General features: G+C 64.0%; 51 protein-coding genes and 1 tRNA gene (1 of these 52 running past the window's edge). 32 read left to right on the top strand and 20 right to left on the bottom strand.

The genetic code is table 11. The features are described 5' to 3' along the window. The 4 genes from lolA to EV674_RS03210 all read left to right on the top strand — a co-directional run. Positions 1-60, top strand: the end of a protein-coding gene (gene lolA / locus EV674_RS03225; protein ID WP_119012046.1) for an outer membrane lipoprotein periplasmic chaperone LolA. The gene continues 573 nt to the left of window position 1, outside the view; 60 of the gene's 633 nt are visible here — the last part of the coding sequence; its start codon lies beyond the left edge, outside the window; the stop codon is at positions 58-60. A gap of 43 nt (positions 61-103) precedes the next feature. Beyond that, positions 104-1,411, top strand: a complete 1,308-nt coding sequence (locus EV674_RS03220; RefSeq protein WP_119011954.1) for a replication-associated recombination protein A — start codon at positions 104-106, stop codon at positions 1,409-1,411. Between the two features lie 93 nt (positions 1,412-1,504). Next, positions 1,505-2,152 (top strand): DUF47 domain-containing protein, encoded by a 648-nt coding sequence (locus EV674_RS03215; protein WP_119011953.1) that lies wholly within the window; start codon positions 1,505-1,507, stop codon positions 2,150-2,152. Between the two features lie 21 nt (positions 2,153-2,173). Next, positions 2,174-3,184 carry an inorganic phosphate transporter gene (locus tag EV674_RS03210; RefSeq protein ID WP_119011952.1) on the top strand — a complete coding sequence of 337 codons (1,011 nt, stop codon included), beginning with the start codon at positions 2,174-2,176 and terminating at the stop codon, positions 3,182-3,184. A gap of 92 nt (positions 3,185-3,276) precedes the next feature. On the opposite strand, the gene EV674_RS03205 is transcribed toward EV674_RS03210, so the two are convergent. Continuing rightward, entirely contained in the window at positions 3,277-3,801 is a 525-nt protein-coding gene (locus EV674_RS03205; protein ID WP_119011951.1) for a GNAT family N-acetyltransferase, read from the bottom strand. A 129-nt stretch (positions 3,802-3,930) separates the two neighbouring features. Here EV674_RS03205 and rpsP point away from each other — a divergent pair, with 129 nt between their 5' ends. The 6 genes from rpsP (at position 3,931) to EV674_RS03175 (ending at position 7,983) form a co-directional block, all read left to right on the top strand. After that, positions 3,931-4,182 (top strand): 30S ribosomal protein S16, encoded by a 252-nt coding sequence (rpsP, locus tag EV674_RS03200; protein ID WP_119011950.1) that lies wholly within the window; start codon positions 3,931-3,933, stop codon positions 4,180-4,182. An 88-nt stretch (positions 4,183-4,270) separates the two neighbouring features. Further along, positions 4,271-4,840, top strand: coding sequence for a ribosome maturation factor RimM (gene rimM / locus EV674_RS03195; protein ID WP_119012045.1), 570 nt, complete (start codon positions 4,271-4,273; stop codon positions 4,838-4,840). 28 nt (positions 4,841-4,868) lie between these two features. After that, positions 4,869-5,627: a tRNA (guanosine(37)-N1)-methyltransferase TrmD gene (gene trmD, locus EV674_RS03190; protein ID WP_119011949.1), complete on the top strand. Its 759-nt coding sequence runs from the start codon at positions 4,869-4,871 to the stop codon at positions 5,625-5,627. A 116-nt stretch (positions 5,628-5,743) separates the two neighbouring features. Beyond that, entirely contained in the window at positions 5,744-6,139 is a 396-nt protein-coding gene (gene rplS, locus EV674_RS03185; RefSeq protein ID WP_119011948.1) for a 50S ribosomal protein L19, read from the top strand. A 76-nt stretch (positions 6,140-6,215) separates the two neighbouring features. After that, a complete protein-coding gene (locus EV674_RS03180; protein ID WP_374761657.1) occupies positions 6,216-6,926 on the top strand; it encodes a CoA pyrophosphatase in 711 nt (236 codons plus the stop codon). A 70-nt stretch (positions 6,927-6,996) separates the two neighbouring features. After that, the gene (locus EV674_RS03175; RefSeq protein ID WP_119011946.1) at positions 6,997-7,983 is read left to right on the top strand and encodes a CobD/CbiB family protein; all 987 of its coding nucleotides are present in this window, start codon (positions 6,997-6,999) and stop codon (positions 7,981-7,983) included. Between the two features lie 19 nt (positions 7,984-8,002). Here the strand turns inward: EV674_RS03175 and rsgA are convergent, their stop codons facing one another. Genes rsgA through EV674_RS03160 form a run of 3 tightly spaced genes read right to left on the bottom strand, consistent with a single transcriptional unit; the run spans position 8,003 to position 10,606 of the window. Further along, positions 8,003-8,956 (bottom strand): ribosome small subunit-dependent GTPase A, encoded by a 954-nt coding sequence (gene rsgA, locus EV674_RS03170; RefSeq protein ID WP_119011945.1) that lies wholly within the window; start codon positions 8,954-8,956, stop codon positions 8,003-8,005. A gap of 1 nt (position 8,957) precedes the next feature. Then, positions 8,958-9,290: a 4a-hydroxytetrahydrobiopterin dehydratase gene (locus tag EV674_RS03165; RefSeq protein WP_119011944.1), complete on the bottom strand. Its 333-nt coding sequence runs from the start codon at positions 9,288-9,290 to the stop codon at positions 8,958-8,960. Beyond that, on the bottom strand, positions 9,287-10,606 hold the full coding sequence (locus tag EV674_RS03160; protein WP_241524857.1) for a M48 family metallopeptidase: 1,320 nt from the start codon (positions 10,604-10,606) through the stop codon (positions 9,287-9,289). Before EV674_RS03160 ends, EV674_RS03165 begins: the two co-directional genes overlap by 4 nt. A 37-nt stretch (positions 10,607-10,643) precedes the next feature. Here EV674_RS03160 and orn point away from each other — a divergent pair, with 37 nt between their 5' ends. Together orn and EV674_RS03150 are read left to right on the top strand one after the other, a co-directional pair. Next, positions 10,644-11,222 carry an oligoribonuclease gene (gene orn / locus EV674_RS03155; protein WP_119011942.1) on the top strand — a complete coding sequence of 193 codons (579 nt, stop codon included), beginning with the start codon at positions 10,644-10,646 and terminating at the stop codon, positions 11,220-11,222. A 255-nt stretch (positions 11,223-11,477) separates the two neighbouring features. Next, positions 11,478-13,361 (top strand): DEAD/DEAH box helicase, encoded by a 1,884-nt coding sequence (locus EV674_RS03150; protein ID WP_119011941.1) that lies wholly within the window; start codon positions 11,478-11,480, stop codon positions 13,359-13,361. Between the two features lie 98 nt (positions 13,362-13,459). Here EV674_RS03150 and EV674_RS03145 read toward each other — a convergent pair whose 3' ends face one another. The 4 genes from EV674_RS03145 to EV674_RS03130 form a co-directional block, all read right to left on the bottom strand. After that, positions 13,460-14,692 carry a multidrug effflux MFS transporter gene (locus tag EV674_RS03145; protein WP_119011940.1) on the bottom strand — a complete coding sequence of 411 codons (1,233 nt, stop codon included), beginning with the start codon at positions 14,690-14,692 and terminating at the stop codon, positions 13,460-13,462. Positions 14,693-14,777: 85 nt separating this feature from the next. Beyond that, positions 14,778-14,853: transfer RNA gene (locus EV674_RS03140), tRNA-Lys, on the bottom strand. A gap of 93 nt (positions 14,854-14,946) precedes the next feature. After that, the gene (locus EV674_RS03135; protein WP_119011939.1) at positions 14,947-15,867 is read right to left on the bottom strand and encodes an NAD(P)-dependent oxidoreductase; all 921 of its coding nucleotides are present in this window, start codon (positions 15,865-15,867) and stop codon (positions 14,947-14,949) included. A 61-nt stretch (positions 15,868-15,928) separates the two neighbouring features. Next, positions 15,929-16,906 carry a GMP reductase gene (locus EV674_RS03130; RefSeq protein ID WP_119011938.1) on the bottom strand — a complete coding sequence of 326 codons (978 nt, stop codon included), beginning with the start codon at positions 16,904-16,906 and terminating at the stop codon, positions 15,929-15,931. 354 nt (positions 16,907-17,260) lie between these two features. Between EV674_RS03130 and EV674_RS03125 the strand changes: the two genes are divergently transcribed. The 4 genes from EV674_RS03125 (at position 17,261) to EV674_RS03110 (ending at position 26,774) form a co-directional block, all read left to right on the top strand. Then, positions 17,261-19,711 (top strand): UvrD-helicase domain-containing protein, encoded by a 2,451-nt coding sequence (locus EV674_RS03125; RefSeq protein WP_119012044.1) that lies wholly within the window; start codon positions 17,261-17,263, stop codon positions 19,709-19,711. Positions 19,712-19,782: 71 nt separating this feature from the next. After that, positions 19,783-21,948, top strand: a complete 2,166-nt coding sequence (locus EV674_RS03120; RefSeq protein ID WP_119011937.1) for a PhoX family protein — start codon at positions 19,783-19,785, stop codon at positions 21,946-21,948. A 225-nt stretch (positions 21,949-22,173) separates the two neighbouring features. Then, positions 22,174-26,139, top strand: coding sequence for a Pls/PosA family non-ribosomal peptide synthetase (locus tag EV674_RS03115; RefSeq protein WP_119011936.1), 3,966 nt, complete (start codon positions 22,174-22,176; stop codon positions 26,137-26,139). Next, on the top strand, positions 26,139-26,774 hold the full coding sequence (locus tag EV674_RS03110) for a 4'-phosphopantetheinyl transferase family protein (protein WP_119011935.1): 636 nt from the start codon (positions 26,139-26,141) through the stop codon (positions 26,772-26,774). The genes EV674_RS03115 and EV674_RS03110 overlap by 1 nt, the downstream gene beginning before the upstream one ends. Before the next feature lie 44 nt (positions 26,775-26,818). On the opposite strand, the gene EV674_RS03105 is transcribed toward EV674_RS03110, so the two are convergent. The 3 genes from EV674_RS03105 to EV674_RS03095 form a co-directional block, all read right to left on the bottom strand. Beyond that, positions 26,819-27,637 carry a BPSS1780 family membrane protein gene (locus tag EV674_RS03105; RefSeq protein ID WP_119011934.1) on the bottom strand — a complete coding sequence of 273 codons (819 nt, stop codon included), beginning with the start codon at positions 27,635-27,637 and terminating at the stop codon, positions 26,819-26,821. An 18-nt stretch (positions 27,638-27,655) separates the two neighbouring features. Next, entirely contained in the window at positions 27,656-28,606 is a 951-nt protein-coding gene (locus tag EV674_RS03100; RefSeq protein ID WP_119011933.1) for a homoserine kinase, read from the bottom strand. 86 nt (positions 28,607-28,692) lie between these two features. Then, entirely contained in the window at positions 28,693-29,058 is a 366-nt protein-coding gene (locus tag EV674_RS03095; RefSeq protein WP_119011932.1) for a hypothetical protein, read from the bottom strand. Between the two features lie 57 nt (positions 29,059-29,115). On the opposite strand from EV674_RS03095, the gene polA reads away from it, so the two are divergent. Next, positions 29,116-31,989 carry a DNA polymerase I gene (polA, locus tag EV674_RS03090; RefSeq protein WP_119011931.1) on the top strand — a complete coding sequence of 958 codons (2,874 nt, stop codon included), beginning with the start codon at positions 29,116-29,118 and terminating at the stop codon, positions 31,987-31,989. An 84-nt stretch (positions 31,990-32,073) separates the two neighbouring features. After that, entirely contained in the window at positions 32,074-32,940 is an 867-nt protein-coding gene (yghU, locus tag EV674_RS03085) for a glutathione-dependent disulfide-bond oxidoreductase (protein ID WP_119011930.1), read from the top strand. A gap of 73 nt (positions 32,941-33,013) precedes the next feature. Here yghU and EV674_RS03080 read toward each other — a convergent pair whose 3' ends face one another. From EV674_RS03080 to EV674_RS03045, 8 genes are all read right to left on the bottom strand, one after another. Continuing rightward, on the bottom strand, positions 33,014-37,051 hold the full coding sequence (locus tag EV674_RS03080; RefSeq protein ID WP_119011929.1) for a trypsin-like serine protease: 4,038 nt from the start codon (positions 37,049-37,051) through the stop codon (positions 33,014-33,016). A gap of 96 nt (positions 37,052-37,147) precedes the next feature. Next, positions 37,148-39,784: a DUF4214 domain-containing protein gene (locus tag EV674_RS03075; RefSeq protein ID WP_119011928.1), complete on the bottom strand. Its 2,637-nt coding sequence runs from the start codon at positions 39,782-39,784 to the stop codon at positions 37,148-37,150. 91 nt (positions 39,785-39,875) lie between these two features. Next, on the bottom strand, positions 39,876-40,655 hold the full coding sequence (locus EV674_RS03070; protein ID WP_119011927.1) for an exodeoxyribonuclease III: 780 nt from the start codon (positions 40,653-40,655) through the stop codon (positions 39,876-39,878). Between the two features lie 125 nt (positions 40,656-40,780). Then, entirely contained in the window at positions 40,781-41,272 is a 492-nt protein-coding gene (locus tag EV674_RS03065; RefSeq protein WP_119011926.1) for a dihydrofolate reductase, read from the bottom strand. A 6-nt stretch (positions 41,273-41,278) separates the two neighbouring features. Next, positions 41,279-41,887: a DUF4337 domain-containing protein gene (locus EV674_RS03060; protein ID WP_119011925.1), complete on the bottom strand. Its 609-nt coding sequence runs from the start codon at positions 41,885-41,887 to the stop codon at positions 41,279-41,281. 66 nt (positions 41,888-41,953) lie between these two features. Continuing rightward, entirely contained in the window at positions 41,954-42,787 is an 834-nt protein-coding gene (locus EV674_RS03055; RefSeq protein ID WP_119011924.1) for a thymidylate synthase, read from the bottom strand. Between the two features lie 72 nt (positions 42,788-42,859). Next, on the bottom strand, positions 42,860-44,311 hold the full coding sequence (locus EV674_RS03050; protein WP_374761656.1) for an FAD-binding oxidoreductase: 1,452 nt from the start codon (positions 44,309-44,311) through the stop codon (positions 42,860-42,862). 69 nt (positions 44,312-44,380) lie between these two features. Further along, positions 44,381-44,872 (bottom strand): DUF2069 domain-containing protein, encoded by a 492-nt coding sequence (locus tag EV674_RS03045; RefSeq protein WP_119011923.1) that lies wholly within the window; start codon positions 44,870-44,872, stop codon positions 44,381-44,383. A 377-nt stretch (positions 44,873-45,249) separates the two neighbouring features. Here EV674_RS03045 and EV674_RS03040 point away from each other — a divergent pair, with 377 nt between their 5' ends. The 6 genes from EV674_RS03040 to EV674_RS03015 all read left to right on the top strand — a co-directional run bounded on the left by EV674_RS03040 (position 45,250) and on the right by EV674_RS03015 (position 48,966). Next, positions 45,250-46,608 carry a tyrosine-type recombinase/integrase gene (locus tag EV674_RS03040; RefSeq protein ID WP_119011922.1) on the top strand — a complete coding sequence of 453 codons (1,359 nt, stop codon included), beginning with the start codon at positions 45,250-45,252 and terminating at the stop codon, positions 46,606-46,608. A 341-nt stretch (positions 46,609-46,949) separates the two neighbouring features. Then, positions 46,950-47,300, top strand: a complete 351-nt coding sequence (locus EV674_RS03035; RefSeq protein ID WP_119011921.1) for an addiction module antidote protein — start codon at positions 46,950-46,952, stop codon at positions 47,298-47,300. Further along, positions 47,300-47,596 (top strand): HigA family addiction module antitoxin, encoded by a 297-nt coding sequence (locus tag EV674_RS03030; protein ID WP_119012042.1) that lies wholly within the window; start codon positions 47,300-47,302, stop codon positions 47,594-47,596. The genes EV674_RS03035 and EV674_RS03030 overlap by 1 nt, the downstream gene beginning before the upstream one ends. Positions 47,597-47,801: 205 nt before the next feature. Then, positions 47,802-48,074: a hypothetical protein gene (locus EV674_RS03025; RefSeq protein ID WP_119011920.1), complete on the top strand. Its 273-nt coding sequence runs from the start codon at positions 47,802-47,804 to the stop codon at positions 48,072-48,074. After that, entirely contained in the window at positions 48,071-48,478 is a 408-nt protein-coding gene (locus EV674_RS03020) for a hypothetical protein (RefSeq protein ID WP_119011919.1), read from the top strand. The genes EV674_RS03025 and EV674_RS03020 overlap by 4 nt, the downstream gene beginning before the upstream one ends. Then, positions 48,475-48,966: a hypothetical protein gene (locus EV674_RS03015; RefSeq protein WP_119011918.1), complete on the top strand. Its 492-nt coding sequence runs from the start codon at positions 48,475-48,477 to the stop codon at positions 48,964-48,966. Before EV674_RS03020 ends, EV674_RS03015 begins: the two co-directional genes overlap by 4 nt. 67 nt (positions 48,967-49,033) lie before the next feature. Here the strand turns inward: EV674_RS03015 and EV674_RS03010 are convergent, their stop codons facing one another. Then, positions 49,034-49,315 carry a BrnA antitoxin family protein gene (locus EV674_RS03010; protein WP_119011917.1) on the bottom strand — a complete coding sequence of 94 codons (282 nt, stop codon included), beginning with the start codon at positions 49,313-49,315 and terminating at the stop codon, positions 49,034-49,036. Positions 49,316-49,637: 322 nt separating this feature from the next. Here EV674_RS03010 and EV674_RS03005 point away from each other — a divergent pair, with 322 nt between their 5' ends. From EV674_RS03005 to EV674_RS17505, 8 genes are all read left to right on the top strand, one after another. Further along, positions 49,638-49,871 carry a hypothetical protein gene (locus tag EV674_RS03005; protein ID WP_132750353.1) on the top strand — a complete coding sequence of 78 codons (234 nt, stop codon included), beginning with the start codon at positions 49,638-49,640 and terminating at the stop codon, positions 49,869-49,871. Then, positions 49,868-50,587, top strand: a complete 720-nt coding sequence (locus EV674_RS03000) for a hypothetical protein (RefSeq protein WP_132750352.1) — start codon at positions 49,868-49,870, stop codon at positions 50,585-50,587. Before EV674_RS03005 ends, EV674_RS03000 begins: the two co-directional genes overlap by 4 nt. Continuing rightward, on the top strand, positions 50,584-50,724 hold the full coding sequence (locus EV674_RS17335) for a hypothetical protein (protein ID WP_157983740.1): 141 nt from the start codon (positions 50,584-50,586) through the stop codon (positions 50,722-50,724). Before EV674_RS03000 ends, EV674_RS17335 begins: the two co-directional genes overlap by 4 nt. A 10-nt stretch (positions 50,725-50,734) precedes the next feature. Beyond that, positions 50,735-51,649: a toprim domain-containing protein gene (locus tag EV674_RS02995; protein ID WP_119014906.1), complete on the top strand. Its 915-nt coding sequence runs from the start codon at positions 50,735-50,737 to the stop codon at positions 51,647-51,649. Beyond that, the gene (locus tag EV674_RS02990) at positions 51,643-53,484 is read left to right on the top strand and encodes a DUF927 domain-containing protein (protein ID WP_119014905.1); all 1,842 of its coding nucleotides are present in this window, start codon (positions 51,643-51,645) and stop codon (positions 53,482-53,484) included. The genes EV674_RS02995 and EV674_RS02990 overlap by 7 nt, the downstream gene beginning before the upstream one ends. Further along, positions 53,481-53,741 (top strand): hypothetical protein, encoded by a 261-nt coding sequence (locus tag EV674_RS02985; protein WP_132750351.1) that lies wholly within the window; start codon positions 53,481-53,483, stop codon positions 53,739-53,741. Before EV674_RS02990 ends, EV674_RS02985 begins: the two co-directional genes overlap by 4 nt. A gap of 815 nt (positions 53,742-54,556) precedes the next feature. Continuing rightward, a complete protein-coding gene (locus tag EV674_RS02980; protein ID WP_119014904.1) occupies positions 54,557-54,778 on the top strand; it encodes a hypothetical protein in 222 nt (73 codons plus the stop codon). Further along, positions 54,748-55,239: a hypothetical protein gene (locus EV674_RS17505; protein ID WP_193552733.1), complete on the top strand. Its 492-nt coding sequence runs from the start codon at positions 54,748-54,750 to the stop codon at positions 55,237-55,239. The genes EV674_RS02980 and EV674_RS17505 overlap by 31 nt, the downstream gene beginning before the upstream one ends. The last annotated feature ends 248 nt before the right edge of the window (positions 55,240-55,487 follow it).

The raw sequence follows: 55,487 nt of genomic DNA, 5'->3' as shown, positions 1-55,487 counted from the left end.
TTGCCCGCCACCGCCTTCCAGTTCAAACCGCCCGCCGGGGCCGACGTGCTCAAGCCATGAACGTGCGGGCAGGGTGTGGCGGCGCTGGGCCAGGGCAGGGCGTATGAGCACCGCCGCCCAGCCACCCCTGGCCGAGCGCCTGCGCCCGCGCAGCCTGGCTGAGGTGATCGGCCAGCGGCACATCCTTGGGCCGGGCATGCCGCTGCGCCTCGCGTTCGAGTCGGGCAGGCCGCACAGCTGCATCCTCTGGGGCCCGCCGGGCGTGGGCAAAACCACCATTGCACGGCTGATGGCCGGGGCGTTCGATGCGCAGTTCATCAGCATCAGCGCCGTGCTGGGCGGCGTCAAAGACATTCGCGAGGCCGTGCAACTGGCCGAAAACGCCCGCGATGGCCTCATGCAGCAGCGCACGCTGGTGTTTGTGGATGAAGTCCACCGCTTCAACAAAAGCCAGCAGGATGCGTTTTTGCCACACGTCGAAAGCGGCCTGTTCACCTTCATTGGCGCCACCACCGAGAACCCGTCGTTCGAGGTCAACTCGGCCCTGCTGTCGCGTGCGGCGGTGTATGTGCTGCAACCGCTGTCGGGCGAAGATTTGAAGCAAATTGTGGCTCTGGCCCAATCACAGAAAGCGCTACCAGCTATTGAAAACATAGCAATAGACCGCCTCGTGGCCTACGCCGACGGCGACGCCCGGCGCCTGCTCAACACGCTCGAAACCCTGGGCATGGCAGCAGCGCAGCAGCAGCGCACCGACATCACCGACGCCTGGCTGGTGCAGGTGCTGGGCCAGCAAATGCGCCGCTACGACAAGGGTGGCGAGCAGTTCTACGACACCATCAGCGCCCTGCACAAATCGGTGCGCGGCTCTGACCCTGACGCCGCGCTGTACTGGCTGGTGCGCATGCTCGACGGCGGCGCCGAGCCGCGCTACCTGGCGCGCCGTCTGGTGCGCATGGCCAGCGAAGATATCGGCCTGGCCGACCCGCGCGCCCTGCGCATGGCACTCGATTGCACCGAGGTCTATGAGCGCCTGGGCAGCCCCGAGGGCGAGCTGGCGCTGGCGCAATGCGTGGTCTATCTGGCCGTGGCGCCCAAGTCCAATGCCGTCTACAAGGCGTACAACGCAGCGCGTGCCTGGGTGCAGCAAGACGCCACGCGCCCCGTGCCCCTGCACCTGCGCAACGCGCCGACAACGCTGATGAAAGAACTGGACTACGGCAAGGGCTACCGCTACGCCCACGACGAGGAGGGCGGTTTCGCGGCGGGCGAGCGCTACCTGCCCGACGGCATGGCCGCGCCCGGCTTTTACCAGCCCGTGCGCCGCGGCCTGGAGATCAAGATCGCCGACAAACTGGAGCAACTGCGCCAGCGCAACGCGGCCGCAGACGCCGCCCCAGATACAGATTGAAGCGCACGGTTAAACTCCCGGCCTTCACGCATTTGACATATTTTTGTCATAACTGCGCAACCATCTTGATCTGATTCCTCCCTAGGAGCCCCCATGCTATTTGGCAAACTGTTGCCGCGAGAAGGTAATTTTTTTGAAATGTTCAACCAGCACGCCGACCGCATCGTCGAGGCAGCGCGTGCTTTTGAACAACTGGTGGCCCACTACGGCGATCTGAATTTGCGCGAAAAATACGGCCAGGATGTGGACAACGCAGAGGCCGCTGCCGACCGCGTGACCCACGAAGTCAACAAGGCTGTTCACAAAACCTTTATCACCCCGATTGACCGTGAGCAGATCCACTCGCTCATCAACACCATGGACGATGTGGCCGACCTGATCCAGGACTCGGCTGAAACCATGACGCTGTACGACGTGCGCCACATGACCGAGGAGATCACGCGCCTGACCGACCTGAGCGTCAAATGCTGCGAGCGCCTGCGCGATGCCATCAAGCTGCTGGACAAGCTGGCCGACCCCGCGACGGCAGAAGCTGCCCTCAAGACGTGCGAAGAAATCGACCGCCTGGAAAGCGATGCTGACCGTGTGCTGCGCAGCGCCATGAGCAAACTGTTCCGTGAAGAGCCCGATGTGCGCGAGCTGATCAAGCTCAAGGCGATTTATGAACTGCTCGAAACCATCACCGACAAGTGCGAGGATGTGGCCAATCTGATCGAGGGCATCGTCCTCGAAAACTCCTGATTTTGACGGGACGGTTCACTGATGGAAACCGTACAGACAGCCCTGTGGGTCGTGGTATTGCTGGTGGCGCTGGCAGTGCTGTTCGACTTCATGAACGGGTTTCACGACGCGGCCAATTCGATTGCCACGGTGGTCTCTACCGGGGTGCTCAAGCCGGGTCAGGCCGTGGTGTTTGCTGCCTTTTTCAACTTCATTGCGATTTTTGTGTTCCACCTCAGCGTGGCGGCCACCATCGGTAAAGGCATTGTCCAGCCTGGGGTGGTGGATACGCACGTAGTGTTTGGTGCGCTGGTGGGCGCCATCACCTGGAATGTGATTACCTGGTACTACGGTATCCCCAGCAGCTCATCGCACGCACTGATTGGCGGCATCGTGGGTGCCGTGATTGCCAAAACGGGCGCTGGTGCGCTGGTGGCGTCGGGCATTTTCAAAACCGTGGCCTTCATCTTTATCTCGCCGCTGCTGGGCTTCACGCTGGGCTCGTTGATGATGGTGGCGGTGGCCTGGATTTTTCGCCGGGCACGCCCCAGCGGGGTGGACAAATGGTTCCGGCGCCTCCAACTGCTTTCGGCTGGCGCCTACAGCCTGGGCCACGGCGGCAATGACGCACAAAAGACCATCGGCATCATCTGGCTGCTGTTGATTGCCACGGGCTACACCTCGGCCAGCGATACCTCGCCACCGACCTGGACGATTGTGATTTGCTATGCGGCCATCGGCCTGGGCACCATGTTTGGTGGCTGGCGCATCGTCAAGACCATGGGCCAGAAGATCACCAAGCTCAAGCCGGTAGGTGGTTTCTGCGCTGAAACGGGTGGTGCCATGACGCTGTTCCTGGCCACCATGCTGGGCATTCCGGTATCGACCACGCACACCATCACGGGCGCCATTGTGGGTGTGGGTTCTACGCAGCGCGCCAGCGCCGTGCGTTGGGGCGTGGCGGGCAACATCGTCTGGGCCTGGATTCTGACCATTCCAGCCAGCGCGTTTGTGGCCGCTATTGCTTACTGGGTCAGTTTGCAGTTGTTCTGATAGTAACCCTGGCGTGCTATTAAATAAATAGCTTCTGGCGCTTGCTGCACAAGCGCTGGAGGCTATTTTTATATGTAATCAGTTCGGTGGCGTTATTCGGGTGCCGTGCTGTCGCCAGCGCCCAGGGGTTTTTCCATCAGCACGATGTCGCGCCAGGCGCCGTGCTTCCAGCCCACCGAGCGCATCACGCCCACTTCGGTAAAGCCCAGCGCGCGGTGCAGCCCGATGGAGCCAGCGTTGGCGCTGTCGCCAATCACGGCCAGCAGCTTGCGTACACCGGCGGCCTCGGCCTGGCACGCCAGGGCATGCAGCAGCTGGCGCCCCACACCCTGGCCGCGTGCGCTGTCGGCCACGTAGATCGAATCCTCGGCAGAAAAACGGTACGCCGGGCGCGGCTTGAACCAGTTGCAGTAAGCAAAACCGACCACTTGCCCTGCTTGTTCCGCCACCAGGTAGGGCAACCCTTTGCCGAGCACGTCGGCGCGGCGCATGGCCATGTCGGCGCTGCCGGGCGGGTCGATCTCGAAGGTGCCGGTGCCGTGCAGCACATGGTGGGCGTAAATGGCGGTGATGGCCGTGATATCGGCCTCCTGGCTTGCGCGGACGGTGGTGGTCATAACAGGGGAAGTGGCTATAATCGGCGGCTTTGCAGCGTGTCGCTGGCCGGGTGGTCATGTCGCGTGTCTCAACGCTGCGAACTCATGGGCACAGTGCGCGTCGCTGGCCTACCACCCGAAGGATAAATCATGGTCGTCATTCGACTCTCCCGCGGCGGCTCCAAAAGCCGTCCTTTCTTCAACATCGTCGTTGCCGACAAGCGCGTGCGCCGCGATGGCCGCTTCATCGAGCGTCTGGGCTTCTACAACCCCACCGCCAAGGGTGGCGAAGAAGGCCTGCGCATTGCGCAAGACCGTCTGACTTACTGGACTGGCGTGGGCGCACAAACCTCCCCCACCGTCGAGCGCCTGATCAAGCAAGCTGCCAAAAAGGCTGCCTGATTCTGGTTGTCTGACCAAGGCGGGTTTCGTCGGTGTCCACTGACGAAGCCCGCTTTTTCTTTTGCCTTACGTCTTTATTTTTCCCACCATGTCCACTGAACTGAACCTGGAGCCTGCCCAGCTGCCCGCAGATGCGATTGAAGTCGGTCGCATTGCCGATGCCTGGGGTGTCAAAGGCTGGTTCAAGGTGCTGTCGCACAACGCCGCCCCCGAAGCTTTGTTTGCTGCCAAGCGCTGGTATGTGCAGCCGAGCGAAAAAGGTGCCCGTACCTTTAGCGGCACCGCGTTGCTGGAGATTCGCCAGGTGCGCCCGCACTCCGACACCATCGTTGCCTGGGCGCAGGGCATTGACGATCGCAATGCGGCCGAAGCGCTGCGCGGCGCGCGCATTTTTGTGCCGCGCGCTGACTTTCCGAAAGCCGAGGCCGATGAGTATTACTGGGTCGATCTGATCGGTCTGGAGGTGGTCAACCGCGAAGGTGTGGCGCTGGGCCAGGTGCGTGACCTGATGTCCACTGGCCCGCAAACTGTGCTGGTGCTGGCACACGAGCAAGACGGAAAACCCGTAGAGCGCATGATTCCCTTCGTTTCGGCTTTCGTGGACAAGGTGGAGCTGCCCGAGCGGCGCATCACCGTGGACTGGCAGCCCGACTACTGATCGTTGCTGTTCCTTTCCCCGCTGCACCATGCGCTTTGACGTCATTACCCTGTTTCCGGAGCTGTTTGCGCCGTTTCTGGCCAGCGGCGTGACCCGCCGTGCCTACGCGCAGGGGCTGGTGGATGTGCGCTTGTGGAACCCGCGCGACTACGCCGAGGGCAACTACCGCCGCGTGGACGATCGCCCCTTTGGCGGTGGCCCCGGCATGGTGATGATGGCGCCGCCCCTGGAGCGTTGCCTGGCCGCCATTCGCGCCGACCGCGCCGAATCCCCCGATACGCAGGCACCACTGGTGCTTTTTTCGCCCATCGGCACTCCCATCCAGCACGGTGTGGTGGCGCACTGGGCTGCCAGTGCAGGCGCAGTGCTGCTGTGCGGGCGCTATGAGGGCATTGACCAGCGTTTCATCGATGCGCACGTGGACGTGCAGCTCAGTCTGGGCGATTTTGTGCTCTCCGGCGGCGAAATTGCCGCGCTGGCGCTGCTGGACGCGGTGGCTCGGCTACAGCCCGGCGTTCTGAATGACGAAGGCAGCCACCAGCTCGATAGCTTCAACCCAGCGCTCGATGGTCTGCTGGATTGTCCGCACTACACCCGCCCGGAAGAATGGAATGGCCGCACCGTGCCGCCCGAGCTGCTGTCGGGCCACCACGCCCACATTGAGCGCTGGCGGCGTGACCAGCGCCTGGCTACCACGGCCAAGCACCGCCCCGACCTGATTGCCGCCGCGCGCGCAGCCGGGCATCTGGCGCCCTTGGATGAGGCTGCGCTGGCCCGCCTTGCCTGAAAAGCTATAATCGCGGGCTTTTCGATCCTCTGGCCGGCCGCCTTGTTTTGCACAAGGCCCAAACGTCAATCCCGACAATGCCAATGATGGCGCGGACATGATCGGTGGATGCAAAAATGAACCTGATCCAGACCCTGGAAGCGGAAGAAATCGCCCGCCTCAACAAAACTGTTCCCGAATTTGGCCCTGGCGACACGGTCATCGTGAGCGTGAACGTGGTGGAAGGCACGCGCAAGCGCGTGCAGGCTTACGAAGGCGTGGTGATTGCCAAGCGCAACCGCGGCATCAACAGCGGCTTCACCGTGCGCAAGATTTCCAACGGCGAAGGCGTGGAGCGCACGTTCCAGACCTACAGCCCCCTGATCGCCAAGATCGAAGTCAAGCGCCGTGGTGATGTGCGCCGTGCCAAGCTGTACTACCTGCGTGACCGCAGCGGCAAGTCGGCACGTATCAAGGAAAAGCTGCCACAGCGCGTCAACAAGGCGGCCGCTGCCGCTGCCGTGGCCGCATAAAGCGCCACTGCCTTGAGCGCCCCAGCCGCTACAGCATTTGCCTGTAGCGGCTTTTTCTTTTTTTCAGAGCATCGCCGTGACTTCTGCGCCAGCCCCTTCTTCATTGGCATCGCTGTCCTCGTTGCCCGATTTTGACCCGCGCCATGTTCCCGTGGTGGGGGTGGACAGGCATTTGCCCCGCGTGGCACCGTCGCAGACCACGCCGCAGGCCCTGCGCCAGCGCTTTGCTGCGCCGCCCGCCTGGGAGCCCGAGGTGGTGCAGGAGAAGAGCTTTTCCAGCCGATCACCGGCACATGCTGCGGTGCTGGTGCCCATCGTGCTGCGCGAGCAGCCCACCGTACTGCTCACCGAACGCACTGCGCACTTGTCCACCCATTCCGGGCAAGTGGCCTTTCCGGGGGGGCGCGCTGACCCCGAAGATGCCAGCCCCGCCGACACCGCCTTGCGCGAGGCCTATGAAGAGGTCGGTCTGGAGCCGCATTTTGTCGAGGTACTGGGCTCGCTGCCTACCTACGTGACAGGCTCGTCGTTCATCATTTCGCCGGTGGTAGCGCTGGTGCAGCCGCATTGCGTGCTGCGTCCCAATCCGCACGAAGTAGCCGATATTTTTGAGGTGCCGCTGGCCTTTTTGCTTAACCCGGCACACCACCAGCGCCATGTTTTTGAATGGCAAGGGGTGCGGCGCGAGTGGTTTTCCATGCCCTACCAAAGCGGCCCCAAGAACCATTACATCTGGGGCGCCACGGCGGGCATGCTGCGCAACTTTTACCGCTTTTTGCGCGCCTGATCCCGTCCAGGGCGCACACGTAGCCGGCGCCCAGGCGGTGGGGTGTAGGGGGTCGGTATCATTCGTCTCCATGAGTTTCTTTGCCATCCTGTTTGCCTTGCTGATCGAGCAGGCGCGCCCGTTGGCACGCAGCAATCCGGTGCATGCGGGTTTGCGCGCGTGGTCGCTGTCGGTGAGCCGCAATTTCGATGCGGGCAAGCCGCACCACGCCTGGGTGGCCTGGGGCCTGGCCGTGGTGCTGCCAGCGCTGCTGGCGTTGGCAGTGCACTGGCTGCTGCTGTGGGGCCTGGGTTGGCCTTTTGCCGTGCTGTGGAACGTGGCCGTGCTGTACCTCACGCTGGGGTTTCGCCAGTTCAGCCACCATTTCACCGGCCTGCGCGATGCCTTGGAAGAGGGCGACGAAGACCGTGCCCGTGAGCTGCTGGCGCGCTGGCAGCAAGTGGATGCGGGTGATCTGCCGCGCAGCGAGATCGTGCGCCATGTGATCGAGTACTCGGTGCTGGCTGCACATCGCCATGTTTTTGGCGTACTGGCCTGGTTTTCAGTGCTGGCTGCGTTTGGCATGGGGCCCATGGGGGCGGTGCTCTACCGCATGGCCGAGTTCATGGCGCGCTACTGCAAGCGCCAGCGTGGCATTGCCACGCAAACGGCCAGTGTCGCTTTGCAGAGGGCTTCTGCGACGGCATGGACGGCGGTGGACTGGCTGCCTGCGCGCCTTACGGCCTTGTGCTTTGCCGTCGTGGGCAGCTTTGAAGAAGCGATTGAGGGCTGGCGTTTTCATGCCCAGCGTTTTCCCAACGACAACGATGGTGTGGTGCTGGCTGCTACAGCCGGGGCCATCAACGTGCGCCTGGGCGGCGAGGCGCTCAGGGCGCGGGTGGAGTGGCTGGCTTCCCAGGGCTTTGAGGACGATGCCGAGAGCGGCGATGGCGGCAGCACCCCGGGCCGTGAGCCCGAGGTGGGGCACCTGCGCAGCGTGGTCGGCCTGGTGTGGCGCTCGGTGGTGGTGTGGTTGCTGCTGCTGGCGCTGCTGACGCTGGCCCGCTTGCTGGGGTAGGGCGGTGGCGTTGGCTGCGTCAGTAGCGGGTGTGGCCCAGTTCGGCAAATAAATCGCTATATATTTTATAGCGGTTAGCGCTGATTCCGTGGGCCTCAGGGGTGTTTTTGACTGCATCCAGAACGCCGCAGCCCGGTTCATGCAGATGGGTGCAGTTATAGAACTTGCACTGCGTGGCGTGGGCAGCAATGTCGGGCATGCAGCCGGCCAGCTGCATGGGAGCGATATGTTGCAGACCAAACTCCTGAAACCCCGGCGAATCGATCAGTGCCGTGGTGCGTTCTGCATCCACCCAGTACAGCGCGGTGCTGGTGGTGGTGTGCTTGCCCGAGTTCAGCGCCTGCGATATTTCGCCTGTCAGCACGGTGGCGCCCGGCACCAGCAGGTTGATCAACGTGCTTTTGCCCGAGCCTGAAGGGCCCAGCACCAGGGTGGTTTTGCCCTGCAAATGCTCCAGCAGCAAGTGGCGATCGGCATCGCCCGAGGCGGTCAGCGACAGCGGCAACACGCCATAGTGGGGGCTACCGTCTGCATCCCGGATGTGCCGGTAGGGCAGCAGGCGCTCCCAGGCACGGGCAAACGGCTCCACCAGATCGGTTTTGTTCAGGGCGATCAGGGGCCGGATGTGGGCCGCTTCGGCAGCAATCAGCGCGCGCGCCAGCTGGCTTTCGGAAAACACCGGCTCTGCGGCAATCAGGATCAACACCTGATCCAGGTTGGCCGCAAACGACTTGGTGCGGATCTCGTCCTGGCGGTAGAACAGATTGCGCCGCTCCAGCACTTTTTCGATCGTGCCCTCGTGGCCTTGGCCTGCGGGGGCCGCCTGCCACAGCACGCGGTCGCCCACGACCGCCTGGCTTTTTTTACCACGCGGGTGGCAGATGCGACGCTGGCCGTCGGGGGTTTCGACCACACAGTGGCGTCCGTGGCTGGCCACCACCAGGCCCTCTGTGGGCGTGCTGCGCTCTGTCATTTCAGGTCAGCAGTGCGTCAAAGCGGGCTGCGCAATCAAAGTCGGTGGCAGAGATGCCGCCCACGTCGTGCGTATTCAGGCGCACCACGCAGCGGTCGTAATGCACCGACAGGTCAGGGTGGTGGTCTTGTATGTGGGCCACCAAAGCCAGCGCATTCACGAAGGCGATGGTTTCGTAGTAATTGGCGAAGCGGTAGGTCTTTTCGAGGGTCGCTGGTACGCTGTGGGTGTCCAGTGTCCAGCCTTTGAGCAGGGCCAGATTTGCTTCTATTTCTGTAGCTGTCAGCGCACGCCGGGTCTGGCTTGACCAGTCTTTTTGCTTAAAAATTATCATGGTGTAGTGGCGGAAAAAGGGATGCGTTCCAGCCGTTCGCTGGCCGGTGGATGGGAATAATAAAACTTCACATACACCGGGTCGGGGGTGAGTGTGGAGGCGTTGTCCTGGTAGAGCTTGAGCAAGGCCGTGGCCAGATCGGCGCTGTGCGTCTGGGCCATGGCGTAGGCGTCGGCCTGGAATTCGTCGCGGCGGGAGAGCTGCGTGAACAGCGGTGTCAAAAACACGGTGAACACCGGAACGGCCAGCAAGAACAGCAGCAGCGCCAGCGCATCGTTGGGCCCGCCGGGGGCATCGGGCAGCAACAGCGTCAGGCTGGGGCGTACACCCAGGCCGGTATAAAACCAGGCCTGCGTGGACAGCCAGCCCAGCAGGGCAAAACCGGCCAGGCTCAGGGCGAACAGGCCGACCATGCGCTTGAGGATGTGGCGGTGGTGAAAATGCCCCAGCTCGTGGGCCAGCACGGCTTCCACCTCGCCGGGGGTGAGCTGGTTCAGCAGGGTGTCGTAAAAAACCACCCGTTTGGCGGCACCAAAGCCGGTGAAATAGGCATTGGCGTGGGCGCTGCGCCGACTGCCATCCATCACAAACAGGCCCTTGGCGGCAAAACCGCAGCGCTGCATCAGCGCCGTGACGCGCGCTTTGAGCGCGGCGTCTTCCAGTGGCTTGAACTGGTTGAACAGCGGTGCAATGAAGGTGGGGTAAATCACCATCAGCAGCACATTGAAGCCCATCCACAGGCCCCAGGCCCACAGCCACCACAGCGTGCCCGCACTGCCCATGAGCCACAAAATCAGCGCGACCAGTGGCAGGCCGATCAGGGCCGAGAGCAGGGTGGACTTGAGCAGATCAGCCAGCCACAGGCGCGGCGTGGTCTGGTTGAACCCAAAGCGCTGCTCCAGCACAAAGGTTTGGTACAGCGTGCTGGGCAGATCAATGAGGCCGCTGATCAGCGCAAAGCTGGCCAGCAGCGCCACTTGCTGGGGCATGCCGGGGCCGATGGCCTCCAGCAGCAGCTGGTTGAGCCAGTCCAGCCCGCCAAGAACCGTCCAGCCCAGCAAGACGGCAGCGCCCAGCGCCATCTCCAGCAGGCCAAAGCGGTTTTTGGCGATGGTGTAGTCGGCCGCTTTCTGGTGTGCAGTCAGTGCAATGTGGGGGGCAAAGCGGGCAGGCACCTGCTGGCGGTGCTGCGCCACATGCCGTATCTGGCGCGTGGCCAGCCAGAATTTGAGCACCAGACCAAGCACCAGCGTGGCGACAAAAACAAGGGTCAGGAGCAGCGAGGGCGAGAAAAAATCGGGCGTAGGAGCAGGCATGTCGGGCGAGTGTAGGGCATCAGCGACAATGCCGCCCATGCCAGAAATCCCCCCAATCCCCCCCGTGTTGCTTGCCAAATCCGACCAGAACCTGGTCTGGCTGGATTGTGAAATGACCGGTTTGAACCCGGAGACAGAGCGCATCATTGAAATTGCCGTGGTAATCACGGGCCCGCAGCTGGAGCCGCGCGTGGAGGGGCCAGTGTTGGTCATCCACCAGTCCGACGAGCTGCTGGGCAAGATGGATGCCTGGAACAAAGGCACGCACGGGCGCAGCGGCCTGATCGACAAAGTGAAGGCTTCCACCACCACAGAAGCGCAAGCCGAAGAAGAGCTGCTCCAGTTTTTGAAAAAGTATGTGCCCAAGGGCAAGGTGCCGCTGTGCGGCAACAGCATTGGCCAGGATCGCCGTTTCCTCGCCCGCTACATGCCCAGGCTGGAGGCGTTTTTGCATTACCGCAACGTGGATGTCAGCACCCTCAAGGAGCTGGCCAAGCGCTGGAAACCCGAGGCCTATTCCAGCTTCAAGAAAGCACAAAAGCACACGGCGCTGGCGGATGTGTACGAGTCGATTGACGAACTGGCGCATTACCGCGCACGGCTGCTTGCAGTGTAGGGTCTTGCGGGAAAACCCGCATTAGTGTCATAATCTCGTGCTGCATTGCATACGCCATGCAGTTTGCGCATCTCCCTTCACACACCGGGTCTGCAATATTTCAGGGCTTGCCACGGCAACCGCCCTGTTATTGCAACAAATACCCAGCCGCACCGGCCCCATGCCCGTGCAGGTTTCGTTTGATGGTTGATGTTTTTTAACCATTGACGAAGCCATCGCAGGCTGCGCCTGCGACCGTTTTCGTGTGAGAAAAATATGACCGACACTTTCCAAGTGCAGGGCGACTTCGCGCCTGCTGAATCTTTTGCTGCTGATATTTCCGTGATCGACACCGTCGAATCCACCGAGGCCGTCACCGCCGAGCCCAATGGCTTTATCGAACTGGGCCTGGCCCCTGAGCTGGTGCAAGCCGTGGCCGATCTGGGCTACACCCAACCTACCACCGTACAGCTGAAGGCCATTCCTTTGGCCATGGGTGCTGGTGGCGAAAACGGTCGCTACATCGACTTGATGGTTTCCAGCCAAACCGGCAGCGGCAAAACCGCCGCCTTCTTGCTGCCAGTGCTGCACACGCTGATTGGCCAAATGGCCGAAGCCGAAGCCGCATCCCGCGCCGAGTACGAGCAAGCCGCCGCCGAAGCACTTGCCCGTGGCGAAGCCCCGCCCAAGCGTGCCAAGCGCAAAGACCCCACCAACGCGCGCAACTTCAAGGCAGCCACCCCCGGTGCCCTGATTCTGTGCCCAACGCGTGAGTTGGCGCAGCAAGTGGCCCACGACGCCATTGATCTGGTCAAGCACACCCGTGGTTTGCGCGTGGCCAACGTGGTGGGCGGCATGCCTTACCAATTGCAAATTGCCAAGCTGCAAAACGCTGACCTGGTGGTAGCCACCCCGGGCCGTCTGCTGGACTTGCAGCGCTCCATGCAGATCAAGCTGGACAAGGTTCAGTTTCTGGTGGTGGACGAAGCCGACCGCATGTTGGATCTGGGCTTTTCCGATGATCTGGCCGAGGTCAACCAACTGACCAGCCAGCGCAAGCAAACCATGATGTTCAGTGCCACCTTTGCGCCGCGCATCCAGCAATTGGCCATGCGCGTCATGCACGACAACGGCTCGTCGGTCAAGAAGATCCAGAACGACGCTCCCCACGAAAAGCACGTCAACATCAAGCAAGTTTTGTATTGGGCCGACAACGCACAGCACAAGCGCAAGATGCTGGATCACTGGTTGCGCGATACCTCCATTAACCAAGCCATTGTTTTTGCCAGCACCCAGGTTGAGTGCGACGGATTGGCGGCTGATCTACAGCAAGAAGGTTTTAGCGCAGTGGCGCTGCACGGTGCCCTGAGCCAAGGCTTGCGCAACCGCCGCCTGATGGCACTGCGCCAGGGCCAAGTGCAAATTTTGGTGGCTACTGATGTGGCCGCGCGCGGCATTGATGTGCCCACCATCACCCACGTTTTCAACTATGGCCTGCCCATGAAGGCCGAAGACTACACCCACCGCATTGGCCGCACGGGCCGTGCTGGTCGTGACGGTCTGGCCATCACATTTGCCGAGTTCCGCGACCGTCGCAAGATTTTCGATATCGAAGGCCATACCCATCAGCAGTTCAAGTCCGAAGTGATTCCGGGCCTGGAGCCGGTGCAGCGTTTCCCGCAGCCTGGTAGCCGCCCACAAGGCGACTTTGGTGGTGGTGGCCGTGGTGGCCGCAAATTTGGTGGCGGTGGCTCTGGTGCCCGTGGCGGTTTTGGCGGTGGCTTTGGTGGCGACCGCGAGCGCAACTTTGGTGGCGCCAGTGGTTTCAACGACCGCCAGCGTGTGCAAGGCCGTCCCGGCGATGATCGTCCGAACGGCGGTGGTGGTTTCGGTGGTGCGCCGCGTGAAGACCGTGGTTTTGCGCCCCGCCGTGATGGTGAAGGCTATGGCCGCAAGCCTGGTTTTGGCGACAGTGCCCGCCCAGGGTTTGGTGCTCGCCACGAAGGTGGCGCCCGTGGTGACTTTGCCCACCGTGGTGAGGCAGCCCCCCGTGGCGACTTCGCACCCCGCAAGCCCGCTTTCTCCAAGCCAGGCGCTGGTGCAGGCAAGCCTTTCGTGCCGCACGATGCACGCAAACGTCCCGCACGTCCTGCGCGCTAATCGCGCTGTGGCGTAAGAAAAACCGGCCCAAGTGGCCGGTTTTTTTATGCTTGCTCCGGTTTGTTGGTTGCCCAACCCGCAGAGCGGTGTTCTGGATCTCAATGCAATGTGTTGGTCCGGCCAATCTCGGGCCAACGCTGGTGCAGATAAAACCAGGCGACAAGGCCGATGCCCAGCATGCACAGCGACGCTGTCGCCAGCAGCAGGGTGGAGTGCATAACCAGCGGTACGACAACACCAGCCACCAACCCGTTGGCAGTGGAGCCGATAAAGGCTTGCATGGAGGATGCCATCCCGCGCCGCTCTGGGTACAAGTCCAGTACCAGCAGTGTGACGACTGGCACCATCAAGGCCCAGCCAAAAGAAAAAATCGCAATCGGCAACAGAGCCCAGGCGACATGGGCTGGAAACAAGGCGTTGGCGATCAGGTTCAGCGCCGATGTTGTCAGCATGATCACGAAACCGTGGCGTATTTGGTGTTTGGGTGCGACTTTCCCGGCCAGACGGCCGCTCAGCCACGCGCCGCCCATGATCCCCGAGATCGTCATCACAAAAAACCAGAAAAACTGCCCTGGATCCAGTCCCAGGTGGTCGCCTAAAAATGCCGGTGCCGCCAGCACGTACAGGAACATGCCGTTGAAAGGGATGCCGCTGGCCAGTGCCAGTAGCACAAAACGTGCGCTGGAGCCCAATTGCCAATAGCCCCGCATCAGGTGTCGGGTGTTGAAGGGCTGGCGTTGCTGTACATGCAGTGTCTCGGGCAGCAGCCGGTAGTTGGCCAGCCACAGCGCTGCGCCCACCAGCGTCAGAAACCAGAAAATGCTGTGCCAGCCAGTATGCACATACAGCCATCCGCCCACCATTGGAGCGATGGCCGGGGCAATGCCAAAATAAATCGTGACTTGGCTCATCACCCTCTGCGCCTGCGCTGGCGGAAACATGTCACGAATCACCGCGCGGGATACGACGATGCCTGCACCGGTGGACAGGCCTTGCAGTGCGCGAAACATGACCAGTTGGCCAATGCTCTGGGACAACGCACAGCCCGCTGATGCCAGGGTGAAAATGGCGATGCCCCAGAGCACCACCGGCCTGCGGCCAAAACTGTCGGCCAGCGCACCATGGAACAAGTTCATGAAAGCAAAGCCAAACAGGTATGCAGACAGCGTTTGCTGCATTTGCACTGGCGTGGCCCCCAGGGCCTGTGCCATGCCGGCAAATGCGGGCAGGTAGGTGTCGATGGAGAAGGGCCCCAGCATGCCCAGCAAGGCCAGCAAAAAGGCCAGTGCCCAACGGGGAGCCTTCCATAAGAGGTGGGCGTCAGGGTTCATGGTGTGTGCTTTGCCGTAGGGGGCAGACTTTTCAGGGGGGGCAACGAAAAAAGGACTTGGCTGAAAGCCAAGTCCTTTGAAGTGGTGGTGGGTCCTGAGTGACTCGAACACTCGACCTACGGATTAAGAGTCCGCTGCTCTACCAACTGAGCTAAGAACCCCACTTTGAAAAAGTTTCTGTGTTGCAACAGAGACTCAAATTATGCACCAATTTTTTTGCCATATTCTAATGAGTGCTAAAAATTTTTCAAAAATCACTGCATTCCATTGCGCCCCGCCAACTCGACGAACAGGCCACTCTGGTCCAGATCGGCCAGGCCATGCGCAGCGGCCTGGGCGTACAGGCTTTCGAGCAATGCAGTCACCGGGGCGTCAAAACCCAGCTCCTGGGCGGTGACCAAAGCGTTGCGCATATCTTTGAGCTGCACACCCACGCGTCCGCGCGGGGCAAAGTCGCGCTCCAGCATGCGCTGGCCGTGTACTTGCAGGATGCGGCTGTCGGCAAAACCGCCGCTGATGGCCTCGCGCACCTTGGCCATGTCGGCACCGCCTTTGGTAGCCAACAGCAGGGCCTCGGCCACAGCGCCGATGGTGATGCCGACAATCATCTGGTTCGCCAGCTTGGCCAGCTGACCCGCTCCATGCGGCCCCACGTGCGTAGCGCGGCCCAGTGCGGCAAAGACGGGCAGGGCGCGCTCGTAGTCTGTGGCGTGGCCACCTACCATGATGGCCAACGTGCCTGCCTCGGCGCCCACGGTGCCACCCGAGACCGGCGCGTCCAGGCAGGCCACGCCCTGCGCTTGCAGCTGCTCGGCATGTGCGCGGGTTTCGCGGGGCTGGATCGAGGCCATGTCGATGAACAGGTTGCCCGCCCGCAGGGCCTGCGCCGCGCCCTGGCTGAACAGCACCTGCGCCACCACCGGGCCGCTTTCGAGCAGGCTGATGGCGATGTCGGCGTGGCGCACCGCGTCGGCCGCGTGGTCATGTACCGTGGCACCCGCTGCCGCCAGCGGCTCTGCCTTGGCGCGGGTGCGGTTCCAGACATGCACGTGGTGGCCTGCTGCGCACAGCCGATGTGCCATGGGCAGGCCCATCATGCCGGTGCCCAACACCGCAATGTGCAGCGGCTGGAACGCAGTTTCAGTGGCAACGGTGTCGGTATTGGTGGTGGTCATGCGCGAGAGCTTTCGGGCGAGGTGCAAGGATGCAGGGTGGTGGCGGGCGGTGATGGGGCCATCAGGCCATCAGGTCGGCGCTGGCGTTTTCGCCGCCCAGGATGACGTAGTTCACTTTGCGGATGTCCATGAGCTTTTTGCCGCCCGCGTAGCTGATGGAGCTTTGCACGTCCTGCTCCATCTCTACCAGCGTTTCGGCCAGGGTGCCCTTGACCGGCTCCAGAATACGCTTGCCCTCGACATGGCGGTACTCGCCCTTGTTGAAGTCAGAGGCCGAGCCGTAATACTCTTTGTAGAGCTTGCCATCGACCTCCACCGTCTGGCCGGGCGATTCTTCGTGGCCAGCCAGCAGCGAGCCGATCATCACCATGGTGGCGCCAAAACGGATGCTCTTGGCGATGTCGCCGTGGTGGCGGATGCCGCCGTCGGCAATGATGGGCTTGGTGGCCACGCGCGCGCACCACTTCAGCGCCGACAGCTGCCAGCCGCCCGTGCCAAAGCCGGTCTTGAGCTTGGTGATGCACACCTTGCCTGGGCCGATGCCGATCTTGGTGGCGTCGGCGCCCCAGTTTTCCAGGTCGATCACGGCCTCGGGGGTGGCCACGTTGCCCGCAATCACAAAGCTGGCGGGCAGCTTTTTCTTGAGGTAGCCGATCATGGCCTTGACGCTGTCGGCGTGGCCGTGGGCGATGTCGATGGTGACGTATTCGGGCACCAGGCCCGCTGCGGCGAGCTGGTCCACAGTGTCGTAGTCGGGCTGTTTCACGCCCAGCGAGATGGAGGCGAACAGGCCGCGTGCCTGCATGTCCCGCACAAACTGCACGTTGTCAAAGTCAAAGCGGTGCATGACGTAGAAATAGCCGTTGTGCGCCAGCCAGGTGCAGATTTTTTCGTCCACCACCGTCTTCATGTTCGCGGGCACCACCGGCAGGCGAAAGCTGCGCGCGCCCAGCACCACGCTGGCATCGCATTCGGCGCGGCTTTCGACGCGGCATTTGCGTGGCAGCAAGAGGATGTTGTCGTAGTCGAAGATTTCCATGAGATTCCAAGCTCCTTTGAGAAGGCGCGCCACAGAACGATTTCTGTGGCGATGGGGCGCTTGGTCTGGAGGCCGGTTTGGCCTGCATCGCGCAGGCACAAAAAACCGGGCTGCAAGAAACTTGGGCCCGGTGGCTGATTCTACCCACGCCCCCGGCCCCGGCAGCCCGGGGCACTGGCATGCCAGCGCTGGGAAGAGGTGTTTTGAGAACTCATTTTTTGATAGCTGCTCGCGCCCGTATTGATTGCCTTTGCGGCTGTTTTTGCTGTATTTTTGTGCAACACAAGCTGCGTTGAGGGCCTGCGCCCGCCAGCGCACGCGCCCCGATGCGGGCGCACTTTCTACAATGCCTGCATGCTCCCTCAAGACCTGTTTTCTGGCGCCCCGGCGCCATCGGCGGCCCCTGCGGCTACGCTTGCCGCATCGCCCCTGCTGGCCCACCTCAACCCCGAGCAGCTCGCTGCCGTCACGCTGCCAGCGGGCCATGCGCTCATCCTGGCCGGTGCCGGTTCGGGCAAGACGCGCGTGCTCACCACGCGCATCGCCTGGCTGCTGCAAAACGGCCTGGCCACGCCCGGCGGCATTCTGGCCGTCACGTTCACCAACAAGGCGGCCAAAGAGATGGTGGCGCGCCTCTCGGCCATGCTGCCCTTCAGCGTGCGCGGCATGTGGATCGGCACCTTCCACGGCCTGTGCAACCGCCTGCTGCGCGCGCACCACCAAGCGGCGGGCCTGCCGCAGTCGTTCCAGATTCTGGACACGCAAGACCAGCTCTCGGCCATCAAGCGGCTGTGCAAGCAGTTCAACGTGGACGATGAGCGTTTTCCGCCCAAGCAGTTGCAATACTTTATCGCGGGCTGCAAGGAAGAAGGCCAGCGCCCGCGCGATGTGGTGGCCACCGACCCTGATGCGCGCAAGAAAGTCGAGCTCTACCAGCTCTACGAGGAGCAATGCCAGCGCGAGGGCGTGGTCGATTTTGGCGAGCTGATGCTGCGCAGCTTCGAGCTGCTGCGCGATAACGACCCCCTGCGCGCCCACTACCAGCGCCGCTTTGCCCACATCCTGGTCGATGAGTTCCAGGACACCAACAAGCTGCAATACGCCTGGCTCAAGCAGCTGGCGGGCGAGGAGGTGGACGGCCATCTGGAGGCGCGCGGCAGCGTGATTGCCGTGGGCGACGATGACCAGAGCATCTACGCCTTTCGCGGCGCGCGCGTGGGCAACATGGCTGACTTTGTGCGCGAGTTTGGCGTGCAGCGTCAGATCAAGCTGGAGCACAACTACCGCAGCTACAGCAACATTCTGGATGCGGCCAACCACCTCATCAGCCACAACAGCGCGCGCCTGGGCAAGAACCTGCGCACCGACCAGGGCCCCGGCGAGCCGGTGCGTGTGTTCGAGGCCAGCAGCGACATCGCCGAGGCGCACTGGATGGTCGATGAAATCAAGCAGCTGGTCAAAAACGACGGCTTGGCGCGCCAGGAAATCGCTGTTCTCTACCGCAGCAATGCGCAAAGCCGGGTGATTGAATCGGCGCTGTTCAATGCCAGCATTCCTTACCGCGTGTACGGCGGCCTGCGCTTTTTTGAGCGCGCTGAAATCAAGCACGCGCTGGCCTATTTGCGCCTGCTGGAGAACCCGCACGACGACACCAGCTTTGCCCGCGTGGTCAACTTTCCGCCGCGCGGCATTGGCGCGCGCAGCATCGAGGTGCTGCAAGACGCGGCGCGCGCTGTGGGCTGCTCGCTGCACGACGCTGTCAGCACCGTGCCCGGCAAGGCGGGTGCGAATTTGGGCGCGTTTGTGGCCCTGGTGGATGTGCTGCGCGAGCAAACCCAAGGGCACAACCTGCGCAGCATCATTGAGCGCATGCTGGACGCCACGGGCCTGATCGAGCACTACCGCACCGAAAAAGAAGGCCAAGACCGCATCGAGAACCTGCAAGAGCTGGTCAACGCCGCTGAGAGCTTTGTCACCCTGGAGGGCTTTGGCCGCGATGCCGTGGCCCTGCCGCTGGACGAGCACGGCGCGCCGCTCACGCAAAGCCCCGCCAGCCAGGGTCTGGATGTGGATGCGCCGCTGCGGGACGCGCCCCTGGCGAGCGCCGCCGTGCCCGGCATGGTGGACGTGGACACGGGCGAAACCCTCTCGCCGCTGGCCGCGTTTTTGACCCACGCCGCGCTGGAGGCGGGCGACAACCAGGCCCAGGCCGGGCAGGACGCGGTGCAGCTGATGACCGTGCACGCCAGCAAGGGGCTGGAGTTTGACGCCGTGTTCATCGGCGGCTTGGAAGACGGCCTGTTCCCCCACGAGAACGCCCTGGGCGACCGGGGCGGTATCGAAGAAGAGCGCCGCCTGATGTACGTGGCCATCACCCGCGCGCGCCAGCGGCTGTATTTGAGCCACTCGCAAACGCGCATGCTGCACGGCCAGACGCGCTACAACACCCAAAGCCGTTTCTTTGACGAGCTGCCCGAGGGCGCGCTCAAGTGGATCACGCCACGGCACCCGGGGTTTGGCAAATTTGCTCCTGATTCAGGAGCTGCTTGCGCTTACTCTGCGGGTTCTGGAGGCCGATTTGGCTTCAAATCTGACACCTTTGCCAGCCCGCCCGTGCCGCCCCAGAAAGCCGCGCCCGCGCACGGCCTGCGTGCGGGCATCAACGTGTTCCACACCAAGTTTGGTGAAGGCAAGGTGCTGGCCATCGAGGGCACGGGCGACGATGCGCGCGCCCAGGTCAGCTTTGCGCGCCATGGCACCAAATGGCTGGCGCTGGCCGTGGCCAAGCTCACCGTGGTGGATTGAGCATTTCACGCTGTTGTCACAGTGGGCTTGAAGAATGCCAGGGGTTTATATCCATTCCCTACGGAGCCTTCATGACAGCACCCAGCACCTACGACGACAACGAAATCGTCAACCCCTCCACCAACCTGCACATGGACGAGCTGATCGCCGTGCAGCTGAGCCGCCGTCAGGCGCTCAAGGGGGGCATGAGTGTGACGGCGGCTGCGCTGTTGGGCGGCTTGAGCCTGAGCGCTTGCGGTGGCGGCAGCGACGATGCCCCCGCGCCGCTCCAGCTGGGCTTCAAGGCCGTGGCCAAAAACAAGAACGATCTGGTGACCGTGCCCGAGGGCTACCAGGTCAGCATCCTGCACGCGCTGGGCGATCCGTTGCAGTTTGGCGAGGAGTCGTGGAAAGACGACGGCAGCGAAACCGCCGATTCCTACAACCGCCGCATCGGCGATGGCCACGATGGCATGTACTACTTTGGCCTCTCGGACGACGGCAAATTCAACGCCGACCGCTCTGACCGGGGCCTGCTGGCCGTCAACCACGAGTACGTGGTGGCGCCCTATGCCCTGCACCCCAACGGCATGACCAAAGGCGCCACCCGCGTGCCCTCGGAAGTGGAAAAAGAAATCTACGCCCACGGCATCAGCGTGGTCGAAGTCAAGCGCAGCACCGGCAACGACATGGTGATGGTGCGCGGCTCGCGCTTCAACCGCCGCGTGACCTCGGCCACTGAAATGGTGTTCACCGGCCCGGTCAAGGGCAATGCGCTGGTCAAGACCAAGTTCTCGCCCGATGGCCTGAAAACCCGTGGCACCAACAACAACTGCGCCAACGGCTACACGCCCTGGGGCACGTACATCACCTGCGAGGAAAACTGGCTCAACGTGGTGGGCCGCGCCGCTGGCGACGATGCCCAGCGCGATGCCAAAGAGGTGGTGGCCCTCAAGCGCTACGGCCTGCCTGAAAACCGCAAGAGCCCCTACCTGTGGGACACCGCAGGCACCGACGACCTGTTTGTGCGCTGGACGTCGTCAGTGACGGGCGCTGCCGCCACCGACGACTACCGCAACATCGCCAACACCTTTGGCTGGGTGGTCGAGATCGATCCCTTCAACCCCACCTCCACGCCCGCCAAGCGCAGCGCCCTGGGCCGCTTCAACCACGAAGGCGCCTGGCCTGCACCCGCCGTGGCGGGCAAGCCTATCGTCATGTACATGGGCGACGATGCGCGCAACGAGTACATCTACAAGTTTGTCTCCAAAGCCGTGTGGGACCCCAAGGATGTCAACGGCGGCATGGCCGCTGGCGCCAAATACCTGGACGAAGGCACGCTGTACGTGGCCAAGTTCAACGCCGACGGCACGGGCCAGTGGCTGGAACTCACCTACGGCAAAAACGGCCTCGATGCCAGCAACGCGGCCTACCCGTTTGCCGACCAGGGCGATGTAGTGACCCACGCCCGCCTGGCTGCCGACAAGCTGGGCGCCACCAAGATGGACCGCCCGGAATGGGGCGCGGTGAACCCGCTCAACGGCGAGGCCTACATGACCTTGACCAACAACAGCAACCGCGTGGACCCCGGTGCCAGCCCCACGGGCAGCCAGCTCAAGCCCGATGCGGCCAACCCGCGCTACTACAGCGACAACTACACCAACGCCGACGGCACCACCAAAACCAACAAGGGCAACCCCCACGGCCACATCATCCGCTGGCGTGAAAACGCAGGCAGCGTGGCCGCCACGGCCTTTGCCTGGGATATTTACCTGTTTGGCGCCGAGGCGGACGCGGCGGCCAACGTCAACCTGTCGGGCCTGACGGCAGTGAACGATTTCTCCAGCCCCGACGGCCTGTACTTCGACCCGCGCGGCCTGCTGTGGATTCAGACCGACGATGGTGCCTACACCGACGTCACCAACTGCATGATGCTGGCCGCTGTGCCCGGCCAGGTGGGCGACGGTGGTGTGGCCACTGCCGCTGGCGGCACGGCCACCCGCAAGGGTGCCAATGCGTCGGCTGATACGGTGCGCCGCTTTTTGGTAGGCCCCAAAGACTGCGAGATCACCGGCATTGCCGTCACTCCCGATGGCAAGACCTTGTTCTTCAACGTGCAGCACCCCGGTGAAGACGGCAGCCTGGCCAGCCCCAGCAGCCGTTGGCCTGCCAGCCAGGCCAACCCGTCGGCCACCCAGCGTCCGCGCTCGGCCACCGTGGTGGTTACGCGCAAGGATGGCGGGGCCATTGGCCTCTGACGGTTAGTGGGGCGGGGCCGCTGGCCCCGCAGGCTGCTCGAAAAAAGCCTGTCGGCCTGGCGTCGGCAGGCTTTTTGCGTGGGCGGCTTGCACGGCGCACGCGAACCAGCGGCTTCTTGGCGACAATCAGATATTGGTTCCCGCCATCGTCTTGGGGCGATGGCGGGATTTTTCGCGCTGGCTACCCGTGCAGCGCCCACAGGTTTAGAAAAATGAGGTTGCTCCATGGTTTTGAGGGGCCCTTTTCGCCCGGATTTGCTGCGCGATGAAGTGTTGGCAGACATCTTTGAGGCCACCGCTGCACGCCAGCCAGACCACACCGCGCTGATCTGCGCCCACGAGCGCATCAGCTACGGCGACCTGGATGCCCGCGCCAACGCCATGGCGCACCACCTGATCGGCCACGGCGTGCGGCCAGGGCACATCGTGGGCCTGTGGCTGCCCCGGGGCGTGGATTTGCTGGTCAGCCAGCTGGCCATTGCCAAAACGGGCGCCGCCTGGCTGCCCTTCGACGCCGATGCGCCCGCCGAGCGCGTGGCCGTGTGCCTGGAAGACGCGCGGGCCGTGGGCATCGTCACCGGCCAGTGCTTGCAGGCGCAGTTGGTGGCATTGCCTTGTCCGGTGTGGGGGCTGGGCGATTTGCGGCAACCCGTCACTGGCGCGCTGTTGTGCCGCAGCGGCCAGAGCCCGCAAGACCCGGCGTATGTCATCTACACCTCCGGCTCCACCGGCAAGCCCAAGGGCGTGCCCATCAGTCAGGGGGCGATTTGCCATTTTTTGCGCAGCGAAAACGCCGTACTGGGTGTGCGCGCTGATGACGTGGTGTACCAGGGCTTCTCGGTGGCATTTGATATGTCGTTTGAGGAAATCTGGATCAGCTACCTGGTGGGCGCTATCCTGTGGATTGCCCCGGCAGAGATCACCGCCGACCCCGATGCCTTGCCGCGTGCCCTGGCCGCGCAGGGCGTGACGGTGCTGCATGCGGTGCCGACCCTGCTGGCGCTGTTTGCCAGCGATGTGCCGGGGCTGCGCCTGATCAATCTGGGCGGCGAGATGTGCCCGCAGGCCGTGGTCGAGCGCTGGGCCACGCCCACGCGCCAGGTTTTCAACACCTACGGGCCGACCGAGGCCACGGTGTCGGCCAGCCTGGCACCGCTGCACGCGGGGCAGCCGGTCACGATTGGCCAGCCATTGCCCAATTACGGCCTGCTGGTGGTCGATGCCCAATTGCAGTTGCTGCCCGCCGGTGAGACGGGTGAGCTGTGCATCATCGGCCCCGGTGTGGCCGAGGGCTACCTGGGCCGCCCCGAGCTGACCGCCGAGAAATTTCTGCCCAACCCCTGGATGCAGCAGCCCCACGAGGCCCGCCTGTACCGCACCGGTGACCTGGCGCGCATTGATGCGCAAGGCCAGGTGCAATGCCTGGGCCGTGTGGACGACCAGGTGAAGGTGCGCGGCTTTCGCGTCGAGCTGGGCGAGATCGAGGCCGTGCTGAGCCAGCAACAGGCCGTTGGTACGGCGGCGGTGGTGCTCAAGCCGGTGAGCGAGATAGAGCAACTGGTGGCCTACATCGTGGCCAGTGCGGGCGCACAGGTGGAGGTGGCGCCATTGCGCGCCAGTTTGCGCGCCGCCTTGCCGCCCTACATGGTGCCCAGCCACTTTGAGGTGGTGGACACCATCCCGCGCCTGACCTCGGGCAAGATTGATCGCAAAGCCCTGCGTGCCTTGTCCATGGAGGTGGCCGACCACGCGGCCGATTCAGACGCGCCCGAGACCGATGCCGAAGCCGCGCTGTTTGCTGCGCTAGAGCGTTTTTTTCCGGGGCTGCCGATTCGGCGCAACGCTGATTTTTTTGACGACCTGGGCGGCCATTCGCTGCTGGCAGCGCGGCTGGTGTCGGCGCTGCGCCAGGATGCGCGCTTTGCACACATGACGGTCAACGATGTGTACCGCCAGCGCCGCCTGGGTGCCATTGGCGCGGCCATGGCAGCGGGCAGTGCCGCCCACGCCGGGGCCGCGTTGCCGCCTTTTACCCTGGTGCCCCGCACGCGCCGCTGGCTGTGCGGGGTGGCGCAGGCACTGACCCTGCCGTTCATGATCATCTTGCAGATCATGAACTGGTTGGCGCCCTTTTTTACCTACCACTACTACACCGGCGAGCCTGGCGACAGCATTGCCCGCGCGGTGCTGGCGTCGGTGCTGGTGTTTTTGGTCAGCCACCTGTTCAGCCTGGGGGTGGCCGTGGCCAGCAGCCGGGTGCTGCTGCGCGGCATTGCCGCCGGGCGCTACCCCCTGTGGGGCGCGGTGTACTTTCGCTGGTGGCTGGCCGACCGGTTGCACCAGGTGGCCCCGGCCTATTTGTTGTCTGGCTCCTCGCTCTACAACAGCTACCTGCGCGCCATGGGGGCGCACATCGGCGCTGATGTGGTGATCGGCTCGGTCACTATCCGCCAGCCGCATTTGCTGCGCATTGGCGATGGCGCCAGCGTGGGCGCCAACGTCAACCTGGAAAACGTGCGCGTCGAGCGCGGCGAACTGGTGGTGGGCGCCATCGACATTGGTGCTGAGGCCTACGTCGGCTCCTACGCGGTGATGGAGGGCGATACCGCCATTGCGCCCCAGGGTCGGCTCGAAGGGCTGGCCGCGTTGGCCCGCGCCGGGCGCATTGCAGAGGGCGAGGTCTGGGACGGTTCGCCCGCGCGCCGGGTGCGCCAGCAGCCGGTGGCACCGCGCCCGCCACGCCCCCCGGTGACGCGGCTGCGCCGCATCGGCGAGTCGCTGTTCTTTGCGGCGGGTGCTGCGCTGACGTCGGTGCTGTTTTTTCTGCCGATTTTTCCGGCCTTTGCGTTGATCGACGCGCTGGAAGGGGAGGTGCTGGAGCCCTCGCTGCAAGCGCACGGCTACGTGCTGGCGGTGTTTGAGTACGCCCTGCTGGCCGTGCCCGCCAGTGCCTTGCTGGTGGTGGGCACGGCGCTGATTTCTGCCGCCATCCGCTGGCTGGCACTGCCGCGCCTGCAGCCGGGCAGCTGGCCGGTACACAGCAACCTGTATTGCCGCAAATGGCTGGCCAACCAGATTCAGGTGGCCAGCCTGCATGTGCTGCACGGGGTGTATGCCACGGTGTATGCGCCCCTGTGGTATCGGCTGCTGGGCGCCAAAATTGGCCGCAACGCCGAAATCTCTACCGCCATGGGCTTGATTCCCGACATGCTCACGCTGGGCCACGAGACGTTCATTGCCGATGCCGTGATGTTGGGCGATGAGGAAATCGACGGCGGCTGGATGTCGATTGACTACACCGTGATTGGCGACCGCAGCTTTGTCGGCAACGGTGCCTATGTGCCCGATGGCACCACGTTGCCGCCCGATGTGCTGATTGGCGTGCAATCGAAAGCGCCCCCCAGCGCGCACATGCAGCCGGGGCAGACCTGGGTGGGCTCGCCCGCCGTCCATCTGCCCTCGCGCGAGCGGTTGGCGGGTTTTCCGGATGAGCTCACTTTCCATCCCTCGGTGTGGCGGCGCCTGGGCCGCGCGCTGGTGGAGGCGCTGCGCATCGTCATGCCGCTGGCGCTGGTGATTGGGGCTGGCTACGTCATCATCAGCGCTGTCATGCCCTTGGCCGAAGCGGGCCAGTGGCTGGCGCTGGTGGTGGCACTGGGTGTCAGCGGGCTGCTGTATGGCGTGGGCTGCTTTTTGCTGGTGGTGGCGCTCAAGTGGCTGATGGTGGGGCGCTACCAGCCCCGGGCCGTGCCCATGTGGACGCCCTTTGTCTGGATCAGCGAGGCGCTGACCAGCATGTACGAGTCGGTGGCCGTGCCCAACTTTCTGGAGTACCTGCGCGGCACGCCCATGCTGCCTGCCATGCTGCGCCTGCTGGGCGTGAAGATTGGCCGCGATGTGTACCTGGACACCACCGACATCACTGAGTTTGACTGCGTAGAGATTGGCGACCACAGCGAATTCAACGCCTGGTCGGGCCCGCAGACGCATTTGTTTGAAGACCGGGTGATGAAGATTGGCCGCATCCGCATCGGCGCGCGGGTCACGGTGGGTATCCGCAGCACGGTGCTCTACGACACCACCTTGGGCGATGGTGTGCTGCTGGGGCCGCTCACGCTGGTCATGAAAGGCGAGGCGCTGCCCGCCGATACCGCCTGGGCCGGGTCGCCCGCACAGTCCTGGCGGCCCTGATGCGGTTGCCAGCCGTGCTGCGCCAGCCAGGTGAGCAGCCCGGCCTGGTGGCGCAGCGCCCGGAGGTGTGGTTGCTGGCCGTGCCGGGCGTACAGCCACAGACAAAGGCACAGGTGCGCACCCTGGCCCGGCAGGCGCTGCGGCGCTTGCTGTCGCAGTGCCTGGGCGTGGCGCCGCAGCAGGTGGCGCTGGTGTTTGTGCCCGGTCAGGCACCCACGGTAGCTGATCGCTGGCAAGGGCTGGCGTTGTCGATCAGCATGGGTTATGCCCCCGGCGTTGTGGCCATCGGGCTGTGTGCCGGGGGGCGCCTGGGCATTGATCTGGCGGTGGTGCAGCCCCTGCCGGACTGGGAGCCGCTGGCGCGTCTGTACCTGGGCGATCGGGTGGCGCAGCAACTGGCGGAGGTGGCCGGTGGACAGCGCGACCAGGACTTTGCCCGCGCCTGGGCGGCCATGGAGGCGCGCAGCAAATGCCTGGGCCTCGGTTTGCAAGAGTGGTCGCCAGCCCGGGAGCTGCACCTGAACGCTGCCGTGCTGGAGCAACTGCCTGTGTCGCCAGATGCACTCCCGGTGGGGGCGCCCCCTTATGTGCTGGCGCTGGCGTGCAGTGCGCCACACCCTGGCGCAGGGGTCTGACGCTGGCCCGCGCGTGCAAAAGGCAGGGCAGGCCGCGAGAACGCTCAGGGCGATGTAGGCGCGTCAGGGGTGGGGGAGGCAGTGTCGGGTGCCGCGAAACAATCGCGAAACGTGAAGACGATGGAGCTGAAGAACATGGCCGCCATCACCATGGCCAAACCGACCATCAAGCCGCCCATGGCCCCGGCGCTGAACAGCCCCAGCACCGCCAGCACCGCCGAGACCAGGCTCATCAGCACGCCGCCCAGTGCAAACACGGCCAGCCAGCCCAGACCAAAGACAACAAAAGCACCGAAATTGCGCACGCAGGCCACGATGCTGAAAAACAGGCTCTTCACTGGCGGTACGCCATGCCAGTGCACCAGACCGGGCGCGTGCCAGAACAGCAGCGACAGCGGCAGGTACAGCGCCATGGCCACCCACATGGCGTGTTGGAAGTCCTCGTTTTCAGCGATCTCCTGCGTCATGGTCTCGCCGCCCAGATAGACCTGGGCAAACACGCCGCCATCGACCAGCGCCGATATGCCCATCACCGCCAGAAACCCCCCCGCATACAGCGCACCCAGTACCAGCATGTGGTTTAGGCGCTGGCGTCCGGTGCGAAACGCCACCAGCAGCACCGCTGGCGTGGGAAAGCGCCCCTGCATGGCCTCTGCCGAGGCCACCATCATCGCCAGCGTGGCCGAGGGCAGCAGCGCCAGCGCCAGCGCCGGGCCGATCAACGGCACCACCGAGGCCAGCGACATCGCCGCCATGGTCATGAAGAACAGTGCCGCCATGGCCATGGGTTGGCGCCGGAACACGGCGATGCCACTCTTGACCCAGGTGATGCCGGTGCTGGCGGGGACGATGTGGAGTTTCATGGTGGGGTTTCCAGCCTCTCAGGCCTGTAGCGGGTGCGCAATGCGCTGGCGCAGCACGCGCTCGAAGTGTGCGGGGTCGTGCGGGGTGAGCATGGAAGCCTCGCGCGGCAGGTAATAGTCCCACAACCGCGAAATCCAGAAGCGCAGTGCCCCCGCGCGCAGCATGGCGTTGATCAATTGGCGCTCGGCTGCAGCCAGCGGGCGCACGGCCTGGTAGGCGCGCAGCATGGCACCGGCGCGTTCGGCGTGGTGGGCGCCTGTGGCCCAGTCAATGCACCAGTCGTTCAGGCACACGGCCAGGTCGAACAGCCAGGTATCGACACCGGCAAAGTAAAAGTCGAAGAAACCTGTGAGCTGTTCGCCGTCAAACATCACGTTGTCGCGGAACAGGTCGGCGTGTACCGGGCCACGCGGCAGTGCCGTATAGGCCGAGCTGGCGGCAATGTGGTTTTGATAAGCCAACTCGGCGCCCAGCAGATCGGCTTGTTCAGGCGTGAGGTGGGGCAGCACCACGGGCACGGTCTCGTTCCACCAGGGCAGGCCGCGCAGGTTGGGCTGCTGGCGCTCGTAGCCGCGCCCGGCCAGGTGCATGCGCGCCAGCATGTCGCCCACGGCGGCGCAGTGCGCGGCCTGCGGCGCCAGCTGGCTTTGGCCGGGCAGGCGGTTGACCACGGCAGCGGGTTTGCCGCAAACGGTGTGCAAGATGGCGCCGCGCTGGTCGGCGCGCGGGTCGGGCACGGGGATGCCCGCCTGCGCCAGGTGCTTCATCAGGTGCAGATAAAACGGCAGCTGCTCGGCGGTGAGGCGCTCAAACAGCGTCAGCACGAACTCGCCCTGGTCGCTGGTGACGAAGTAGTTGGTGTTTTCGATACCACCTTCGATGCCGCGCAGCTTTTGCAGCTCGCCCAGGTGCAAACGGCGCAGCAGTTCGCGCGCCTCTTTCAGGGAGACTTTGGTAAATACGGCCATCGCTCAGAACACAACAAAAAAATCAGGGGCAAAAAAGATCGCACCCCGGAAGGTGCGAAGCCAGGAGGGGGCACAGGGCCGGTGCGTCAGAACTTCATCACGTTCCAGACGCGCGAGCCGGTGGTGGCTTCAGCGCCGTTCTGGCTGCGGTTGCGCACGCCATCGGAGGGCTGCACCTCGTAGGCGGGCAGGTCGCCCACCTTGGGTTGCACCGTAATGCTTTGCGTCTGGCCGCCAATGCGCAGCTCATCGACGCGGCTGCCGCCGTCTTCCACCCGGATGCGCTCGGTGCGCTGGTTCTGGCGCGGCGCATTTTGCTCTTGGTTTGATAGCTGCTCGCGCCCATCAGCAGAGCTTTGCAGGGCATTTTGGCTTGTATTTTGGGCCAGGGCAGGGGCCGTGGCAAAAGCCAGCAGCAAAAGGGCGTAAAGGGGGTGGGGGGCAGCGCGCATGGCGCGATTGTAGGCGGCGCCTGCACGGGGCCAGCGCCGCCATGCACAATCGCCGCCATGAGCAAACCTAAGACTTTGGTGCTGGTCGATGGCTCCAGCTACCTCTACCGCGCCTACCACGCCATGCCCGACCTGCGTGCGGTGCCCGGCGACCCCCACAGCCCCGCCACGGGCGCCATTCGCGGCATGGTCAACATGATGCAGGCGCTGAGCAAGCAAGTGCAGGCCGACTACGCCGCCTGCGTGTTTGACGCCTCGGGCCCCACCTTCCGCGACGCCCTCTATCCGCAGTACAAAGCCCAGCGCGCACCCATGCCCGACGACCTGCGCGCCCAGATCGCGCCCATCCACGAGGTGGTGCGCCTGCTGGGCTGGCCCGTGCTGGCCATCACGGGCGTGGAGGCCGACGACGTGATCGGTACGCTGGCCGTGGCGGCAGCGCGCCAGGGCATTGAAGTGATCGTCAGCAGCGGCGACAAAGACCTGAGCCAGTTGGTCAACGAGCACATCACCATCATCGACACCATGAACGGCAAAAAGCGCGACGTGGCCGGCGTCACGGCCGAGTTTGGCGTGCCGCCCGCGCTGATGGTGGATTTTCAGGCGCTGGTGGGCGACACCGTGGACAACGTGCCCGGCGTGCCCAAGGTGGGCCCCAAAACGGCGGCCAAGTGGCTGATGGAATACGGCTCGCTGGACGCGCTGGTGGCCCGTGCGGGTGAGATCAAAGGCGTGGTGGGCGAGAACCTGCGCGGCGCGCTGGGCTGGCTGCCCACGGCGCGCCAGCTCGTCACCATCAAAACCGACTGCGACCTAGACGGCCATGTGCCCGGCCTGCCTGCTATGGATTCAATAGCTGTAGGCGCACAGCAGACGGGCGCTTTGCGCGATTTTTACCAACAATACGGTTTCAAGGGCCTGGCCAGTGCGCTGGGCGCTGCACCGGCCCAGGCCGCCCCCGCACCCACCCCCAAAAAAGCCGCCAAAAAGCCCAGCGACAACCTGACCAGCGACCTCTTTGCGGACGCCGACCTGTCTGCCACCGACACCGCAGGCGCTGACACCACGACGGCGCCCCCAGATGGCCCAGACACCACCACCGATCCTGCCAGCGCTGACCCCGCCAGCACCCTGCGCTGCGACACCCTGCTGACCTGGGCCGACTTTGACCGCTGGCTGGCACGCCTCCAGGGCGCCGAGCTGGTCGCCATCGATACCGAAACCACCTCACTGGACGCCATGCGCGCGGAAATCGTCGGTATCTCTTTCAGCGTGCAGCCGGACGAGGCCGCCTACATTCCGCTGCGCCACGCAGGCCCCGACGCCCCCGAGCAACTGCCGTTCGATGCGGTGCTGGCCCGGCTCAAGCCCTGGTTGCAAGACGCCAGCCGCCCCAAGCTGGGCCAGCACATCAAGTACGACCGCCACGTCTTTGCCAACCACGGCATCGAAGTGCAGGGCTACGCCCACGACACCATGCTGCAAAGCTATGTGCTGGAAGTCCACAAGCCGCACAACCTCACCAGCCTGGCCCAGCGCCACCTGGGCCGCAGCGGCATCGCCTACGAAGACCTGTGCGGCAAAGGCGCGCACCAGATACCGTTTGCGCAGGTCGATGTGGCCAAAGCCGCCGAATATGCGGGCGAAGACGCCGACCAGACCTTGCAGGTGCATGGCGCCTTGTGGCCGCTGTTGCAGGCCGACGACAAGCTGCGTGCCATCTACGCCCTGGAAATGCAGAGCAGCGAAGCCCTCTACCGCATCGAGCGCAACGGCGTGCTGATTGATGCACCCACGCTGGCCACGCAAAGCCACGAGCTGGGCCAGCGCATCTTGCAGCTGGAGCAAGAGGCCTACGAGATTGCGGGCCAGCCCTTCAACCTGGCCAGCCCCAAGCAGCTGGGCGAGATTTTTTTCGACAAGCTGGGCATGCCCGTCGTCAAAAAAACCGCCACCGGCGCGCGCAGCACCGATGAGGAAGTGCTGGAAAAGCTGGCGCTGGACTACCCGCTGCCCGCCAAGCTGCTGGAGCACCGCTCGCTCTCCAAGCTCAAGGGCACCTACACCGACAAGCTGGCGCAACTGGCCTTGCCGCGCACCGGGCGCGTTCACACCCACTATGCGCAGGCCGTGGCCGTGACCGGGCGGCTCTCCAGCGCCGAGCCCAATTTGCAGAACATCCCGATCCGCACGCCCGAGGGGCGGCGCATTCGCGCAGCCTTTGTGGCACCGCCCGGCTGCGTGCTGGCCAGCGCCGACTACAGCCAGATTGAGCTGCGCATCATGGCCCACCTCTCGGGCGACCACGCGCTCTTGCACGCCTTTCAGCAAGGGCTGGATGTCCACCGCGCCACGGCCGCCGAGGTGTTTGGCGTCAGCGTCCACCAGGTCACCAGCGAGCAGCGCCGCTACGCCAAGGTCATCAACTTTGGCCTGATCTACGGCATGAGCAGCTTTGGCTTGGCGAAAAACTTAGGCATTGAAACCAAGGCCGCTGCCGCCTACATCGACAAATACTTCCAGCGCTACCCTGGCGTGAAGCAGTACATGGACGACACCAAAGCCCAGGCCAAAGCCATGGGCTATGTCGAAACCGTGCTGGGCCGGCGCCTGTACCTGCCCGAGATCAACTCCCCCAACGGCCCGCGCCGCGCCGCCGCCGAGCGCGCCGCCATCAACGCACCCATGCAGGGCACGGCTGCCGACCTGATCAAACTGGCCATGGTGAAGGTGCAGCAAGCGCTGGACGCGCACCAGCCTGCCATCAAAATGATCTTGCAGGTACACGACGAACTGGTGTTCGAGCTGCCCGAGAGCGAGGTGGACTGGCTGCGCCATGAAATCCCGCGTCTCATGGCCAGCGTCGCCGACCTGCGCGTGCCCTTGCTGGCCGAAGTGGGCGTGGGCCGCAACTGGGATGAGGCGCATTGACACCCCGCGCCCGTGCAGCCTGAACTATGGGTTGTGGCAACGGCCCTGCGCTGGAGTTTTTTGATCTGTTCTTGGAGCTTGGATATGACCGATTCATCCCCCTACACCCCGCCCGCCATCTGGCAATGGAACCAGGAAAGCGGCGGCAAGTTTGCCAACATCAACCGGCCCATCGCCGGTGCCACGCACGAGCAAGAGTTGCCGGTGGGCAAGCACCCGTTGCAGCTGTATTCGCTGGCCACACCCAACGGCGTCAAGGTGACGGTGATGCTGGAAGAGCTGCTGGCCCTGGGCCACAGCGGCGCCGAGTACGACGCCTGGCTGATTCCCATCCAGCAGGGGGCGCAGTTCAGCAGCGGCTTTGTCGCGGTCAACCCCAACTCCAAGATTCCGGCGCTGATGGACCGCAGCGGCGCCGAGCCGGTGCGTGTGTTCGAGTCTGGCGCTATCCTGCTGTACCTGGCCGAAAAGTTTGGTGCCTTTGTGCCCGCCAGCGGTGCGGCGCGCGCCGAGTGCCTGTCGTGGCTGTTTTGGCAGATGGGCAGCGCGCCGTTTCTGGGCGGCGGCTTTGGCCATTTTTACGCCTACGCGCCAACCAAGATCGAGTACGCCATCAACCGCTACGCCATGGAAGCCAAGCGCCAGATGGATGTGCTCAACCAGCGCCTTGCCACGCACGAGTTTTTGGCGGGCGACGCCTACACCGTGGCCGACATGGCCGCCTGGCCCTGGTACGGCGCCCTGGCCTTGGGCCAGCTCTACGATGCAGCGGAGTTTTTGCAGGTGCATGAATACACCCACGTGCTGCGCTGGGCCGAGCAGATTGCAAAGCGCCCGGCGGTGCAGCGCGGCCGCATGGTCAACCGCACCTGGGGCGACCCTGCCAGCCAACTGCACGAGCGCCACGACGCCAGTGATTTCGATACCCGTACGCACGACAAGTTGGCATAAAAAAAGCCGCCAGGGCTTACAGGATAAGCGCTGGCAGCTATTCAAATAAGAGCGCCCGAGGGCGCTTTTTGCTTCAGAAGCGGGCGGCGTACTCTGACGATTGCAACAGACTGTCGATCAGGTTGAGTACGTTGGCACGTCCGGCTTGCACATCGGCAAGCCACTGGGCGTGTTCGGTGGCGTTGGGTACGCGCTTGAACATGCCCACGTACAGCACGGTGTCGAACTGCGTGCTGGCGGTGGCGCTTTGGTTCTCGGCCGATTCCGAGAAGGCCAGCATGACTTCGCCGCGTGGCATGCCCTCGGCCAGGCGCTTCATCCAGTAGGCGTAGCCCTCGGCCTCGGGGTCGCGGCCCAGCACGTTTTGGTACACGCGGGTGATGAAGGACGTGTTGTTGAGTGGGCCGTAGGTGGCGACAAACTCGCCCGATTGGGCGAATGCCTCAGACACTTGTACCAAGCTTTGGCCCGTACCCGTGGCAGGGTGCATGGTGTTGAGCCAGAACATCAGACCCGGGTAGTCGGGCAGGCGTTTGAAGTAGGCGGTGTACAGGCGCACGATGGGGTCAAGACGGCCCCGGAATACGCTTTCCTGCATGAATGCTTCCACCAACTGCGCCCGTGTGGTTGCGCCGGTTTTGAGCTGGTTGACCCAGTAGGCCAGGCCTGCGGTGTCGGGGGTACGGCCCAGAAAGTCTCGGTACTGCTGGGTGACAAAGTCCACGGGGTCAGGCAGCGGGTTGAAGCCGTTGGCACTGAAGTTGGCTGTCACGCTGCGGGCGTTGTCCAGCAGCACGGTGCAGGTGTCGGCTGTGCCGCTGCAAGCGCCGCTCCAGCCAACAAAGTTGCTGCCGTTGCTGGCCAGTGCGCGCAGGGTGATGGTGGTGTTGGCATCCACGCTGGCCGAGCAGGCGCTGCCGCAGTTGAGGAGCGGTGCGCCCAGCGCCAGTTGGGTATGCGTTTGCAGCCAGGGCTGGTAGTTGGCCACCCGGGTGTAAACACCGGGGTAGTTGGGTGCGGCGCAGCTCTCACCCCAGCTCACGATACCCGCCAGAACATGTCCGCCCTGGCCGTTGGGCACCACCAGGGGGCCGCCGCTATCGCCTTGGCATGAGTCTTTGCCACCCGATGGGTAGCCAGCGCAGATCATGTTGCTCGACAGTCTGCTGCTGCCATACGCCGATGTGGCTGCGCAGTCGCTGCTGCTCAGCAAAGGTACTTGGGTTTGCAGCAAAGTGGTCGAGGAATCACCGCCGGGGCTGGTGGTGCCCCAGCCAGTGACAGTGGCCAGGGTGTTGCTGGCAGCCAGTTGGTTTTCTTGCGATGCAGACAGCGGTGCCACCACGTTGATGGTGCTAGACAATGGCAGCGGGCTGGACAGGCGCAGCAGTGCAATGTCGTTGTCTGTGGTTGCAGGTTCGTAGGCGTGGTGCTTGATGATGCGGCTTACGCCCACCACCACGCCGCCGCTGTCTCTTTGCAGTGATCCGGCGCGCACGGTGACATTGGCGGGACTGACGGTGCTGCCTGCGTTGTCAATGCAGTGCGCTGCTGTCAGCACCCACTGGTCAGACACCAACGAGCCACCGCACAGGAAGGTGCCTTCTTGGGTGGTGATGGCCAGGCGTACTTGCCAAGGCCAGGCGCCAGACTGGGCAGGCTGACCGCCCACGATGGTAGGGCCAGCCAAGTTGCCAGTGGCGGGCATTTGCGCTGAGGTGCTTGATGCAGACAGCACAGTGCCTTGGCCGGTGCCGGTTTTGGCCACGTTCAAGGTGACTTTGGCGCTGGGCAGGCGGTAGGTGACGCGCAGCGTGACGCCGCTATAGGCTTCGTAGCCATTGAGCAGGATGTAGTAGGCGCCCGGCTGGGGGGTTGCCACGCCACAGCTTTCTGTGTTGCCGGAGTTTTGCGATGCGCAGTCGTGCGATTGCAGGGTCGGTAACGCGCCTGCTTTGACGTACAAGTCCACATCGCCCATGCCGCCAGCGGTGGTGATCGCCAGGTTAGTGGCTCCAGGAGGCACTTGCACTGAGAAGCTGGCGTTGGTGCTGGCGCTGCCGCCAAGATTGGTTCGCTCCAGGAGGGAGATGGTCCCGTCACCGCTGCTGCTGCTGGTGAACATGGCCGTGACATTGGCCGCGTCTGTGCCAGCGCTGATACTGCAATTGCCCGTGCCGCTACAGGCGCCGCTCCAGCCCGCAAAGCTGCTGCCCGTTGCCGGGGTGGCCGTCAAAACGATGCCACTGCTGGAAGAAAAGCTGTAGGAGGCGCTGGTGCAAGAGGTGTCGCAGTAGATGCCGCTGGGGGTGCTGACCACACTGCCCTGGCCCGACTTGCTCAGCGCAACCAAGCGCGTACTGGCGGCTGCGGTGAAGTTGGCAGTCACGCTGCGCGCTGCGTTCATGCTGACGGTGCAGGTGGTGGTGGCGCCTGTGCAGGCGCCGCTCCAGTCGATAAAGGTGTTGCTGCCAGAGGCTATCGCTGTCAGGGTCACGCTGCTGTTGGCGCTGAAATTGGCGGAGCAGGTGGCGCCGCAATCAATGCCTGCGGGCGAACTGGTGACGGTGCCGGTGCCCGTTTTGGTGACGGACAGGGTGTAGCCGCTGGCGTTGATGCTGTTCAGGGCCTGCGCCACCTGGATGCGTGGCTTGGTGATGGCGTTGCGGGGGTCGGTCACCGCTTGGCCTGTCGTGACGAAGGCATTGAGCACTTCATTGACCGTGGCTGTGGGTTTCTTCTGCTTCAGGATGGCCCAGGCGCCCGCTGCGTGGGGTGCCGCCATGGAGGTACCGGAGTAGCTGTCGTATTTGCTGCCCGGTACCGAAGAGCTGATGTTGGAGCCGGGCGCCAGCAGGTTCAGGAACGATACCGAGTTGGAGAAGCACGAAATGGCGTCCGGGCTAGAGGTGCCCAGGTTGTTGCCGTCGCAATTGTTGGGATAACCGGCCTGGACGTGGGTGGAGCCCACGCTGATGGCGCTGGAGATGCAGCCTGGTGCGCCCATGGAGTTGTTGTAACCGTCATTGCCCGAAGAGATGATGGTGGCAATGCCGACGGTGCGCAGGTTGTCAATGGCTGCTTTGACTGATGCGTTGTCCGCATCGCAACTGGCCTGGTCGTAATAACGACCACCGCCCAGGCTCATGTTGACCGCCGCAATCGGATGGACATTGCGCCAGGTATAGACCTGCTCCAGGGCCATGATCTGGTCAGAGTTGAGCGTGAGTGCGCAGGGGGCCCGGCCAACGCCACAGACATCTTCCGTGCTGAACTTGGAAAACACCTGCATGGCAATGATGCCTGCGCCTTTGGCGACACCGGCAGGGGCGCTGTTGGATCCGCCGTTGCCTGCCACGATGCCTGCCACATGGGTGCCATGTGAGCAGGCTTCAACACCGGTGCAAGGCACGCCAGAGCCTGGAGCCGTCGATGCACCTACTCCACCAGGGCAGACGGAAGTCACACCATAGCCGCTGTCCGTGGTGGAGTAGCAGGCCTCTGCAATCACTTTGTCTTTGAGCAGCGGGTGTACTTTGTCCACCCCGGTATCGAGCACCGCCACCGCTTGCCCGGCCCCGGTGTAGCCGCTCCCCCAGGCCGTGGTGCCACCAATAAAGGGCACGCTGTAGGCTAGCGTGGCGGGCACTGCCTTGTCTTCCTGGATGGAGGTGACTTCGGGCATTTGCTCCAGCGTTTTCAGCTCCTGGGCTGTCACGGACATGGCCAGGTACGGGATGCTGGCAAAACGCCGCACCGTGCTGCTTTTCTGGGTGGCCAGGGGCAGGCGCGACAGGACGCTCAATTGCGCACTGGCGATTTCATTGCGTTGCAGGGCTGCCGTGGCGGCAGCCAGCTGGCCTTCAGGGGCGAACGCAGCGCGAACGCCCACAATCACGCGCACCGAGCCTCTCTCTTGTGCCGTGGCCGCCAAGCCTTGCAGTGCAGCGCGCAGCGTTGCCGATGACAGGGCTGCTTGCCCTACGCCTGCGGGCGCGCCCAGCAGTACCCGGTCTGCTGCGCTGGCGCTGGCAGCCGACAAGGCCAGGCCCGCTATCGACACCGCAAGGGTGCGGCGTATGCCGTTAAAAATCTTCCATACATTGCTCATGGATAGGTTCCTTCTTGGGGAGGCATAAAAATAAAGTCGAGCCAGCGCCTTGCTTGGAAGCAAAGCGCTGGCCGATCCGGTGCTGCGCCGTAGTCTTCAGAAGCGGGCAGCGTACTCGGAGGAGCTGAGGAAGCCGTTGATGAGGCCCAGTACGCTGGCGCGTCCGGCGTTCACCTCGGCCAGCCACCAGGCGTGGCCTGCTGGATCGGGCGTGCGACGCAGCATACCCACATAGCCCATGGTGATGAGCAGGGAATTGGCGCTGGCATTCTGGTTTTCAGTCGATTCCGAGAAGCCGAGCATCACCTGGCCGCGCGGCATACCGCCGTTGAGCTGTGCCAGCCAGTAAGCCTGGCCTGCGGCGTCGGGGCTGCGGCCCAACACGTTTTGGTACACACGGTTGATAAAGCCTGCGTTGTCCAAGGGGCCGTAGGTGTTGACAAACTCGCTGGATTGCGCAAAAGCATCAGAGACTTGCGTGATGCTGTTGCCGGTGCCGCTGCTGGGGTACATGGCGTCAAACCAGTACATCAGGCCGGCATAGTCGGGCAGCCGCTGGAAGTAGGCGGTATACAGGCGCACCAGCGGGCCGAAGCGGCCACGGAATTCACCCGAGTACATCAGCGACTCGATCAGCTCGGCGCGTGAGGACGTGCCCGCGTTGAGTTGGCCTACCCAGTAGTTCAGACCAGCGCTGTCCGGTGTGCGGCGCAGAAAGTCCACGTACTGCTGCGTGACAAAGACCACCGGGTCGGCCAGTGGCCCACCACCGCTGCCAGTGCTGAAGCTGGCCGTCACGCTGGTGCTGCTGCTGCCTGCGGCAATGGTGCAGTTGCTGGTGCCGCTGCATGCGCCGCCCCAGCCTGCAAAGGTGCTGCCGCTAGAGGCCAGGGCTGTCAGCGTCACAGCGCTGGTACTGGTAAAGCTGGCCGATGCGCTGGTGCAACCTGCTGCGCAGCTCAACCCGCTGGGATTGCTGGTGACGCTGCCGGTGCCCGCACCCGACTTGGTGAGCGTGACCAGGCGCGTGGTAGCTGCTGCGGTGAAGCTGGCGGTGACGCTGCGGGCACTGTCCATGCTGACTGTGCAGCTGCCGGTGCCGGTGCAAGCACCGCTCCAGCCGGTGAAGTTGCTGCCCGATGCAGGCTGTGCGGTCAAAGTAACGGACGCCCCAGCCACAAAGCTGTACGAGCATGCGTTGCCGCAGTTGATGCCTGCCGGTGCGCTGGTCACGGTGCCGCTGCCGGTGCCTTGGCGCGAGACGGACAGGGTGTAGTTCTGCACCACGTTGTCCAGTGGCAGGTTGGTTTGGGCACTGCTTTGTAGCACGCTGGCCACGCGCCAGGGGTTGACGCCCCGGGTGTGGTTGGTGCCGAAGTTGAAGCTGATGTCGGCCATACTGCCATTGGGGAAGTGGCAGTAGCTCATGATGGTGCCCGCGCCGGTGCCTGCTATGCCGCCAGTGACAGAGTTGATACCCGGTAATACACCAGTCTGGCCTGAGCCCCCGAGCTGTGTTATGCATTGCGAACCATCTTCGGAGACGCAGCAATCGATAGCGCCGCCTTGGTTGGAGCCAATGGATGGGGCGTCGTAGTTGTGCGTGTGGTCGCTGCCAAAAGCGTGCCCGATCTCGTGTGCCACGACCATCGAATCCCAGATGACCTGGGGGTTGCTGGCAGAAAAATTGCCCTTGATGCTGCCGCTGACACCGTAGGCATAGGTTTTGCTGGCACTGCCGAGGGTGTTCAGGTAAGCCACACCGCCGCCCGTATCGCGTCCGCTCAGCAAATGAACGTGGTGCCGCGCTTGGCTGCTTCGGCCAGGGGCGTTCCAGTAGGCTTGCAGTTCTTCCAGCAAGACACCGGTGTCCATGGTATTGCTCCACGGGTCAGCGGCGCTGCTGGTGTACACATTGATTTGTGTCAGATTCAGGCGCGCGCCGATTTCGCTCTCGTACTGCGAACTGGCGTAGCCCAGCAAATCGGTCACGTAGGCATGTACTGCGCTGCTGCTGCCCAGGCGCTGGAACAGTTCGTAGTCGGTCTCGATGATGAGGTCGGCGCGCCGCTGAGCGCCCAGCGCTTGCGGGCCCTGCGAGGCCGTGCCCATCAGTCCGGCGCGCTGGTGGTTGTTGCGCAGGTTTTCCAGCAAGGCGGCCGAGGGCGGTGTGTAGTGCTTTTCAATGAACTCGTCATTGACGCCACACACAAAGGGCTGGGCCGGGGCGTCTGCGGTGAGTTCCACGCGGCGTGCGCGCAAGCCGGGGGCCGCGAGGCTGGCCGTGCCCGATGCGCCCGGCGTGCTGGGCGCAGGCATGTCGCTGACAAACACTTCTTCGCCACGGCGCACGATGCTGCGCAGGGCGCCCTGTTCATCTATGGAGACAAACACGCTGCTTTTGGGGTCGCCCACCAGCTGGCCGGTGAAATGGGCGCGCGGTGCGGGGCGTGTGGTGCTCACTTCCGTGCCCGAATGCACGACCAGCAGTGGCGCGCTGCCCGCGTTGGTGCGGCGCAGGTCGGCGCTGGCCACTTCGCCGCTGGCTTCGTCCAGCTTCAGGCGCTCCAGGCGCAGCGTGCCGCCAGGGGGCACGGTCAACGCCTGGCGTACATCGCTACCAGGCGCCTGGGCTGCGGGCAGCGCCAGGACGGTTTGCGCCATTGCAGGCGCTAAAAGCGCAGCGCCCAGCAGCAAGGCTGCCAGGTGGTTGCGCGCAGACGGGAAATTCATGTCAGCACTCCTCAACAGGTGAATCGGTGCGACTGTAATCCCACAGCCCTACGGTGTCTTTACATTTGTGAGCAATCGTGGCTGAACTGCCTCACTCGGCCAGCGTCACTACCACGGGCGCGTGGTCGCTGGGCTGGGGGTTTTTGCGCGGGGCGCGGTCGATGGTGCAGGCGCTGGCGTGGCCGCGCAGGGCATCGCTGAGCAGGATGTGGTCAATGCGCAGGCCCCGGTTTTTCTGAAAACCCAGCATGCGGTAGTCCCACCACGAGTAGCTTTTCTCGGGCTGCTCGAACAAACGGTATGCATCGGCCATGCCCAGCGCCAGCAGGCTCTGAAAATGCGCGCGTTCTTCCGGCGTGTGGTGGATGGTGCCGCGCAGGCCCTCGGGGTCGTAGGAGTCGCGGTCTTCGGGGGCGACGTTGAAGTCGCCCAGCAGCACCAGACGCGGGTGCTGGGCCAGCTCGGTGCGCAGCCAGTCGTGCAGTGCGGCCAGCCAGCGCAGTTTGTAGGCGAATTTGTCGCTGCCCGGCGCCTGGCCATTGACGAAGTAGCCGTTCACCAGCCGCAGCGCGCCGCCGGGGGTGTCGATGGTGGCGGCAATCACCCGGGCCTGTTCGTCGTCAAAGCCGGGGATGTTGCGCACTACGTCGCGCAGCGGGCTGCGCGCCAGCAGGGCCACGCCGTTGTAGGTTTTCTGGCCGAAGACGGCGGCGTGGTAGCCCGCCGCTTGCAGCGCGGCCAACGGAAACTTGTCGTCGGTGAGTTTGAGCTCTTGCAGGGCCAGCACGTCCACCGGGTGGGCGGCCAGCCAGTCCAGCACCTGGGGCAGGCGAACGGTAAGGGAGTTGACGTTCCAGGTGGCGATTTGCATGGTTTTTTGGCCTCCAGACCTTGTGTGGTGTGCGCTAGCAGCTATCAATAAATGAGTGAAGTGGTGGCGGGTGCCGTGCCACCGCTGCCAGGGTTGTCGGCGCGCAGGCGGTGCCAAGGTGGTGTTCAGGCAGCGCGCAGGTAGCGCACAAAGCAAAACGGCAGGCCGCTGGCGTTGGTGTGGTGCTCGCGCGCGGCCTCTTTCCATTCGGGGCCCAGCGTGGGGGCGTAGGCGTCGCCATCAAAGTCTTGGCCGATTTCTGTCACTTCCACGCAATCAGCCAGGGGCAGGGCCTGGGCGTAGATTTGCGCGCCGCCGATGACCCAGATGGTGCTGTTGTGGTGCTCATGAAGTTGTAGCGCTTCGCGCAGGCTGGATGCGCGCTGCACGCCGTTTTCATGCCAATCTGGCTGGCGCGTGATGACGGTGTTGCTGCGCCCGGGCAGGGGCCGAAAGCGCGCGGGCAGCGAGTCCCAGGTTTTGCGCCCCATGATGACCGGGCAGCCCAGCGTGAGCTGCTTGAAGTGTGCGAGGTCTTCTGGCAGGTGCCAGGGCATGGTGCCGTCTTTGCCAATGACGCCGTTGGCGGCGCGGGCGTAAATCAAATGCACAGGCATGGTGTGTCAGATGTGCAAAAACGCCAGTCCACCCACGGCAATGCCCACGCCGGCCACGCCGAACATGGCGTATTCCAGCCATTTCTTTTTCGTCAGCAGGGCGATGGCGGCCAGGGCAATGGCGATCTGCAAGGCGGTGGTGGCCTGGGCCCAGCGGTGGTGCTCGTGCATTTGCGCCTCACTCTTGTGATCCCAGGCGCTGGATTCTTGCTCCAGCTTTTCTGCTGCCGCCTTGATGTCGTTCTTCTCTTTTTCGTAGCGGTCAATCTGGGCTTGGTATTTGGTTTTGTCTTCCGGGTTCGGATTCAGGTCGCGTGAGACTTCGGTCAGGTGCTGTTTGGTGCTTTTGGACTGGAAGTAAGTCCACTGGTTGGCGGCTTCGGTTTTTTTGATGGCCGCATCGTTTTTGTACAGCCCGGCGTTGGTTTGCGTGGCGCCACCCATGTAAGAAAACAGTGCCCCCACGGTGGCGACGATGGCAGTCACCATGGCAATGCGGCTGGTGGCTACGCCGCTTGCCTCATGGCCCGCATCGTGGTGGTGGTCGCCGCCGTGCGTGGCATGTTCAATAGCGTGGTCGTGGGGGCCGTGTACGTGAAATCCGCCGGAAGACATGGTGTGGTTGGAAGGTGAGGGTAAAAAACAAAGGTGCGATGGTGCGTGCGCGCGCCAGCATGTGGCCTAGACCGCCACCGGCGCCTTGATGGCAGGGTGGTGTTGGTAGTCTGTCACTTCAAAGTCTTCGTACTGGTAGTCGAAGATCGAATCCGGGCGGCGCTGGATGTGCAGCGTGGGATAGGGGTAGGGCGCGCGCGCCAGCTGCGTTTGCACCTGCTCGAAGTGGTTGCTGTAGAGGTGGCAGTCGCCCCCCGTCCAGATGAAATCGCCCACCTCCAGATCGCACTGCTGGGCCACCATGTGCGTCAGCAGCGCGTAGCTGGCAATGTTGAAGGGCACGCCCAAAAAGATGTCGGCGCTGCGCTGGTAGAGCTGGCAGCTCAAGGTGCCTTTGCCGCCGGGCGCGCTGGCGGGCGCCACATAGAACTGGAAGAAAGCGTGGCAGGGCATGAGCGCCATTTTGTCCAGCTCGGCCACGTTCCAGCTGCTGACGATGATGCGGCGCGAGTCGGGGTTGGTTTTGAGCGTGTCGATGGCCTGGCTGATCTGGTCGATGTGGCCGCCATCCGGCGTGGGCCAGCTGCGCCACTGCACGCCATACACGGGGCCGAGGTCGCCGTCGGGGCGGGCCCATTCGTTCCAGATGCTCACGCCGCGCTCGGTCAGCCAGTGGTTGCTGCTGGAGCCGGTGAGAAACCACAACAGCTCCACGATGATGCTTTTGAGGTGGACTTTTTTGGTGGTGATCAGCGGAAAGCCTTCCTTCAGGTCAAAGCGCATCTGGTGGCCGAACACGCTTTTCGTGCCGGTGCCGGTGCGGTCGGCTTTGGTCACGCCGTGCGTGAACACGTGGCGCATCAGGTCTTCGTACTGGGAGCGGATGGGGCGAGATGGCATGGCAAAAAATCAGATAAAAACAGGCTCTGAGCCTTGCGCACAGCGCGCAAGCAGCTATGAAATCAATAGTGTTCAGGTGGAAGATGGTGGCTGCTGCGCACCCAGCACGCGGCCCGGGTTGAGCAGGTTCTGCGGGTCCAGCGCCTGCTTGATGGCGTGCATCAGGCCCAGCGCCACGGGCGACTGGTACTGCGCCAGCGTATCCACCTTGAGCGCGCCCACGCCGTGCTCGGCGGAGAAGGAGCCGCCAAACTGCGCCACGGCGTCGTACACCAGCGCGTTGACGCGCGCTTCCTGGTCGCGCAGAAAGGCTTTGGCGTCGCCCTCGGCAGGCGCCTGCACGTTGAAGTGCAGGTTGCCATCGCCCAGGTGGCCAAAGTTGACCAGCCGCACGCCGGGCACTTCGCGCGCCAGCAGGGCCTCGGTGTGCGCCACAAACGCCGGGATGCGCGAGATGGGCACCGAGATGTCGTGCTTGATGTTCAGCCCCTCTTCGGCCTGCGCCAGCGGGATGCTTTCGCGGATGTGCCACAGGGTGTGCGCCTGCGCGAGGTTCTCGGCCACCACGGCGTCTTGCACGCAGCCGGCCTCGAAGGCGGCTTCCATCAGTGCCTCAAAGCGGGTGCGGGCGTGGTCTTCGGATTCGCTGTCGGAGTTTTCCAGCAGCACGCCGTAGGGCACGCCGCTTTGGTCGATGAAGGGTACGCGCAGTTGCGGGTAGTGCTTGTTCACCAGCTCCAGGGCAAAGCGGCCCATGACTTCAAAGCCCGTCAGGCCCGCGCCCAGGTGCTGGTGGGCCAGGCCCAGCAAGGCGACGGCGTGTTCCATCGAGGGCACGGCAGCCCAGGCAGTGAGCTGCGCTGCGGGTTGGGGGTAGAGCTTGAGCGTGGCGGCGGTGATGATGCCCAGCGTGCCCTCGCTGCCGATGAACAGGTCGCGCAGGTCGTAGCCGGTGTTGTCTTTGCGCAGGCCGCGCAGGCCGTCCCAGACCTCGCCCTGCGCCGTGACCACTTCCAGGCCCAGGCACAGCTCACGTGCGTTGCCGTAGCGCAGCACCTGCGTGCCACCGGCATTGCTGGCCAGGTTGCCGCCGATGGTGCAACTGCCCTCAGCGGCCAGCGAGAGGGGGAACAGCAGGCCCGCCTGGTCAGCGGCGTGCTGGACGTTTTGCAGGATGCAGCCGGCCTCCACCGTCATCGTGAGGTTGTCTTTGTCGATGCCGCGCACCGCGTTCATGCGCGTGAGGCTGAGCACCAACTCGCGGCCCGAGCCGTCGGGCGTGGAGCCGACCGACAGGCTGGTGTTGCCGCCCTGGGGCACGATGGCCACGCCCGCCTGCGCGCAGCAGCGCACCACGGCGGCCACCTCGGCAGCGTTGGCCGGGCGCACCACGGCCAGCGCCTTACCGGTGCGGCGGCGGCGCCAGTCTTGCTCGTAGGCGCCGAGGTCGCCCTCGGTCAGCACATGGGCGGCGCCCACGGCGCGGCGCAGGGATTCGATCAGTGCGGGCATCGGCTCTGGCATAGGTGGAACTCCGGTGGTGGTGCGGGGCAGAAAGTGGGCGGCGGATAAGCGTACAGGTGCGCGCGGTGTTCAGACGGTGCGGGCCGTGTCGGCCGCGCTGGGTGCCGGGGCTGTATCGGCACTGGCCGGGCGGGCGCTGCGCAGGCGCAGGCGGATGTGCATGGTGCAGGCAGTAAACAGCAGCAGGCACAGTACCACTTCCAGCAGGGCCAGCCAGTTGCTGGGCGCGCGGTCGCTCCAGGCGCGCACCACGCCTTCGGTGAAATACAGCCACACCATCAGACTGACCCAGCGGTAGGTGTACATGCGGTTTTTCAGGAAGCCGGCCAGCGGAATGCACAGCGGCAGGGCTTTGAGCGCCAGCCACGAGCCCCCCGGGCGCAGCGGCGCCAGAAACAGCTCCCAGGCCAGGCTCAGCACAATCAGCCCCAGCAAACTGGCCACGGCCACGCGCCGGGTGGCGTTGACCAGGGGCGCAGCGACGGGTGGAGCAGCAGGGGGTGCGCCAAGCGCAGCGTGGTCGGCAGGCGCGGGGCGGGGTGCGGGGCGGGGAGCATTCATGGCGGGTGGTGGATCAAATCGTTGTTGCGGGGCCAGTGGACATCGTCTTACATCCGCCATTGGGCCGCATGTAAAAAAAACCCCGCTACCGTGTGGATAGCGGGGTTTTGTATTGGTGCCGGAGAGATGAATCGAACACCCGACCTTCTCATTACGAATGAGCGGTTAGAATGTTTCGGAATCGTTGACCGGCGTTGATTTATCCTATGAAAATCAGCGACTTAGGTGCATTTTTAGGGTTTTTGCACGGCGCTGGCGTTGATTTGTATTCCCCAAAATATGGGGTTTTTGGCTACACAGTGGCTACACGGTGGCTACACCGTGGCTACACGGGATGCGTAGTGTAGCCAAGCCCCCCACTCACAAAAGGCACCAGCATGGCCCGCCCCAAAAAGACTGACGCACCAGACACCACCCAGGCCATTGACTTGACCGCTGGCACCATCGAGCGCCTGACGTGCCGCACCGACACCAAGGCGCAAGCCTTCTTGCGGGACACCAAAGCACCTGGCCTGCGTGTTCGCGTGACCAACACCGGGGCGAAGGCTTTTGTGTTTGAAGGCAAGCTGAACCGCCAAACCATCCGCCGCACCATCGGGGACGTTCGCACCTGGTCAATTGAACAGGCCCGCACCGAAGCGCGCCGCCTGGCCGTGCTGCTGGACAACGGGCAAGACCCCCGCGAGATAGAGCGCCAGCAACAGGCAGACAAAGCCGCCGCCCAGGCTGCTGCCAGTGCCCAGGCTCTGACCGTGGGCGAGCTGTGGCCCCTGTACTTGGCGCAGGGCAGGCCCAAGCGCAAAGACGCATGGAAACCGCGCTACCGTGCCGACCTGGAAAGCATGGCCAGCCCAGGTGGTGCCCCCAAAAAGCGCGGGCAAGGGCTGACGCTGCCTGGCCCGCTGCACCCGCTCATGGGGCTGGCGCTGGTGGACGTGACGCCCGATGCGCTGGCCACCTGGTACGACCACCAAGCCCTGCGCGGCAAAGACCAAGCCGCCCGCGCCCGTGGGATGTTTCAGGGCTTTTTGCGCTGGTGCAGTGGCCAGCCCGAATACCGCGCCCTGGCCGACCGCGAAGCGCCCAAAGACCCGCGCATCGTGGAAAACCTGCCGCCCACCAAGCGCCGCACGGGCGCACTGGAGGCCGCCCAGGTGCCCGGCTGGTGGCAGGGCGTGGAGGAGCTGGGAAACCGCACTGCCAGCGCCTACCTGAAAACGCTGCTGCTGACCGGCGCCCGGCGCGAGGAAGTGGCCGCTATCAAGTGGCAGGACGTGGATTTTCAGTGGCGCAAACTGACCCTTGCCGATAAGGCCACCAGCACCAGAACCATCCCCCTGACACCCTACCTGGCGCAGCTACTGGCCACGCTGCCCAGGGTGGGGCCCTACGTGTTTGCCGCCGACAGCAAAACCGGGCACATCGCTGACGCCCGTGACGCCCACGCCAAGGCCCTGCAAAGCGCGGGCGTGCCCCACCTGACGTTCCACGACCTGCGCCGCACCTTCATTCAGCACGCGCGCCGCGTGGTGCCTGCGGGCGTACCAGCGCAAATCAGCGGGCACGCGCCAAGCGCCGTTGCCGAGGGGTATGCCGTTCTGAGCATTGGCGAGCTGCGGCCCTATGCCGAGCAAGTGGAAGCGCACATTCTGGGATTGGCTGGGGTGCAGTTCACCAGCGCCAGCGAACCGGGCAAGCTGCGCGTGGTGGCCGGTGGCGCAGGGGCAGCACCATGAACAGTAAGCAAAGTGCCCAGGCTGAAAACAGCCTCACGCGACTTGTATTTATAGAGGTATCAGGGGTATCAGGGGTGCAAGCCAATAAACATGCGGGTTTGGGCTGATACCTCATGTTTTTTGGTGAGGTATCAGAGGTATCAGCAACAGCCTGCGCTGTCACCTGTTTGGTGCATGAAATATGCGGCCAGCCTTTGCCAAGAAAGCACGAGCAGCTATTAAATAAATAGCGTGCTGGCGCTGGTTCCCTTGCCTGGTACCACTGCGCCGCCCACCTACCGACCGCCCCCGGCACCCGCCCTGGACCACTGGCATGACTGGCAACAGCGAAGGAAACCCGTATGACCGCAACCCGCAAACTACCCGCAAGCCGTCCGCACGACGCCGCTGTGGTGGAACTGCTCAAGGCAGACCCCGACTTTGCCAATGAATACCTGGCCGCAGCGCTGGAGGAAGCCGACCAGCCCGGCGGGCAGGCCGCACTGCTGGCCGCGCTGCGCCACGTAGCCGAGGCCCAGGGCATGGCCGCCGTGGCCCAGCGTGCAGGCATACCGCGCGAAACCCTTTACCGCGCACTGGGGCCAAAGGGCAACCCCACCGTTAAAACGCTGCTGGCCGTGCTGGCCGTGCTGGCCGTGCTGGGCGCTGCTGGCCTGCGCGTGGCAGTGACGCGAGACAACGCCCACGCATGATGCACAACCCTGCCCACCCCGGCGAGCTGCTGCAAGGCTGGCTGGAGGACTTGAACACCAGCGTGACGGCCTTTGCCGCCCATATCGGAATCAGTCGCGTGATGTTGTCCCGCTTGCTGCATGGCCACGCGGGTATCACTGCGGATATGGACTTGCGCTTGTCTGAGGCTTTGGGCACGTCCCCCGGCTACTGGCTGGCGCTGCAAGCCCAGCGTGACCTATGGATGGCCCGCGAAAACGCGCAGCGCCGCAGCGCCATAGAGCGCCTGGCCGGACTAGAACCCGCCCCCGCCTGAACCGTTCCAGCCCCAGTGGGCGGAAAGCGGCTGTTGCCTTCGTTGAGTCGTAACCCATTGATTTGAAAAGAATCTATTGGGGATGGCAGATGGGCGTTTGTGTGGGTTGATTGGCGATCCCCCCTGTAGGGTTCGACACAAATCAGCGTATGCGAACAAATAGGACTTCAAGCACAGCCAGCCCGGCTGTGAGCCTGGAGAAACTATGGACACCGCATCCGCTCACCACAGCGCCGCTACCTATCGCGTAGTCACCCGCCGCGCCGTCACCACCCCCAAGACCTTCCCTCCGCTGGAGCAGGTCAGCCTCCAGACCGTACCGACAGAGCAGGCCGCTTACTACCTGAACCGCCGTCCGCAAACGCTGCGGCATTGGGCTATGCGTGACGGGACTGGCCCTCTGCGCCCCGTGCGCATTCATGGCCGCTTGGCCTGGCCCGTGGCCGCCATCCGCAAGCTGCTGGAGGTGCCAGCATGAGTGCGGAGAACATCGTTTATGCGCACCCTGATGGCGCGGAAATCGTCGTGGGCAACGGGCTGTTGACTGCCTGCGCCGCCGAGGGCATTGCCATTTCCATGCCGATTGGCCCCGATGGCCTGGCCGCCTTGGGCGCTGCGCTGCTGGAGCACGCCACCACCGCCGCCCAGGAGGAGAGTGAACGCGCTGGCGCTGCTTTGGGCACCGACCTGGTGAAAGCGCTTTTCGCGCTGTGTGGCCGCCCAGAGTACGAAGCGTTCCGCGCCGTGAATGATGCCCTGCGCGCCCTGGTCAAGCTGGAGCACGGCGACAGCGCTGCCGGTGGTTTTGCTGGTGCCATCGTCAACGTGCTGGAGCTGGGCATTGCCAGCCTGCCTCAGTTCGATGAAGGGGCCGACGAATGAAAACGCCCCGTTCCACAAAGAATGCAGAACAGGGCGCAGCCGGGCAAGGCGCTGCGATTGTCGCACGCACTGGCGCGCTGCCCACCCAGCACGACACCGTCACAGCCGAGGTACTGGCCCGCCTGCTGGGCGGCGAACGTCTGACCGGTCTGGACGCTGTTTACGAAGCCAGCACCACACGGCTATCGGCGGTGGCGCATCACTTGGCCAAGACCCACGGCTGGACGATTGACACCACTGAGAAGGCCGCAGGCTGTAACGATGGCCGCGTGGCGTGGGTCGTTGAATACCACCTGCATCCCGAGGCAATCGCCCAAGCAATGCAGGACGGCGCCGGGGCATGGTGCACAGAGGTGCGCAAGGCCCGACTGGAGCGCCGCAAAAAGGCCGCCCAAGCCGAACGTGCAGCCGCCCAGGCCAATGCAGCGCACCGCACAAGGCATTTTCATATCGACCAATCGAGTCTGTTTGAGGGGCCGACAGCATGACCGAAGCACAGGTTTTCTCAGGCTCTACAGCGCGCCGCGTGCCCAGTGGCAAACCGCTGCCCACCCCCTACGCTGGCGAGTGCGTCTTGAGCCAGTCTTTCAGCGCAGCATCCATGCGCGTTTGCCAGCCTGCACCCGTGGCTTTGAATGCCGCCAGCACGTCAGGGCTGTACCGCACTGTCACGGCCACCTTGGTAGGCGCCTTCTGTGGCCCGCGTGGACTGACGCCCAGCGTCTTTTGCAATTCCAACGGCAACACTTCGGTGGCTGGTTTGAATTTGCGCATATCGGCAGCGCTCAGTTCTCGCACTTCGCCATCAGCATCAATCAGTGGAGCGCGTGGATTCATGCACCTGATTGTAGTAACAGGGGTGCTGCCCGCCTTCACCGCTGGCGCTGCCCGTGGCACAATTCGCCCAGGCGCTGAAAAGCACCACGGGTTTGGCGACCCAATTACCGAAGGCGCAGCAGCCGCGCCCAATTTGGACAGCGGCTTTTTTACGCCCATGCGCTGCGCATGGCACACATGGCTTTCCTTTTTGGCGGGCCGTGTGGGGACACCCGCAAGGGTGTGCCGGTTCCTTCGGCCGGTTCGCCAACCCCGCACGGTCTGCCACCCTCATTTGGCGATGGGGGCGGCAGGTTTCAAACCTGTTCCGAAGGAGCCATTCATGGCTAACACCCCCCAGGGCCGCACTGCGCCCGCGTCTGCGCACGCCCCCACGGGCAATACCCCCACCACTATCGACCTGGTAGCCCTGCACGGCGAGGTCGTCAACGCCTGTGCCATGGCCCGCTGGTATGCAGCCCGCCACCGTCACACCGAAGCGGCACGCAAGCTGCGCCAAGCCCTGGCAGCCCTGCGCCGCCTGGCAGCGTTTGAGCGAGCGGAGGCCGCAGCATGAGCACCACACCCTGGACTCCTACCCACCACGCCAGCACCCACAAAACCAAGCCCGTGCGCCTGCTGGCGCTGGGCACCGGCCCCCACGGCAAGACCGCATTGCTGGAGTTCCCCGAGGGCTGGCAGCGCACCATTGACCTGCCCACCCAGGCCGACGCCTGGCACCCGCTGTTTGATGACCTTCCCCAGAGCGAGCGCGGCCGCCTGCGCGCACATGCCGTGCATCCAGTTGTTCGCCATCCTGACGGTACCCGCACCAGACAAGGCGCACTGTCCTTCATCACCCAACAAATCAGCCGCAATGGTGGCTGGATAGGTGAACGCTGCTTTGACGTTCCCCCCGAGGACTACGTATCGGGCAACATCACAGGCTACCGCTGTGCAGGCGAGTTGCTGGCTGCGTTGCAGTGCGGCTACGGGCCATACATTCCGCTGAACAACATCCTTGATGAGGTGATAACGGCTACACACGAGTCTTTTGACAAGACTGGCCGCCGTGGTGCCGCCGTGACGTTTCTGGAAGTCGTCAGGGAGTCCTTGACCTTCATGGCCAAGCACGCCATGCATACCGATTTCGTGGCCGGCCGCATTGCCCGGGCCGAGCAATACCAAGCCTATTGCGCAGAGAGCGAAGCATCCGACAAAGCCGCGTTCGTGCAGCGGATGAAGGCTGCAAAAGCAGCGAAGGCGCAGCGCGCAAACGGCGGTACAGCATGAGCGCCCGCATTTGCGTCTTGTACGTGAAGAACGGGATTGAGCACCAGTCGCCCTGGTTCGCTTGCCGTGCCAGAGCAAAGCAGGCCCAGGCCATCCTGCAAAGCAAGTACGGCGCGTGCGTGCTGTACGTGGATTGAGGGCCGCAACATGAATAGCGTCCTCGACCAATTCCGCGCCGCCATCAAGGCCGCAGGCATGGAGCCACCTGACACGCTGCACGCTGACGGCCACCTGCACCGCTTTTCACCCACAGGCAAGCACGCCGACCTGGCTGCTTGGTACGTGCTGCACAACGATGGCCTGGCCGCTGGTGTGTTTGGCTGCTGGCGCAGTGGGCTGCAATCGACCTGGTGCGCCAAGCCAGAGTGCGACCTGACCGAGGCCGAGCGCAGCGCCCAGCGCGAACAGGTGCGCGCCGCCCAGCGCCAGCGTGATGCAGAACAAGCGCGTCGCCGCCAACAGGCCAGCCACACCGCCATGCAACGCTGGCAGGCCGCAGCGCCCGCCATCCAGCACCCGTACCTTGCAGCCAAGGGCGTGCGCGCCCATGGTCTGCGCGTGGAAGGTGCCGCGCTGCTGGTGCCGGTGCGCAGCGCCGCCGGGGTGCTGGCCAGCCTGCAAACCATCCGAGCCGATGGCACCAAGCGCTTTCTGCCCGGTGGCGCGGTGCAGGGGAGCTACCACGCCATGGGCAAGCTGGCCGATGTGCTGGTGCTGGCTGAAGGCTACGCCACCGCCGCCACCATCCATGAGGCAGTCGGCCTGCCTGTGGCCGCGTGTTTTCACAGCGGCAACTTGCTGCCCGTGGCACGCGCCCTGCGCCGCAAGTACCCCGCGCTGGCGCTGCTGGTGGCCGCTGACGACGACTGGCGCACCGAGGGCAATCCGGGCCTCACTGCCGCCCGCCATGCCGCGCTGGCTGTGGGCGGGCTGGTGGTGGTGCCGCAGTTCCCCGCCGAGCGCCCAGCCAAAGCCACCGACTTCAACGACCTGGCCGCGCTGGCCGGGCAAGGCGCCGTGCGCGCCTGCTTTGCCGAACTACTGGAGGGCACACCATGCTAGATACCACTGCCGACCAGGCCACCGCCGACCGAGAAGGGGCCGCGCTCATCCCCTTGGAGCCGCCCCCCGCCAAGACCGCAAGCCGCATCCCCGGCGAACAGGGCCGCCCCTGCTTTGTCGTGCTGGACGAGTTCACCGAAGAAGGCGCCAGCAAGTACCGCGCGGGCGTTTGGCACTTTGGCATCAAGCCGGGCCGGGGCGAAGATGCGCCGCCCACCCTCACGCAGCGCTGGGTGTGCAGCCCCCTGCACATTGACGCAGTGACGCACGACCCGCACGAAGGTAACTTTGGCCGCTTGCTGCGCTTTCAAACCACGCTGGGCAAGTGGGTGACATGGGCCATGCCCATGGAGATGCTGCGCGGCGACTGCACCGACCTGCGCGGGGTGCTGCTGGGTATGGGGGTGCAGATTGACCCCTTTGGCCGCAACCTGCTGGGCGTGTACCTGCAAGACAAGGCACCCAAGCGCCGTATTGAATGCGCGCTGCAAACGGGCTGGGCCGGTACCGACTTCAAGGCGTTTGTGCTGCCCGATACCGTCATTGGCCCCAAGGCCGCCAGCGTGGCCTACCAGAGCGACACGCGCGCCGCCGACGAATACACCCAGCGCGGCACACTGCACGGCTGGCAGCAAGGCACCGCCGCCCTGGCCGTGGGCAATCCGCTGCTGGTGCTGGCGCTGTGCGCCGCCTTTGCCGGGCCGGTACTGGCGCGCGTCAACATGGAAAGTGGGGGACTGCACCTCATTGGTGACAGCTCCACGGGCAAAACGACTGCGCTGGAATCGGCCTGTAGCGTATGGGGTGGGCCGAGCTACCGCCGAAGCTGGCGCACCACCAGCAACGGTCTGGAGGGTGCAGCCGCGCTGTTCAATGACAGCCTGCTGGCCCTGGACGAAATCAGCGAGTGTGACCCGCGCGCCGTGGGCGAAGTGGTTTACATGCTGGGCAACGGACGCGGCAAACAGCGCGCTGGCCGAGCCGGTGGCGCCCGTGCTGTGACCCGCTGGCGCAGTAGCGTGCTCTCGACCGGCGAGCGCTCCATTGCCACGACCATGATTGAAGGTGGCCACCGCGTCAAAGCTGGCCAAGCTGTGCGCCTGCTGGACATACCGGCCCAGCGCCAGTACGGCGCATGGGACAACCTGCACCAGCACACCACTGGCACCGCCCTGTCCGACGCCCTCAAACATGAGGCCGCCCGGCACTATGGCCATGCGGGCCGCGCCTTTCTGGAGAAGCTCACGCGCGACAGCGACAACTTCAGCGAAGCCCTGGACGCCATCAAGCAGCTACCCGGCCTGCAAGCGCCTGGCGGTGAAGGGCAAGCGGCACGCGCTGCTGCACGCCTGGCCGTGCTGGCGCTGGCGGGGGAGTTGGCCACCGCCTACGGCATCACCGGCTGGCCCCCAGGCGAGGCCACGCGCGCCGCCGAGGTGGGCTTTGCTGCCTGGCTGACCCTGCGCGGCAACGCCACGGGCAACGCCGAGCAAGGCCAGATTGCCGAGCGCCTGCACAGCTTCATCGAGCGCCATGGTGACAGCCGATTCAGCGATGCTGACAGCGACGACGACCAACGCGCAGCCATGGTGCGTGACCGGGCCGGGTGGTGGCAGGACGGGCACGAAGGCCGGGTTTACTGGTTCACTGCGGACGGCCTGCGCGAGGCTTTGAAGGGCTTCGACTTCGCCCGCGCGCTGGATGTTTTGCAGCTCCAAGGGCTCATTCCAGCGCCCGGTGCCGATGGCAAAAGGGCACGCTTCAAACGCATCCGTGGGCGGGGCATGAAGCTGTACCAAGTGCATCCCGAGGGGGGCGACGGGGTTTCAGCATGAGTGCTATTCATTTAATAGCTGCAAGTTCAATGCTGGAAATAACTAGAGCCTATTTTTATGGTGAATCTATTCCCAGCGCTGATACCCCTCTGAAACCCCATGAAACCCCTGAAAACAGGGCAGGGGTTTCAGTGAAAACCCAATGCCCATGCGGGTTTGCGGGCGCTGAAACCCCTGATACCCCTGAAACCTGTCAAAAAACAGAAGTGGAAGTAAAAACCACGAAAAGGAGCCTGAAATGGGCATCAGCGATGTGACCGCATGGGCCAGGAAAAGGCTGGCTGAAGGGGCTGATTTGAGCGTGCCAGAACCGGTACCAGCACCGCCACCAGCGCCAGCTCCTGCACCAGTTCAAACACCCCAGGACGCCCATGCAAGCGGGCCGCGCGTGATGGCTATGCCTGGCGCAATGAACAACGATGGCGAGGCACCCGACTGGCACGCGCTGGACAAGGCATACCAACTGCACCATGCCACTTGCCCGGTCTGCCAAGCTGCCGGACGTGGAGCCCGCTATGGCCTGCGCTGCGGTACTGGGTCAGCTCTTTGGAGTTCCTATAGCGCAGTGCAGCCGCCGCATTTTCAGTGGATGAAAAAGGGGCGTGCGTGGTGAAGTGCGATTGATACCTGACCGACCTATCACCAGCCCGGCCCTGCGCCGGGTTTCTTTTTGCCAAAAGGACGCACCGCGTAACGCCCCCAAAAGAAACGCGCGCCACACGCACGCGCACAAGTGCCAGAGCGACGGTGCAATGCTCAACCTATTTCAGGCACAGACCAGCGCCAGCCAGCCGGGCACGCTGCATCTGGTGGTGGGGGCACAGGGGCAGCACCATGAACAGTAAGCAAAGTGCCCAGGCTCAAAAATGCCTCACGCGACTTGTATTTTTAGGGGTTACAGGGGTTACAGAGGGCACATCCTTTATCCATGCGGGTTTGCGCTGTAACCCCATCAAAAAAACAGGGGTTACAGGGGTTACAGAACAGCACTGCCTGCATTGGTGAAAGAGTGGTCAAACGGGGCTCTATCCCAATAGATACGTGCGCAAGAAGCTATCAAAGCCATAGCGTCATGGTGCTGGTGCTGGTTGTCACTGAGTCTTGGGGTGGCCGCGGCCACGACCAGGCCAATGCCGCCTTTGAACAGCACCAGGACATGGCCCCGCACACCCTGGACCACTGCCTGCACGAGCTGGAATTCTGGGATGCGCTCTACCACCTGCGCAACGGCTGGGCTGGTGCGAAATCGACGCCATCGTCATCGTGGCCGCAGAGCACTTGCAAGCCGAGCTGATTGAGATTGACGAAAACCTGTGCCGCTCTGAGCTGACGGCCAGCCAGCGCAGCGGCTACACCAAGCGCCGCAAGGAGATTTGGGAGGCGCTGAACCCAGAGCCTTCGCCGGATTACGGGCAGGAGGATGGCGCGGGCGCATGCACCGAAGAAAGTGGGACAACTTGTCCCACTTTAGCTTCGCCAAAAACCGGCAGGGGAAACACCCAGTTCGCCGCAGAAACCGCCGCCATCACCGGACAGTCCAAGCGCACCATCAACCGCAACGTGGCCCGCGCCGAAGCCTTGGGCGACGACTTGCCCGAGGTCAGTGCCCGCCGCCACTACATCGAGGCCCACTGCCTGGCCAGCATCCGGCCCAAGACCCGCGACGAGGCCAAGGCCGTGCTGCGCTTCATGGCCGCACACGAGATGTTCGACCGCAACGAGACGGATGCCGTGCTGGAGAACCTGGTGGGGTAGATTGGTGCAACCCGGGGTTGCGGGTTGGGTGTGTCAGTGGGCGGCTTTCGGCCACAACCAGTCGCTCGGCGTATTGTCGTAGCAGGCTGCTTCACTCATGATTCACTGGCGTAAGTGAGAGTTGGGAACTGATCTGAAACAGGCCTGAGCATTTTATTAATTAGAAACAAAACGACTTGAAATATTTCTGATTACCCGGATGTTGTCTTGATGAAACTGACCGACATGAGAAAGCTCAGTCCTGCGGC

The organism is Simplicispira metamorpha, from assembly GCF_004341365.1.
Lineage (GTDB): Bacteria > Pseudomonadota > Gammaproteobacteria > Burkholderiales > Burkholderiaceae_C > Simplicispira > Simplicispira metamorpha.
Note: the sequence above shows the minus strand (reverse complement) of the source record. Positions and strands in the feature narration are given on the sequence as shown.

What these genes read in the sequence shown, in the direction of transcription:
- EV674_RS03220 (WP_119011954.1), top strand. Translation starts at nt 104, where the DNA reads ATGAGCACCGCCGCCCAGCCACCCCTGGCCGAGCGCCTGCGCCCGCGC.
- EV674_RS03215 (WP_119011953.1), top strand. Translation starts at nt 1,505, where the DNA reads ATGCTATTTGGCAAACTGTTGCCGCGAGAAGGTAATTTTTTTGAAATG.
- EV674_RS03210 (WP_119011952.1), top strand. Translation starts at nt 2,174, where the DNA reads ATGGAAACCGTACAGACAGCCCTGTGGGTCGTGGTATTGCTGGTGGCG.
- EV674_RS03205 (WP_119011951.1), bottom strand. Translation starts at nt 3,801, where the DNA reads ATGACCACCACCGTCCGCGCAAGCCAGGAGGCCGATATCACGGCCATC.
- rpsP (WP_119011950.1), top strand. Translation starts at nt 3,931, where the DNA reads ATGGTCGTCATTCGACTCTCCCGCGGCGGCTCCAAAAGCCGTCCTTTC.
- rimM (WP_119012045.1), top strand. Translation starts at nt 4,271, where the DNA reads ATGTCCACTGAACTGAACCTGGAGCCTGCCCAGCTGCCCGCAGATGCG.
- trmD (WP_119011949.1), top strand. Translation starts at nt 4,869, where the DNA reads ATGCGCTTTGACGTCATTACCCTGTTTCCGGAGCTGTTTGCGCCGTTT.
- rplS (WP_119011948.1), top strand. Translation starts at nt 5,744, where the DNA reads ATGAACCTGATCCAGACCCTGGAAGCGGAAGAAATCGCCCGCCTCAAC.
- EV674_RS03175 (WP_119011946.1), top strand. Translation starts at nt 6,997, where the DNA reads ATGAGTTTCTTTGCCATCCTGTTTGCCTTGCTGATCGAGCAGGCGCGC.
- rsgA (WP_119011945.1), bottom strand. Translation starts at nt 8,956, where the DNA reads ATGACAGAGCGCAGCACGCCCACAGAGGGCCTGGTGGTGGCCAGCCAC.
- EV674_RS03165 (WP_119011944.1), bottom strand. Translation starts at nt 9,290, where the DNA reads ATGATAATTTTTAAGCAAAAAGACTGGTCAAGCCAGACCCGGCGTGCG.
- EV674_RS03160 (WP_241524857.1), bottom strand. Translation starts at nt 10,606, where the DNA reads ATGCCTGCTCCTACGCCCGATTTTTTCTCGCCCTCGCTGCTCCTGACC.
- orn (WP_119011942.1), top strand. Translation starts at nt 10,644, where the DNA reads ATGCCAGAAATCCCCCCAATCCCCCCCGTGTTGCTTGCCAAATCCGAC.
- EV674_RS03150 (WP_119011941.1), top strand. Translation starts at nt 11,478, where the DNA reads ATGACCGACACTTTCCAAGTGCAGGGCGACTTCGCGCCTGCTGAATCT.
- EV674_RS03145 (WP_119011940.1), bottom strand. Translation starts at nt 14,692, where the DNA reads ATGAACCCTGACGCCCACCTCTTATGGAAGGCTCCCCGTTGGGCACTG.
- EV674_RS03135 (WP_119011939.1), bottom strand. Translation starts at nt 15,867, where the DNA reads ATGACCACCACCAATACCGACACCGTTGCCACTGAAACTGCGTTCCAG.
- EV674_RS03130 (WP_119011938.1), bottom strand. Translation starts at nt 16,906, where the DNA reads ATGGAAATCTTCGACTACGACAACATCCTCTTGCTGCCACGCAAATGC.
- EV674_RS03125 (WP_119012044.1), top strand. Translation starts at nt 17,261, where the DNA reads ATGCTCCCTCAAGACCTGTTTTCTGGCGCCCCGGCGCCATCGGCGGCC.
- EV674_RS03120 (WP_119011937.1), top strand. Translation starts at nt 19,783, where the DNA reads ATGACAGCACCCAGCACCTACGACGACAACGAAATCGTCAACCCCTCC.
- EV674_RS03115 (WP_119011936.1), top strand. Translation starts at nt 22,174, where the DNA reads ATGGTTTTGAGGGGCCCTTTTCGCCCGGATTTGCTGCGCGATGAAGTG.
- EV674_RS03110 (WP_119011935.1), top strand. Translation starts at nt 26,139, where the DNA reads ATGCGGTTGCCAGCCGTGCTGCGCCAGCCAGGTGAGCAGCCCGGCCTG.
- EV674_RS03105 (WP_119011934.1), bottom strand. Translation starts at nt 27,637, where the DNA reads ATGAAACTCCACATCGTCCCCGCCAGCACCGGCATCACCTGGGTCAAG.
- EV674_RS03100 (WP_119011933.1), bottom strand. Translation starts at nt 28,606, where the DNA reads ATGGCCGTATTTACCAAAGTCTCCCTGAAAGAGGCGCGCGAACTGCTG.
- EV674_RS03095 (WP_119011932.1), bottom strand. Translation starts at nt 29,058, where the DNA reads ATGCGCGCTGCCCCCCACCCCCTTTACGCCCTTTTGCTGCTGGCTTTT.
- polA (WP_119011931.1), top strand. Translation starts at nt 29,116, where the DNA reads ATGAGCAAACCTAAGACTTTGGTGCTGGTCGATGGCTCCAGCTACCTC.
- yghU (WP_119011930.1), top strand. Translation starts at nt 32,074, where the DNA reads ATGACCGATTCATCCCCCTACACCCCGCCCGCCATCTGGCAATGGAAC.
- EV674_RS03080 (WP_119011929.1), bottom strand. Translation starts at nt 37,051, where the DNA reads ATGAGCAATGTATGGAAGATTTTTAACGGCATACGCCGCACCCTTGCG.
- EV674_RS03075 (WP_119011928.1), bottom strand. Translation starts at nt 39,784, where the DNA reads ATGAATTTCCCGTCTGCGCGCAACCACCTGGCAGCCTTGCTGCTGGGC.
- EV674_RS03070 (WP_119011927.1), bottom strand. Translation starts at nt 40,655, where the DNA reads ATGCAAATCGCCACCTGGAACGTCAACTCCCTTACCGTTCGCCTGCCC.
- EV674_RS03065 (WP_119011926.1), bottom strand. Translation starts at nt 41,272, where the DNA reads ATGCCTGTGCATTTGATTTACGCCCGCGCCGCCAACGGCGTCATTGGC.
- EV674_RS03060 (WP_119011925.1), bottom strand. Translation starts at nt 41,887, where the DNA reads ATGTCTTCCGGCGGATTTCACGTACACGGCCCCCACGACCACGCTATT.
- EV674_RS03055 (WP_119011924.1), bottom strand. Translation starts at nt 42,787, where the DNA reads ATGCCATCTCGCCCCATCCGCTCCCAGTACGAAGACCTGATGCGCCAC.
- EV674_RS03050 (WP_374761656.1), bottom strand. Translation starts at nt 44,311, where the DNA reads ATGCCAGAGCCGATGCCCGCACTGATCGAATCCCTGCGCCGCGCCGTG.
- EV674_RS03045 (WP_119011923.1), bottom strand. Translation starts at nt 44,872, where the DNA reads ATGAATGCTCCCCGCCCCGCACCCCGCCCCGCGCCTGCCGACCACGCT.
- EV674_RS03040 (WP_119011922.1), top strand. Translation starts at nt 45,250, where the DNA reads ATGGCCCGCCCCAAAAAGACTGACGCACCAGACACCACCCAGGCCATT.
- EV674_RS03035 (WP_119011921.1), top strand. Translation starts at nt 46,950, where the DNA reads ATGACCGCAACCCGCAAACTACCCGCAAGCCGTCCGCACGACGCCGCT.
- EV674_RS03030 (WP_119012042.1), top strand. Translation starts at nt 47,300, where the DNA reads ATGCACAACCCTGCCCACCCCGGCGAGCTGCTGCAAGGCTGGCTGGAG.
- EV674_RS03025 (WP_119011920.1), top strand. Translation starts at nt 47,802, where the DNA reads ATGGACACCGCATCCGCTCACCACAGCGCCGCTACCTATCGCGTAGTC.
- EV674_RS03020 (WP_119011919.1), top strand. Translation starts at nt 48,071, where the DNA reads ATGAGTGCGGAGAACATCGTTTATGCGCACCCTGATGGCGCGGAAATC.
- EV674_RS03015 (WP_119011918.1), top strand. Translation starts at nt 48,475, where the DNA reads ATGAAAACGCCCCGTTCCACAAAGAATGCAGAACAGGGCGCAGCCGGG.
- EV674_RS03010 (WP_119011917.1), bottom strand. Translation starts at nt 49,315, where the DNA reads ATGAATCCACGCGCTCCACTGATTGATGCTGATGGCGAAGTGCGAGAA.
- EV674_RS03005 (WP_132750353.1), top strand. Translation starts at nt 49,638, where the DNA reads ATGGCTAACACCCCCCAGGGCCGCACTGCGCCCGCGTCTGCGCACGCC.
- EV674_RS03000 (WP_132750352.1), top strand. Translation starts at nt 49,868, where the DNA reads ATGAGCACCACACCCTGGACTCCTACCCACCACGCCAGCACCCACAAA.
- EV674_RS17335 (WP_157983740.1), top strand. Translation starts at nt 50,584, where the DNA reads ATGAGCGCCCGCATTTGCGTCTTGTACGTGAAGAACGGGATTGAGCAC.
- EV674_RS02995 (WP_119014906.1), top strand. Translation starts at nt 50,735, where the DNA reads ATGAATAGCGTCCTCGACCAATTCCGCGCCGCCATCAAGGCCGCAGGC.
- EV674_RS02990 (WP_119014905.1), top strand. Translation starts at nt 51,643, where the DNA reads ATGCTAGATACCACTGCCGACCAGGCCACCGCCGACCGAGAAGGGGCC.
- EV674_RS02985 (WP_132750351.1), top strand. Translation starts at nt 53,481, where the DNA reads ATGAGTGCTATTCATTTAATAGCTGCAAGTTCAATGCTGGAAATAACT.
- EV674_RS02980 (WP_119014904.1), top strand. Translation starts at nt 54,557, where the DNA reads ATGGTGCTGGTGCTGGTTGTCACTGAGTCTTGGGGTGGCCGCGGCCAC.